Below are 57671 nucleotides of genomic sequence, written 5' to 3'. Positions count from 1 at the left end.
GGTTATTGAAAGGAAAGTTCGCTAATGATGAATAAAGACATTAAAAGCTATTTCCCAATTTTAAATCAGGATGTAAATGGTCATAGACTTGTATATCTTGATAGTGCAGCGACGTCTCAGAAGCCTGTTCAAGTGATTGAAGCGATTAAAGCTTATTATGAATTTGATAATTCCAATGTTCACCGTGGCGTGCATACACTAGGAAACCGTGCAACAGATAAATATGAAGGTGCTCGTGAAAAGGTTCGTAAGTTTATTAATGCGCAATCAACACAGGAAATTATTTTTACGCGTGGTACAACAACCGCTTTAAATACAGTTGCGACAAGTTATGGTCGTGCAAATGTTGTTGAGGGTGATGAAATTGTCATTACTCATATGGAGCATCATTCCAATATTATTCCTTGGCAACAATTAGCCAAAGAAAAAAATGCAACTTTAAAATACATTGAGCTTGAAGCAGACGGCACTCTTAGCCTAGAGAAAGTACGTGCGACAGTCACACCTAAAACAAAAATTGTTTCGGTGTCTATGGCATCAAACGTACTTGGAACAATAAATCCAATTAAAGAAATTGCTCAAATTGCACATGCTAATGGTGCTGTCATGGTAGCCGATGGTGCACAAGCTGCGCCACATATGAAAATTGATGTGCAAGATTTGGATGTAGATTTCTTAGGTTTCTCAGGGCATAAAATGTGCGGACCAACTGGAATAGGTGTACTATATGGTAAAAAGGAACACCTTGAAAAGATGGAGCCAATTGAGTTTGGTGGCGAAATGATTGATTTTGTTGGGCTTTATGAGTCAACGTGGAAGGAATTACCGTGGAAATTTGAAGGTGGAACGCCTATTATTGCAGGTGCAATAGGTTTAGGAGCCGCTATTGATTTCTTAACTGATATCGGGTTAGATAACATTCTAGAGCATGAACATAAGCTTGCAGGCTACGCAATGGATCAACTTGAAACAATTGACGGTTTGAAAATTTTTGGCCCACGTGACCCTATGAAGCGTTGTGGATTAGTAACATTTAATCTAGATGATGTACATCCACATGATGTGGCAACGGTGCTTGACATGAATGGTATTGCTGTTCGTGCAGGACATCATTGTGCACAGCCACTAATGAAATGTCTTCAGCAAGTAGCGACAGCACGAGCAAGCTTCTATCTGTACAATACAGAGGAGGATATTGACCGTNNGTTGCAGGGTTACGTTCTGCGAAGGAGTATTTTGGCGATGTCTTTTAATAATTTAGATCAACTATATCGTTCAGTCATTATGGATCACTATAAGAATCCTCGTAATAAAGGATCTTTAGATGATAATGCTGTAACGATCGATATGAATAATCCGACTTGTGGCGACCGTATTCACTTAACATTGAAAGTGACAGACGGTGTTGTAGAGGATGCAAAATTTGATGGTGAAGGCTGTTCTATTTCTATGTCCTCTGCATCAATGATGACACAGCTCATCAAAGGAAAAAAAGTAGAGGAAGCTATTGAGCTTTCTGATATTTTTTCTAAAATGATGATGGGTGAGGAGTACAGCGATAAATATGACCTTGAGGATGTTGAGGCACTGCAAGGTGTTTCACAATTCCCAGCACGAATTAAGTGTGCAACATTGGCTTGGAAAGCAATGGAAAAAGGTGTGAAATAAATCTTACTTCCTTGTTCTTGAGTGAAAGCTACTATGCCTTCACTCAAAGCAAGGGATGATTACCTAGAAAAATACATCTCAATGAACGGAGGAGAAACGATGGCTAAAAAAATGCCTGATATCGGCGATTACAAATACGGTTTCCATGACAAGGACGTATCAATTTTCCGTTCAAAACGCGGTTTAACTGAAGAAATCGTCCGTGAAATTTCAAATATGAAACAAGAGCCAGAATGGATGCTAGAATACCGTTTAAAAGCTCTTGAAACATTTTATACAAAACCGATGCCACAATGGGGTGGCGATCTTGGAGATTTAGATTTTGATGAAATTACGTACTATGTAAAACCATCAGAAGCTACTCAAAAATCATGGGATGAAGTACCTGATGAAATCAAAGCAACTTTTGATAAATTAGGTATCCCAGAAGCTGAACAAAAATATCTTGCAGGTGTATCTGCACAATATGAGTCTGAGGTAGTTTATCACAACATGAAAAAAGACCTTGAAGATCTTGGTATTGTGTTCAAAGATACTGACTCTGCTCTACGTGAAAATGAAGATATTTTCAAACAATATTGGGGCAAAGTGATTCCTTACACAGACAATAAATTTGCTGCTTTAAACTCAGCAGTATGGTCAGGTGGATCGTTTATTTATGTGCCACCAGGTGTTAAAGTAGAAACACCGTTACAAGCTTACTTCCGTATTAACTCAGAAAATATGGGTCAATTCGAACGTACTCTTATTATTGTAGATGAAGGCGCTCACGTACACTATGTTGAAGGTTGTACAGCTCCTGTTTACACAACAAACTCTTTACACTCAGCAGTTGTAGAAATTGTTGTTCGTAAAGATGCATATTGCCGTTATACAACAATTCAAAACTGGGCGAACAATGTTTACAATCTTGTAACGAAACGTACAGTTGTAGAAGAAAACGGTACAATGGAATGGATTGATGGTAACATCGGTTCTAAATTAACAATGAAATACCCAGCATGTATCCTAAAAGGTGAAGGTGCTCGTGGTATGACATTATCGATTGCATTAGCTGGTAAAGGACAACACCAACATGCTGGCGCTAAAATGATCCATATGGCACCAAACACATCTTCAACAATCGTTTCTAAATCGATTGCTAAACAAGGTGGTAAGGTAACGTATATGGGACAAGTTCGTTTCGGTCCTAAAGCAAGTGGTGCACGTGCTAACATCGAATGTGATACGCTGATTATGGATAATCAATCGACTTCTGATACAATTCCTTATAACGAGATCTTTAATGATAATGTATCTTTAGAGCACGAAGCAAAAGTTTCAAAAGTATCTGAAGAACAATTATTCTATTTAATGTCTCGCGGAATTTCCGAAGAAGAAGCAACAGAAATGATCGTAATGGGCTTCATCGAGCCATTCACAAAAGAACTACCAATGGAATACGCAGTAGAAATGAACCGTCTGATTAAATTCGAGATGGAAGGTTCTATCGGTTAATTTATTAGCCACCCCTAGTCACAACATAAATTGTGACTAGGGGTTTTTTGTGTTTTTACGTCGTGAAAGAAAGTGGATAATTATAATATATCGAAATAGTACTGGATTTATTTAAGATTACATACTAAAATGATAATGAGAATCAATATCAATTGAAAAGGGGGATGGTAAATCTAGAAGATGTTCAGTACTTCAATAAGCAAGATGAGATAGTTAATCATCATAACAATCATCATTCAAAGGAGAATAGGTAAATGAAAAAGAAATTTTTATTTATTAGTTTCATAGCATTATTTATGCTCATTCTCGCCGCATGTGGAGAGAAGAAGGCAGTAGAAGAGGAATCTTCCACTGATACACCAAAAGAAGAAGAAGTGACACAAACAAAAGAAGAATCAACAAATGAAAATGGCACGAGAACGATTGAATATCTTGGTGAAAGCTATGAAGTGCCAGAAAAAGTGGAAAGAATTGTTGTAACTGGAGCTATGGAAGCAATGGAGGATATGGTGGTGCTGGATGTTCACCCAGTTGGAGCTATTGCTATTGGTGGCAAGTTCCCTGAGCTCTATGCTTCTGTAACAGACAAAGCAGAATCTATTGGTGAGAAGATTAAACCAAACTTTGAAAAAATATTAGAATTAAATCCAGATGTCATTTTAGGGTCCACAAAGTTCCCAGAAGAGGTACAAAGTAAATTAGAGAAAATTGCACCTACAATTTTAGTTTCACATATTTCGACGAACTGGGAATCTAATTTGAATTTACTAGCAGAACTAACTGGTAAGCAAGCAGATGCTGAGAAGATCTTATCTACATATAAAGCTGATATTGAAGCTGCTAAGTCCACGTTAACTGAAAAACTACAAGATCAAAAAGTAGCGGCTATTCGTATTCGTGGGGGACAAGCGTATGTTTATCCAAAAGAAGTATTTTTAAATGCAGTTCTTTATGGCGAGCTTGGTTTAGCAGTACCTAATGAAGTTGCTAAAGCTAAATCTCAAGAGGCCATTTCTGTGGAGCAACTTGCAGATATGAATCCTGATTATTTATTTGTGCAGTTTTCAACAGATGAAAATGCGGACGCGCCGAATGCTTTAGAAGACTTTAAAAAGAATCCAATCATCCAAAATATTACTGCATTTAAAAATGACCGAGTATTTGTTAATGTACTAGATCCACTAATGGAAGGTGGCCCTGCATATAGCCGAATTAAGTTTTTAGAGGCTATTCAGCAAAATCTTGTGAAATAAACGTCGCCTGTTATAGTAGCATGAGTTCAATGGAATATGGACTCATGCTTTTTCTTTGGCATAATTAAGTGATAAAAGAAGGTATATTTTTTACATGATGTTTATTTGTAGTGACATACTGTGTGCTATGATTATGTACATAGAGGAGGATGTCACATGATTGTAGTAGGATTAACTGGTTGGGGCGATCACCCTTCACTTTATAGTGGAGTGACTACTTCAAAGGATAAATTATTTGATTACACAGGTCATTTTTTAACGGTTGAAGTAGATACTTCTTTTTATGCCATACCAGCCAAAGAGCATGTTCGGAAATGGTGTGAGGATACACCTGAAAACTTCCGTTTTGTTGTGAAAGCTTACCAAGGAATGACGGGTCATTTACGTGGAGAGATTCCCTTTGAATCAAAAAATGATATGTTCAATGCATTTATTGAATGTGCCAATGAATTTAAACGTTATGGAAAGCTAGCCATGGTATTAGCACAATTTCCACCATGGTTTGATTGCCAAGGAAAAAATGTGCAATATTTATTGTATATCCGACAGCAGCTAAAGGATTTTGAAGTAGCGATTGAATTTCGAAATCAAACATGGTATGCAGAAAATGTTGTCAAGCAGACGATAGATTTCTTACGAGAACATCAATTTATCCATACGATTTGTGATGAACCACAGGCTGGTGTAGGATCTGTTCCTTTCTACCCTGTAGTGACTGCAAATAAAGCGTTGATTCGTCTCCATGGTCGCAATATACATGGATGGCGGAACACAGGAAATGCAGAAAATTGGCGTAAAGTTCGCTTCTTATATGATTATAATAAAGAAGAATTACAGCAGCTTGGGGATAGCATGAAAAAGCTTGAACCAGAGGTCAATGAACTCTTCGTTTTATTTAATAATAATTCTGGTAATCATGCAGCGAAAAACGCAAAGGAGCTACAAGGTATGTTGAATATTAACGATGTCGGGTTGGCACCTAAACAATTAAACATGTTTGAAGGGGAACTATAATGGAGTTTATTTTATTAGTCATCATTGCCTTGCTTGCTGGTCTAATTGGCTCATTAGTTGGGCTAGGTGGTGGTGTAGTATTAGTACCAGCAACATTATACATCGGCTTAAATTTAGGAATGATCCCAGATATTACACCACAAAAAGTAGTCGGTTTATCAGTGGTGATGATGATTTTCACGGGACTTGCCTCCACGCTAAGCTATATGAAATCTAAAACGGTGGATTATAAAAGTGGTTTTATATTCTTTATTGGAAGTATTCCAGGAACAATCCTTGGCGCATGGGTCAATAAAGGATTAGATTTACCATCCTTTAATTTATATTTCGGTATTTTACTTATTATTTTATCGATTATTTTGCTTGTGAGAGACAAACTGAAGCCTGTAAAATGGTTTGTAAAAAATGGTATGCAGCAAGAGTTTACTGACTCTGAGGGAAAAACCTATGTATATGGCTATCCCATTTGGTTTGCTATTACATTAACATTTGGTATTGGCTTTGCTTCTGGTTTATTTGGAATAGGTGGCGGCTCCATGATCGTGCCAGCAATGATTATTTTATTCTTATTCCCCCCACATGTCGCGGTGGCAACATCGATGTTTATGGTATTTTTAACGTCCATTGTTAATTCTGCAAGCCATGTTTATTTCGGTCATGTACCCTGGCTTTATACTATTCCAGTTATTCCTGGTGCTTATGTTGGAGCAAAGCTGGGTGCTGCGTTAAATAAGAGGATTAAATCCGATACACTTGTACTAGCTTTAAGGATTATTCTATTATTACTAGGAATTCGATCTATTATAGAAGGCATATTAGCTTAATTTGAAGTGAGGTGGCTTTAATGCTTGAAAAGATCCATATTTTTCACACAAATGATTTGCATAGTCATTTTAAGTATTGGCCACGAATGCAAAGCTATGTGAAAGAAATGCGCAATAAATTAGGGAATATCGGGGAAACAAGCTATTTGTTTGATGTTGGAGATCATTTAGATCGTTCCAACATTTATACAGAAGCAACAGTTGGGAAAGGTAATGTGCGATTGCTAAATGAGGCGGGTTACGATGTGGTGACAATCGGCAACAATGAAGGTATTACATTATCCCATGAAGAGCTCTTCCACTTATATGACAATGCTAATTTTGATGTTGTGGTTGCAAATGTATATGCCTCCCACGGGAAGAAGCCAGCATGGATGAAGCCTTATGTAATCTTAACAACAGCAATGGGTACGAAGATTGGCGTCATTGCAGCCACGGCCATGTTTGAAGTATATTATGAAGAATTAAATTGGCATATGGACGACGCTAGAAGTACACTGCTACGTTTAGCGCATCAACTACGTGAAGAAGTAGACATTGTTGTATGCTTATCCCATTTAGGCATTACAGAGGATGAGCTCTTAGCGGATGAGTGTCCAGAAATTGATGTTATATTCGGCTCTCATACTCATCATGTCCTACCAGAGGGCAAAGTGATTAATGGGGTTTTACTGACAGGTGGAGGTAAGTTTGGCCAATATACTGGACATCTTATCATAGAATATGATAAAAAATTGAGGAAAATTGTTGAAAAAAAGGATACTTTAATTCATAATAAGGATTTGCCAATTGTTAAAAATGAACAGAAAGTGGTACAGTTTTTGGAGGATGAAGGAAACAGAATATTGGATACTCCAGTTTTTACAACAAAGAAAGCCTACAACAAGGAATGGTTCCATTATTCACAGCTATCTGATTTATTTGCACATGCAATTTTGGAAAAAAGCGGAGCGGACTGTGCATTATTCAATGCAGGGATATTTTTAGATGGTCTTCCTAAGGGAATAGTGACTGCCTTAGATTTGCACCGAATTTTTCCACATCCAATTAATTTATGTACAATTGAATTATCCGTCGCTGAAATGAAAGAAATTTATATGCAATCTAAAAATGAAGAATGGCCTTATATCGAACTAAAAGGACTAGGGTTTAGAGGCGTCATTTTTGGAAAAATATTGACATATGGATTTTCCATGAATGAAAATCGGCAATTATTAATTAATGGTAAGCTAGCAGATCAAAATCACATTTATAAACTGGTCACATTGGATCTGTTTACATTTGGTTATTTTTATCCAAGTTTTAAATATGCAAAAAAACAATATATTTTGCCTGAATTTTTACGAAACATTATGATAGATTATGGTCAAAGATTCTTTAAACAATAGAGAGAGTTTAAAGAATGGAATGGGGAAGAAGTCATGCGATTAATTTCAATCGATGTATTAAAAGAAGGAATGGTATTAGGAAGAACCATTTGGAATGAGGCAGGTCATCCGCTTTTAAAGAAAGATGTTGTCATTAATGACCGTATTATTCAAAGACTTCAACAGTTAAATACACATTATTTATATATTGACGATGAGATTTCTGAGGGAATAGAAGTAGAAGAGACCGTTCCACCTGCTATGCGAAATAAAGTCATCAAAACTATAAAGGATTCGTTCCAGTCCATTGATGGTTTGAATCCAGTAAATGCTTCTTATATATTAGATCAGCAATCAAAGACAATTGTTTCGATCGTAGATGAATTACTTTCTGCAGTTACTGGAAATAATGAAATTCTAACCATTTTAACAGATGCTTATTTATTTGATGAATATTTATATCAACACTCTTTCCAAGTGACATTGTATTCTATTGCCATTGCCAAAGAACTTGGCTACTCTGCTGAGGATTTACGTTTGATCGGGATAGGTGCGTTATTACACGATGTCGGTAAACTAATGGTACCGAAAGATATTTTAACAAAGCCAGGACGTTTAACGAATGATGAGTTTGAAATGATGAAGATGCATGCTCGTTACGGTTTTGATTTATTACGGAATTTACATTCAATCTCTCTGCTTGTGGCGCACTGTGCTTTCCAACACCATGAACGTATTGATGGAAGTGGCTATCCAAGAGGACTTGTTGACTTTGAAATTCATCCATTTGCCAAGATAATTGGTGTTGCAGATGTTTTTGATGCGGTGACAACGAATCGTGTATACCGGGAGAAGATGCTCCCTTCACAAGGACTAGCCATTGTTGAAGCTGGCTCGGGCACTCTTTATGATGCTCGAATTGTAAAAGCTTTAAAAAGAGCTGTTGTTCATTATCCAAATGGTGTTATTTTAAAATTATCAGATGGACGCCGTGGGATTGTATCTAGACAAAACACGTTGGATGCGGCATTACCATGGATTCGTATTTTTGAAGAACAAGATCAATTGGTCGCAGCTACATATGAAATTAATTTAGTGGATTATCCTGATGTAACAATTGAAAATGTTGAGACGGATTATGTGGTTCCCGCAAAAGTAGAATAAATTACTCCTCCTGTTCATACGTTATGGAACAGGAGGAGATTTTTTTGTTTTTCCCTCGAAAAAGAATGAAATTACGCTCATATGGTAGAAGGGGAATGCGTCTTAATAAATTAACGATTTTAATTGTTAGTATGGTTGTTTGCCTTATATTATTTATTTATTATTTAAATGAACGGCTCATGCCAACCTATTTGCAATATGCGGAAGTGCAAACTACGAAGATTGCCTCATATGTTGTGAGTAAAGCCATTAATTCACGTACCTCTAATGTATTAGATGTAAATGATATCATTGAAGATATTCCTCCAGGTACGTCTGAAATGATGACGACTAAGTTTAATACAGAAATCATTAATCGTGTTCGAGCAGAGACATTAGAGCTTGTTAAAATGTATTTGGAGCAAGCTGAACAGGGAGAGCTATCCCATTTACCTGAATTAGATAATGTTGAATATGATATTAACAGGATCCAAGATGGTGATGGCATTGTCTTTTTTGTACCGCTTGGTCAAGCAGCCAATATTCCCTTGCTTGGAAATTTGGGGCCAAAGATCCCGATTCGCTTCCATGTGATTGGGAATGTTCATAGTAATGTGACATCCTCTATTCAAGAATTTGGAATCAATAGTGCTTATGTGGAGGTAGGTATTCATTTAGAGGTAAATGTTCAGATTATTGTTCCTTTCGCTAGTAAGTCTTCTACCGTTGCACAGGATATACCTGTAGCGATGGGCCTAACAAGGGGACCTGTTCCAAACATTTATACCAATAGTAGTGACGCGCCACAACCGTCCATAGAAATACCTGTCCCTTATAAATAGAAATGTTTGTTGTGATAGTTGTTGGAGTGCCTTTAATATGTTACATTGACAACAGTGAAGATAGTTAATATTAAAAAATGTATATTTTTGATAGGGGCGATATTCGTATGACATCTTGTAAACCTACAAGTAAAGAAGAACATGTAAGAAAACCAGATTGGCTAAAAATAAAACTAAACACGAATGATGAATATAAAGGGCTTAAAAAGCTGATGCGTGAGAAAAATCTGCATACAGTATGTGAAGAAGCTCGTTGTCCAAACATCCATGAATGCTGGGGAGAGAGACGTACTGCTACCATGATGATTCTTGGTTCCGTTTGTACACGTGCTTGTCGTTTCTGTGCAGTGAAAACAGGTTTACCAAATGAACTAGATTTGGCAGAACCAGAGCGCGTTGCAGATTCAGTAGCCATTATGAATTTAAAGCACGTTGTTATTACAATGGTCGCACGTGACGATTTAAAGGATGGCGGAGCGCAAGTTTTAGCAGAAACAGTACGTGCAATTCGTCGTAAAAGTCCTTTCACATCTGTTGAGGTATTGCCATCAGATTTAGGCGGGATGAAGGAGAACCTTCAAATGTTAATGGATGCAAAACCAGATATTTTAAATCATAATATTGAAACAGTACGCCGTTTAACACCTAGAGTGCGCGCTCGTGCAAAATACGAACGCTCTTTAGAGTTCCTGCGTTTAGCTAAAGAGATGCAGCCTGAAATTCCAACGAAATCATCACTAATGATTGGATTAGGCGAAACACATGAAGAAATTTTAGAAGTCATGGACGATTTACGTGCAAATAATGTAGATATTATGACGATCGGTCAATATTTACAGCCAACGAAAAAGCATTTACCAGTTAAAAAATACTATTCACCAATAGAATTTGGTAAACTGCGTAAGATTGCCATGGAGAAAGGCTTTAAGCATTGTGAGGCTGGCCCACTTGTACGTAGTAGTTATCATGCAGACGAACAAGTAAATGCTGCAACGAAAGAACGTCAATTACAAGCGGAAGTGTAAACGTCAAGGCTGAACGAAAAGGGTGGTGTCACTTTGATCATAGTTGAAGGATTAGAATATGAACTAATAGAAGATTATCGCGAGGCCTTTCAGGAGGAAGTTTTTCAGGAAAGATACTCAGATATCTTAGCCAGATACGATTATATTGTAGGTGATTGGGGCTATAACCAGTTACGTTTAAAGGGGTTTTTTGATGATAAAAATCAAAAATCCACTTTTGATACAAAAATAAGTACGCTTCAAGATTATCTATACGAATACTGTAATTTTGGCTGTGCTTATTTCGTATTACGTAAATTGGGGAAAGTTATGAAACAGCCAGAAGTAGTGGATATGAGTGAAGTAACAAAGCCAACAGACCATGAACCTTTAGCAGAATAAACTCTTATACAAAAACCTGATGTGATAGGCATCAGGTTTTTTTTCATGATTGTTAGCTTTTGTGTAATTGGGGAAAACTAAAGCACAAAACAGCTTATCGAAGGTGTGTTGCAAATGAAAAGAGCCGTATTTTTAGATCGTGATGGTGTTATCAATGAAGTACTCACCAATCGTGTGAAGTTTGTGAATAAGCCTAAGGATTTGTACTTTTTACCGCAAGTGCCTGAGGCAATCAGAAAGCTAAATAAGCATTTTGATTATGTGTTTGTCGTGACAAATCAAGGTGGGGTTGGTTTAGGCTTTATGAAGGAAAGTGGCTTACAGAAAATACATGAACATATGGTGAAGGAGCTAAAGAAAAAAGGGGCAGTAATCCATGAAGTCGTTTATTGTCCGCACAAACCTAAGTCAGGTTGTGCCTGCCGCAAGCCCAATAGCAAATTAATTGTGGATTTAGGAAAGAAATATAACATTGATTTATCAAAATCCTATATGGTTGGTGATACAGATACGGATATTATTGCAGGAAAACGGGCAGGAACAAAGGGTGTTTTCCTAGGAGAACAAGATCCATTAGCAGATGCTGTCTTTCCAGATTTAATAAGCGCTGCCCAGTGGATTATTAAGGATGTCACAGCTTAAATGTATTGAGAAAAAGGGCGTATAAATCATTAAAAAAGGGATAATTTATGAATGGAGGTGATGATGTTGGGAAAAGAAAAACGCAATAAAAAGCCATTAGATCGAGAGGAATATGGGTATGGTTTTGATATTAGTGTAGACGATTTAGCTGTGATTGGTCAAAATCAGCAAGCGAAAAAGCAAAATGATAATGAAAATAAAGACAAGCCCCATAAAAAAGATAATCCATCCACTTTAAATAAATAACAATACGTAAAAAGATTTCGCAATCGCTCAGGGTTAGCGAAATTTTTTTATGTTATATAAAAAAACACCCAATAAAATGGGTGTTAGTTCAATAATTCACGCAAGTATTCCCGTAATTCGATTGTTTCTTCCTCTGTGCGATTGTACACATGTTCTAAGTAACCAGGCTCTTCTACATCATCAGGACCAATAATAGCAAAGCGACCGAACTGGATATCCATGACAAGCACTTTTCCAAAGAAGCGGCCAGATTGTAATATAGCTAAATCATAACGTAGCTTTTGTCCAGCAAAACTAACAAATCTTGTTTTCGTATCTTCTACATCATCATATAAAAAAAAACGTTCCATCTTTTAATCTCCTTCCAATCCTATAGTTATGGTACTATAGAAGAGAAAAGACTATCAACTTTTAAAGATTTGAATGGGGGCTTTCCTTGTGTATTTTGTAGATCGTAATAAAATCACAAAAAATTTACAGTACTTAGATGGGCTATTAACTATTTTGGAGACAGAGGATAATTGGCTTCAGAATGATATAAAGAAATTAGCTATCGAGCGAATTGGACACAACATTATGGAGTCAATGATGGATGTAGGAAATTTAATGATTGACGGTTTCATTATGCGCGATCCAGGAAGCTACGAGGATATTATTGATATTTTAGTCGATGAAAAAGTTGTAGCTGCTGATTTGGAAGCACCATACAAAGCAGTTGTTGGCTTACGTAAAATGCTAGTGCGTGAGTTTATAGAGGTAGATATCCAAGAGGTTATCCATGTATTAACAGCCAATCTAATGGCTTTAAAGCAGTTCTCGCCAGCAGTTCATAATTATTTAACAAATGAATTAGGACCTGTTTCAGCATTTTTGCCAGAGGATCATCAATGAAACAATATAAGGCCTATTGCTTTGATTTAGATGGTACTGTCTACCGTGGGAAGGAAGGTATTCCTTCTGCGGTAGCTTTTATTCATCGTTTACAGCAAGCAGGAATTGAGCCATTCTATGTAACGAATAATTCTTCGAAGACGCGAGAACAACTGCAAGAAGCTTTACTGTCTATTGGCGTGAACGCGCCATTAGAGCATATTTATTCAAGTGCATTGGTCACAGCAAAGTATGTGGCCCTACATTTTCCAAGCAAAAAAGTAGCGATGATGGGTACAGATGGTATTCGTCAGGCACTACTCAATGAAAATATTGTGCCTGTTGAGGATGAGCCCGATGTATTTGTTATGGGGATTGATCGTACGCTTGATTATATGGCACTTGCTAGGGCAACGGTTTTTGTTCAGCAAGGAGCGACCTTTATTGCCACGAATCAAGATATTAAATTCCCAACAGAATATGGGTTCTTACCAGGCAATGGTTCTTTTGCACGCTTGGTAGGAGAAGTTGCAGATGTTGAACCAATCTATATTGGTAAGCCATCGCCAGCCATGCTGGAAGTAATTGCGACCGAACATGGAATTGCGAAAGAAGACATGGTAATGATCGGTGATAATTATGATACGGACATTATGTGTGGCATTCGATTTGGCTGTGACACCATTCATGTGAATACTGGGGTGACGCCTACAAAGACTGTCCTCGAAAAAGAATGCCAACCTACATATGTAGTGGACGTACTAAAGTAATAAAAGGATGTTTATGCTAATTTTCAGCATAACATCCTTTTTATTTGTTCAAATTTATTCATATAGGCATTTTAGAAAACTACCATAAAGGATTTTCTTCAATAAATTGATAAATGGCTTTCGTTAATTCATCAGGAGAATCAGCTTCTACTAATTCACCGTTTACTATTGCATAGAAGGATTCTGAGCACTTTGTACAATAACTGAGGCAGCCATATTCCAAAACGTCGATGTTTGGATCGCGTTCGAGTACTTCATAAGTTGCTTGAGAGCCATTTGCTAAATTACTTATACAAAATTCAACCATTGGATTCATCCATGTCACCTCACCAAAGTAATGCTACTCGGTTTTACGATTTTCGTCAATTATTTATGTTTAAGAGAAAAGAAACGTTTTTTAATAAAAGATAAAGGGAATTTGTTATTAATGGCTTAAAAATCAATAGAAATGAACAGGTTCTCGTTTATTTTGTGAAATCTTTCACAAAATTTCATTCTGATATTGTGAAACTTCTCACAATCGGTTATACTCGTTTGTGGATACTTTGTGAACAATTATTAAAAGAGATATAAAAGGAGACTATTATGGGAAAATTAGTACTTTTAGGTGGCGGCTACGGCAATATGCGTGTCATGCTTCGTCTATTAAACAGCCTACCATTAGACAGAGAGGTAGTTATAGTAGATAGAGCCCCTTTCCATAGTTTAAAAACAGAGTTTTATGCATTGGCGGCAGGGACAGCAACAGATAAAGAAATTCGTGTAAGCTTCCCAGAGCATGAACGTTTAACAGCCGTATATGGAGAAGTCGTTGAAATTAATCGTGCGGAAAAAGTAGTCATTCTTGAAGACGGACAACGTATAGAATATGATGATTTAGTCATTGGGCTTGGCTGTGAAGATAAATATCATGGTGTACCAGGTGCGGAAGAGTATACGTACAGCATTCAAACAATGGGTAAATCACGTGCAACATTCCAAGCACTTTGTGGGTTACCAGCTGGGTCTACAGTTGGAATTATAGGGGCTGGCCTAAGTGGAATTGAGCTTGCAAGTGAGCTACGTGAAAGTCGCTCAGATTTAAAAATCAAGCTATTTGACCGTGGTCAACGTATATTGAAAGATTTTCCAGAAAAACTCAGTAAGTATGTAAAGGATTGGTTTGTTAAGCATAATGTTGATGTGGTTGCCAATTCAAATATTACAAGAGTAGAGCCAGGTAAAATTTTTAATCATGATGATGAAATTTTACTCGATGCAGTGGTTTGGACTGCGGGGGTTCAGCCAGTCAAAATTGTGCGTGATATGGATGTTGAGAAAGATAAACATGACCGTCCACTTGTCACACAGTATTTTAATTTACTCGATGATGAACATGTCTATGTTGTAGGAGATTGTGCTTCATCAGATTTAGCCCCAACAGCACAATTAGCAGAGGAACAAGCGGAGCAAATTGTGAAAGTACTTCGTATGCGTTGGAAAGGTGAACATTTACCAGAGAAGATGCCAGATATTAAATTAAAAGGCTTTATGGGAGCTCTTGGTAAAAAACAAGGCTTTGTATACTTAGCTGATACAACAGTAACTGGGCGTATCGCTCGCTTAATGAAATCAGGATTATTATGGTATTACAAACGTCAAAATGATTAATTAGCTGAAAGGGATTGTTTCAAAAATCATTTTGAAACAATCCCTTTATTTTTATTAAACCGTTTCGTCTGGGACAAACCCTAAATTTTCAAGGGCCGTAAATACAGGCTTTAATTGGACATAGCCCTCTCCAACTACCTCATTGTTAATGAGGACAAGGGGGTAGAAAAATTCATCGTCTTGAATACGTGACGCATACTCTTGGTCGCGTTCATTCTCAATTGGACCTTCAATATCGATATAGCGAATATCATATGCTTGATCTGGATATTTGCGATTGATGGCTGCTTGTAGCCACTCATATGTATCCTTGGAAGATGGGGCATTGACACAACTAGCACAGATGACAGCTGTTCCATAAATTTCAATCATAGGTTTTGTTGATGGCATAGTATTTTCTCTCCTTGTGATTCAATATTGGATTTTTTCTGTTGCTAACATTATAATCATTATAAGGAAAGGAGTCGAGATAAATGGCAGAAGCAACAATTAACGACCAAGTTCAAGAGGTATTAGATAAATTACGTCCATTCTTACTACGTGACGGTGGAGACTGTGAATTAGTAGATGTTGAGGATGGCGTTGTGAAATTACGTTTATTAGGTGCTTGTGGCAGTTGCCCAAGTTCTACGATTACATTAAAAGCTGGTATTGAACGAGCATTATTAGAAGAAGTACCAGGTATCGTGGAAGTAGAGCAAGTATTCTAAGCCTTTTTAAAAAGTTCTAGCTGTTTGCAAGCTAGAACTTTTTTATTTACCTATTTATGACGCGCATGTTCTTTTTCTTCACGAATAATGGCCCACTGTTCTTTCGCCATATCTATAATTTTTGCCTCACCACCGACACTTTGTTTTTCAATGACTCTAGAAAAGAAGCGTGTCGCATTTTCAATATCTCCAATACGTCTAGATAATTCAGCAATCATATACATAATTCGGACAGCTGACATTTGTGTAGAGCTGTAGTCCTCGGTAGAATAAGATTCCATATAATAATCACGTGCTAATTTCATAAAGCGCTCTTCTTGTCCACTATTGTTTAAGGAACGATAAAGCCATGCAAGACGTAAAGTTAGTCCAGCAATCGCTACATTTTTTTCTTTTTTAATCGTGCCACAAAGAAACGCTAACTTATAGGCTTGAATGGCTTGAAATACGGTACGTTCACCCTTGAAATCATGATGCACCCATTTTTCTGTAATTTGTGTACGTATATCATCTTGGATACCCGGTGCAAAATATTTTGTAAAGTCTTCTGTAAAGGAAAAGCCACAATGCTCACATACAAAAACATTATAATAGAGAGCATTCACTTCATCTGCATAAATAGGTTGAAAATCTGTTTCCGTATGATCTACTTTAATAAATTTTGAACGCACTTTTAATGTTGGAAATTCTTTTTTGCAATTTAAACATTGAATTTTTTTCTCATAATATGGTGAAATCTCCATATATATTACCCCCTGCCAAGAATTCGTTGTAACTATTATACCAATGATGTTTTTATTAACATGAATAAAAAATACTATTAATGTGAAAAATATGAGAATTATAACTTATAATCGACTTGAAGCTGAATGTTTGTCATACAATGGTCAAAATTGTTATGATAATACGTAAGAAGGAAGGTGATTGGGATGACAAGTACAAAGCAAATTATAGAAGTGACACAGGCTGCTGGCTTTCATATTAATGAAATGATGGAGCATAATGAAGAACAAGGTTCTTTTTTACGTGTAGTGGTGAATGGTGGCGGCTGTAGCGGGCTATCCTATGGCATGCATTTTGATAAAGAGAAAAAAGATGATGATTTTGAAGATGTTCAGCATGGTTTAACAATTCTTGTTTCCCGTGAAGATGCGCCGATTTTGATGGGAACAAAAATTGACTATAAACAATCGCTAATGGGCGGTGGCTTCACAATCGATAATCCAAATGCCATTGCATCATGTGGCTGTGGTACGTCTTTCAGAACAGCAAAGCGTGAAGGTACGCCTGAGGTTTGTGAGTAAAAGTAAATAAATCCATTCGAATAATGGGCTAACAATAATAGGCTTCTTTGATTGATGATGTTGCAAAACATGATGAATGAAAGGAGCTTTTTTCTTTCTTTTTATTTACCTGTTTGTAAGTAACTATGTTAAAAATCATCTGACACTTCCAACAAATTTTTATGACCTTATTTAGTGAAATTCAAGGCAATGTATAATAGCTTCTTTCATTGAGGTTGAATGAAAGAAGCATTTTCACTGTGGATTAACTGTAAAATTCAGAATAAATGCTTCATTCCATAGAAAGTGAGCAGGTATAATAGGTAGATAGAGGTGAAGGTTATGAGAAAAGATCGAGGGAAAATATGGTTGGGTGTATCAGGTGTTACGGTGAATGAGCTTGGGCAATGGTTGGTTGTAAAGAAGGCTTATAGTGGCTTGAAGGGGCGTTGGTCATTGCCAGCAGGTTTTGTTAATGCAGGAGAAACGGTAGATGAGGCGGTTATTCGTGAAATCAAAGAAGAAACAGGCATCGATTGTAGAGTCTCAGGCTTAATTGGATTTAGAACAGGTGTCATCCGTGATGATATCAGTGATAATATGGCGATTTTTCATTGTCGAATGCTAGATGAGCAGCAGCAGGTTTCCATTCAAGAAAAAGAAATTTTAGAAGCAAAATGGTTGTATCCACAGGAACTAGCACAAGATGAAACAACCTCTGTGATGTTAAAGGAAATGGCTTCCAATCAATTTGAAAGACATCAATTAGAGGCGATAGAAGGGATTAATCCGGGTGATATTTTTGGTTATACCTCTTATCGTTTATTCTTTAAAAAATAATATGACTTTTAGGAGGTGACCTTTGATGGAGCTGTTTTTATTTATGTTAGAGCGAGTTGGGCTGATCATTGTGTTTGCCTTTTTAATGTCAAGATGGCGACTCTTTCGAGAAAAGCTGTTTCAGGAGCAAGGAACGAAAGAGAAAATATGGCTCATTATTATCTTTAGTAGCCTATGTATTATCAGCAGTTATACAGGGATTAAAATTGAAAGTGGGACAATCCATCCTTTAAATCAGATGATACATAGTACGATCAATGCGGAGGAGGCCATTGCTAATACGAGATTAATTGGTGTCGCTATTGCAGGAATTTTTGGTGGACCACTTGTTGGTGTATGTGTAGGAATTATTGCAGGTATTCACCGAATTACACTTGGTGGTTTTACAGCAATAGCCTGCGGTGTTTCAACAATTCTAGCTGGCTTTATTACAGGTGGTTTAAGTAAACGCTTTAAAATACGTCAAACTTTTTCCTATAAGAAAGCAGTCATTATCGGCATCTGTGCAGAAACGATTCAAATGCTGGTGATTTTAGTAGTCGCGAAGCCATTTGAGCAGGCCTTGCAGTTAGTTTCATTAATTGCAATGCCGATGATTTTAATGAATGCCTTTGGGATATTTTTATTTTTCATGATTATTAAAACGTTTATTGATGAAGAGGAGCGAACAAAGGCATTACAAACCCATCAAGCTTTTTCAATTGCCCAACAAACAATTGAGCATTTTCGTAAGGGCTTGAATGAAGAATCATGCCAAACGGTTGCAGAAATTATTAAAAGAGAAATAAAAGTAGATGCGGTCGCTATTACCGATAAAAATGGGGTGTTAGCACATGTTGGCGTTGGTGAGGATCATCATTTAATTCATCGAGAAATCATGACAGCTTTGACAAAACGAGTATTAGAGGAAGGCAAAATTTTAATGGCTACATCTCAAAAGGAAATTCAATGTCCACACGCTAGCTGCCCATTAAGTGCTGCTATTGTCTTGCCCTTGAAGGTACAGCATCGAACAGTGGGAAGCTTAAAGCTTTATTTCACTAAAGCGGATTCTTTGACAGGGGTGAAGAAGGAGCTAGCAGAGGGTTTGAGTAGACTATTTTCCTCTCAGCTTGAATATGCTGAAATTGAGCAACAGCGAAAATTATTAAAGGATGCTGAAATCAAGGCATTACAAGCACAAGTTCATCCACATTTCTTCTTTAATAGTCTGAATACTATTTCAAGCTTGATTCGGACAGATGCAGATGAGGCAAGAGCATTATTAATCAAGCTTAGTACATTTTTTAGAAGCAATTTGCAGGGCGCACGGCAAATGCTCATTCCATTGAAAAATGAAATAGATCATGTTGAAGCTTATTTATCTATTGAGCAAACACGGTTTCCAAATCGTTACGAAGTTGAATTTATCATGGATGAAACACTCTTTGATGTGCAAATTCCTCCATTTACCTTACAGCCTCTTGTCGAGAATGCTATTTATCATGCCTTTAAAAATCGTAATGAAGGCAAAATCTATGTCAAAGTACAACGTGTGAATGATAAGCTGGTCCTGTTAACGGAAGATAACGGCTGTGGTATGAGGAAGGAGCAGGTAAAACAACTTGGCAAGCGTATAATGCAATCCGAACAGGGGACAGGAACCGCTCTTTGGAATATTTATCAGAGGATCCATGAAATTTATGGTTCTGAAGCGGATTTTCATATAACAAGTACGTTAGATGTGGGCACAAAAATTATGATTCAACTGCCGTTAAAGGCGACTAGATGGGAGTAGAAAAATTTGAATGTATATATTGTGGATGATGAACCCTTAGCACGCGCGGAACTGCGATATTTATTAGAGCAAACAGCATTAGTGAATGTTTGTGGTGAATCTGAAAATCTTGAGGAGTTGTGCAAAGCGTCACAGCTTGAAGAAGTCGATTGTATATTTCTAGATATTGAATTAGGCATGAACAATGGACTTGACTTAGCTAAACAATTATTACTGAATGCACAGAGACCTGAAATTATTTTTGCTACAGCCTACGATGACTATGCTTTGCAGGCATTTGAAGTCAATGCATTTGATTATATATTGAAACCCTTTGAGGCAGAAAGGGTACAAACAGCTGTGGAAAAACTGTTAGCTAAAAAAAGAGCTGCGCAAGCAAAAACAATGGAGGAGTTAAAGGCATCTCAGTTGGACAAGCTCGATAAGTTAACAGTTTATGTAAACGATCGAATTTTATTATTGAAAATACAGGATATTTTGTATTGTACCTCTGAGGATAGTAAAACGGTTGTTGTGACAGAGCAGGGGCGTTTTTTTGCTTCTGAATCATTGGCCGCGTTAGAAAAAAGACTTACCTTAAAAGGCTTTGTACGTGTCCATCGCGCGTATATTGTCAATTTAGAGCATATTGTGGAATTAGAGCCTTGGAGTAGTTCTAAATTTAATTTAATTGTGCATAACAGACATTCCATTCCAGTAAGTAGGCTATATATGAAGGGTGTACGGAAAATTTTTGACCTATCGAAGTAGTTGCATTTCAACGGACAACTACTACCTTTCAACTTTAATTTCTGACATTTCAGTTATTTTACGAATAATATGGACATTCCTTTGCTATGATGTGGAAAAAGTAAAAGGGGTGTTTGCATGAATGCGATTACAATAGTGATAGGGTCTATTTGTATTTTGATGATCAGCTATCGTTTGTATGGCATTTTCTTTACAAAGAAGGTACTTAAAATAAAAGATGATACGCCCACCCCAGCCCACGCTTTGGAAGATGGTAAAGACTATGTTCCGACGAATAAGTGGGTAACCTTTGGGCATCATTTTGCAGCGATTGCAGCAGCAGGACCTTTAGTTGGACCAATCCTAGCTGCACAATTTGGGTATTTGCCTGGACTTCTATGGCTATTAATCGGAGCAGTAATTGGTGGGGCAGTTCATGATGCTGTTGTTTTATTTGCTTCCATGCGTCATGGTGGTAAATCCCTATCGGAAGTGATGAAGGAGGAGTTAGGCCCTATCGCAGGTTTCTGTACAGGCCTTGCGATGCTATTCATTATTACGATTACAATGGCAGGTCTCTCGATGGTGGTGTTAGGTGCTTTAGAGCGCAATCCATGGGGAACGTTTGCTGTAGGTATTACGATACCAATCGCCATGCTTGTGGGTATTGCCTATCGTAAAACAGGCAATTTAATTGTTACATCTACTATAGGCTTTATTTTATTAATGATTGGGGTATTTATCGGACCGCTTATTCAAGGCACAGCATTCGGTGATTTTTTAACATTTGATCGGGATACATTAGCTATCATCTTACCAATCTATGCCTTTTTTGCCGCTGCATTACCTGTGTGGCTTTTATTAGCACCTCGTGATTATTTAAGTAGTTTCATGAAGATTGGGGTATTTATTGCACTAATTATTGGCGTTTTCTTTGTTAATCCTGCTATTCAATTCCCACCATTGACAGAGTTTATTCATGGTGGTGGACCAGTAATTGCCGGTCCTGTCTGGCCGTTTGTTTCTATTACAATTGCCTGTGGTGCCATTTCTGGCTTCCATGCTTTTGTAGGCTCAGGAACAACACCTAAGATGATTGATCGTTGGGAGGACATTCGTATTGTAGGCTTTGGTGCTATGTTAGTAGAGTCACTAGTAGGTGTGATGGCTTTAATCGCAGCTACTGCTCTTCATCCAGCCGACTATTTTGCGATTAACTCAGCACCAGCTGTATTTGCTACATTAGGAATGGAGCCGGTTCATCTACAAGCATTGTCTCAAAGTATCGGCATGGACTTGGAAGGACGAACAGGAGGTGCTGTAACGCTAGCAGTTGGTATGACAGATATCTTTACAGGTATTCCTTGGTTCGCAGAGTTATCTTCGTACTTCTATCAATTTGTCATTATGTTTGAAGCGGTTTTCATTCTTACAGCCATTGATGCTGGAACAAGGGTAGCTCGTTATTTAATACAAGATTTTGGTGGCAATGTTTATAAACCACTGAAGCGTACCAATTGGGTACCAGGTACAATTTTTGCTAGTGCACTTGCCTGCTTTATGTGGGGCTATTTATTGTATTCAGGGGATATAAGCTCAATCTGGGTATTATTTGGTGTATCCAATCAGCTAATGGCAGCCATTGGTCTAGTATGTGGCGTGACGATGGTATTGAAGGTCGCAGATAAACGCATCTATGCATTGACATGCTTTATCCCATTGGCTTATTTATACATTACGGTCAACGTTGCAGGCTATTGGATGATTAAAAATGTATACTGGAATCCAGCCGCTGCAGGCTTTAATATGTTAAATGGGATTTTATCTGTTATCATGTTAATGCTTGGCTTCTTAATTGTGCTGACAGCATTTAAAAAATGGGCACAGCTTTGGAAATCACCAAAGTTTTTAGTAGCTCAATCAACTTCATAAAATCATAGAAACTATTGAAGATAAGCATTTGTCTTCAATAGTTTTTTGGTGAAAAAAGCATCTACGACGAAGGAGAAGCAAATACCCGCGGAAGAAGCATATACCCCTAAATTCAAAGATCAACCATAGATGATCGATTGATGATTTTCCTAAATATGACGAACAAGCGAAAACAAGGATATGTTCATTGAAAGCGGTGTCGTAATCATGTAAACTAATGAGAGGAAAACGGAGGTTATACATACATGGATGGTCAAGTTTCATTAGTACAGTTAATCATTTCTATTTTGTTATTTTTCGTCATGTTCTTTGGTATCGGATTCTTGTTAAATATGCTGTTACGGATGACATGGTTAATGGCAATTGTGTATCCAATTGTTGTCATCTTTATTGTAGATGAAGTAAGCTTCTTAGATTATATTTTTAAGCCAGGCTCTGCATTCCCAGCATTAATTGATAAATTACAGGCACTTCAGTTTGTGGATATTGCTATTTTATCAGGTGGCTTTGCGGGTTCTATTGTGGCTGGTATCGTGATGATTTATTTACGTAAAAGTGGCTATCGAATGTTCTAACGTGCTTAGTATTCTTTCTTCAATTGAAGAAAGAATACTTTTTTTATACAAAAAAACACAGCCTCCTCTAGAGGATGTGTTGATGTCTGTTAGATGAAAAACTCGTAGGCTATGATGGCGATAAAAATACCCGTTAGAGCCCCAAAAAATACTTCACTTCGTTTATGGCCTAATAATGTTTTTAATTCCTCCATTTTTTCTTGTCCGTCCATCTGTGGCCATTTTTTTAAATCATGAAGCAATGTTTGGAAATCCTTACGCAGTTGATTTAAAATGGCTGCATGCTGACCTGCTTGGTAACGAACACCACTAGCATCATACATCACGATAATGGAAAACATTGCAGCTACCGCAAAAATGGGGGATTCCAAACCCGTCTCATAGGCAATTGAGGTTGCCAATCCAGTGACAGAAGCAGAGTGAGAACTAGGCATTCCACCTGTTGAGGTAAAAAGTCCCCATTTTACTTGTCTGGTCATTAAAAAATGAATAGGGATTTTAACAAACTGTGCAAAGAGAACCGCAAAGAGGGCAATTAGTAATGGGGTATTGTGGAGTAAACTCAATTTCATCACAACCTTCGCAAATAATTGCTTTTATTATAACATTCATTATTTTCTAAAAGAAGATATAGGCAAATATTACGCGCTTTTCAGAAACTTCGTTATAATAGTATATGGAATGGAGGAATTTACATGCATATTGTAAAAGAAGCAAAAACATTTGAAACGATTTCTACTGAACTATTAGTGGTAGGAGTCACAAAACATCGTGAACAAATGCAGGACTGGGCAAGCTTTTCATCTTTTTACGGTGAAGCCCTTGATACATGGATTAGTGCAGGAGACGTCTCAACTGAATTAAAGAAACTAACGAAATTACCATTTGTGAAAGACCATGCTAACCTGAAACGTATTGTATTTGTAGGTTTAGATGAGCGTAAAAACCTCACAGAAGGTGATATTCGCACAGCATTTGGTTTAGTGGGAAAAGAATTAAGATCTTTAAAAGTAAAAGAGTATTCCATCTGGCTTGAATCATTTACAACAGAGTCAATTTCAACAGCAGATGTAGCATTTTTAGCGGGTGAAGGAATTGGCCTTGGCTATTATGCTATCCCACATTATAAAACAACTTCAAACGAAGTAGATAAACGTATTGATGCTGTTCACCTTGTGACTACAGCAGAGGATTTAGATGAAGTGGTGGCAAGCTTTGAGGTAGGTGTGATTTATGCAGATGCTGTCAATGAAGCTCGTAGCTTAATTAATTTACCTCCAAACCTACTAACAGCTACGGATTTAGCTAACTATGCACAATCTCTTGCTGTGGAATACGGTTTTGAAGTAGAGATATTAGATAAAGCACAATTAGAGGAACTAGGTATGGGTGGTATATTATGTGTTAACCAAGGCTCTTATGAAGAACCACGATTAATTACCTTAAAATATAAAGCGACTGAAGATTTTGAAGATCCAATTGGCCTTGTTGGTAAGGGTGTAACGTATGATACAGGCGGCTATTCTTTAAAACCAAAGGACTCTATGGTTGGTATGAAAGGTGATATGGGCGGTGCCGCTGCTGTACTTGGTGCGATGAAAATTATCGGTGAATTACGTCCAAATAAAAATGTTGTAGCCGTTATCGGTTCTACAGATAATATGGTGTCTGATACAGCGTTTAAACCAGATGATGTGATTACGACGTACAGCGGAAAAACGGTAGAAGTATTAAATACGGATGCAGAAGGGCGTTTAGTTCTGGCAGATGCAACTACATATGCTAAACAGCAAGGGGCTACATCACTGATTGATGTTGCTACTTTAACTGGAGGCGTTATAACTGCACTAGGTATGGATAAAACAGGTGCTCTTGCAAATGATGATGCATTTTTTGAAGCATTTATGGAAGCTGCAAAAGAGACCGATGAATTTGTTTGGCGTATGCCTTTAACAGAAAATGATAAAAAACGAATTCGAAAATCAGATGTAGCTGATTTAAATAATTCACCTGGTCGTGATGGTCATATGATTTTCGGCGGCGGTTTTGTGGGCGAATTTGTTGGTGATACACCATGGATTCATCTGGATATAGCAGGCACATCTGATGCAGTAGCTGTACATGATTTAGGACCTAAGGGTGGTACTGGTGTTATGGTCCGTACACTCGCGAATTTTGTCCAACGTTTAGGGGAAGAAAAATAATAAAGCATGTCAATCAGCGGGAGTTTATTCTCGCTGATTTTTTGTGATTTATGCACTAATCCCGATAGAATAGGCATTCTACATATGATAGATGTATCTTCCTTCATACGATAGAGTAAAAAGGGGAGGTAGCATATGCGCAATTTCGGAGGTTATCCAGGCGGAGGATTTGGAGGCTTTATTTGGCCATTTGGCGCACCGTTTTTTGGTGGTTTTTTAGGCAGTTTCCTTGGCTCTCAATTTAATCAATATCCTTACAATCCATATTATCCAAACTATCGACCATATCCACCAGGTCCATATTTTCGACCAGGTCCGCGATATCGTAGACCATGGTAAGCACATAATTAGATCAGCCAGTTGTCGATCTTGATATCGACAACTGGTTTTTATTGTGCCTAACGAAGTATCAAATTTAGTGTTGACAGAATATACTAAATTATTTATTATTCTTATTATATTACTAAGAATTAAATATGTGGCTGACTAGCAAACTAGAGGCTTTTATTATTCATAGGCATTTTTGTGTCTAAGGATAATATTAGCCTTTTTTCTTTATCTTAATTTAGTAAAGGTTTTTGTACCGAAAGCAAAGTGTCAGGTTTAGAAAATCGAGGACCCTTATTAGTAAGTTTAATCAATCTGAAATGCCATGACAACGAGGCGTAATTGACAGAAGGAGTGAGATGAAATGGGGAAAGTTTATATTGTTGGTGCAGGTCCTGGAGATGTTGACCTCCTTACGATTAAAGGATTACGTTGCATTGAATGTGCAGATGTCATTTTATATGACAGACTCATTAATAAAGAGCTATTAGCCTATGCCAAGAAAGACGCTAAATTAATCTTTTGCGGGAAATTGCCTCAGCAACATGCCATGATTCAGGAGCAAATCAACCAAACGCTTGTTGATTATGCCCAACAAGGATATGTTGTCACAAGATTAAAAGGAGGAGACCCATTTGTTTTTGGTAGAGGGGCAGAGGAGGCAGATGTGTTAGCGAAGCATCAAATTCCCTTTGAAATTGTGCCTGGTATTACGTCAGGTATAGCAGCTCCAGCATATGCAGGTATTCCTGTCACACATCGTAACTTAGGTTCAAGTTTTGCTATGGTTACTGGGCATATGCAGGATGGAAAAGAAGATGCTATCCGTTGGGAAAGTCTTGCAAAAGGAATTGATACGATTGCCATTTATATGGGTGTTGGTAATCTTCCGTATATCCGTCAACAATTACTCAAATTTGGCCGTGATGAAAAAACGCCTGTGGCAGTTATTCACTGGGGAACAGTTTCTACTAAGCAAAGAACTGTTACGGGGACTTTAGCTACAATTGAGGAAATTGTGCGTACAGAAAATATTCATAACCCTAGCATCATATTAGTAGGGAAGGTTGTGACCTTAAGAGAAACCATTCATTGGTTTGAGCAAAACCCCGCACAGCCAATCCAAATAACGGGATAAGGTTGTGGGATTATGCAGGCTATTTTATATATTGCACATGGCAGTCGTGTCAAGGAAGGTGTAGAGCAGGCCGTAAACTTTCTTCAAGGCGTACAACAAGAAGTGACAGTAGCTATACAGGAAATATGCTTTCTAGAGCTGGCAACACCAACCATTGCAGAAGGCATTGCTAGCTGTATTCGGAAAGGGGCAACAGCGATTGCCGTAATGCCTATTCTCCTACTAGCTGCTCAACACGCAAAGCATGATATTCCGAAAGAAATGGCAAAAGCTCAAAAACTATACCCATATGTAAAGTTTACATATGGTGAGCCTCTTGGCATTCATGAACGATTAATTGACACATTACAAGCTAGGATAATAGAAAAACAGCAACCTAACAGCAATGCGAGTGTTTTACTCATAGGACGTGGGAGTAGTGATCCAGCCGTCAAGAGGGATTTAGCCAAAATTGCCAAAAGGCTACGTACTAAATATCACTATAAAGCCGTTGATACATGCTTCTTATACGGAATGGGACCAACCTTTGAAGACTGGTTACTGCAAGTTAAAGGGAAGCAACAGCAAGTTTTTATTGTCCCTTATTTATTATTTACAGGCATTTTAAGACAAAGTATTGCCAAGCGATTACAAGGCTTTGACAGTCAAAACATTATGTTATGTGAAAGCTTAGGCTATGACGACAATGTGAAAAAAGTATTAGTGGAACGTATTGATGAATTACTACATTTTAAAGAGGAAGGTGTTTCGTAATGGTAGATAAAAGAACTGAAAATGTAAATCTAGCATTAGATAATGTCCGCCAAATGTTAAATACTGTGAACCACGGATCAATTACATTGATTGTTCAAAATTCCTATGTGGTTCAGATTGAGAAAAAGGAAAAAATAAGGCTTCGATAAATTAAAAAATATGAAATGAAGATGATTCGTGAGGTGGCAAAGATTGAAATTACAAGTAATAAACAGTCCATTTAATGAAGAGCAGGTGAAGTTATTAAACGAGCTTCTCCCTAAATTAACAATTGAACAAAAATTTTGGCTAAACGGTTACCTAAGTGCTCCCCAAGCAACTCTTGAAGCAATTGTTGAACAGGCACCACCAGCAGCCCAGCCGATTACCAAAACAATAACAATTTTATATGGTTCCCAAACAGGCAATAGTCAAGGATTAGCTGAAAAGTATGCAGCAGCTTTAAAAGAGCAGCAGGTAGATGTAACTGTCTCATCATTAGGGAAATTTAAAGCTAGTAATTTAAAAAAGATCACCAATCTATTACTTATTGTGAGTACACATGGAGAGGGAGATCCACCAGATCAAGCGATACAATTCTATGAATTTTTGCATAGCAAGCGGGCGCCTAAATTAGAACACCTACAATATTCGGTTCTTGCTTTAGGGGATAGCTCCTATGAATTTTTTTGTAAGACAGGTAAGGACTTCGATGAGCGATTTGCGCAATTAGGTGCAACAAGAATTGTTCCTCGTATAGATTGCGATGTAGATTATGATGACGCAGCTGCACAGTGGTTCTCCGCGGTTCAACAGGAATTTCTTCAGCATACAACTTCAGCAACGTCTACTTCAGCACACACCGAAGGGGCGCAAGTACTTGAAGAATCTACATATTCAAGAAAAAATCCATTTTACGCTGAAGTACTTGAAAATATAAATCTAAATGGTCGTGGCTCCAATAAAGAGACGCGTCATCTTGAATTATCGATTGAGGGAGCTAATTTTCATTTTGAACCTGGCGATAGCATTGGCATTCTGCCAGAGAATGATGAACAATTAGTCAATGCATTGCTGACAGCACTTCAATTTGATTCGGAGACAGAAGTGACTGTTTTTGATGAAACAATAACAATAAAAGAAGCACTACAGAAAAAATTAGAAATTACGGTGTTATCTAAACCGTTACTCGAAAAAATTGCTGCTTATACAGAGCATAAAGAATTTTCTAAGCTATTTGAAGAACCAAAAGCCTGGAAGGACTATGCAAAAGGAAGAGACTTGCTCGACCTAGTAGAGGAATTTACACCATTTACTTGGAGTGCACAGCAATTTGTAGAGTTACTGCGTAAAATTCCAGCTCGACTTTATTCTATTGCTAGTAGCCAAAAGGCCAATAGCGAAGAGGTTCATTTAACGATTGGCAAGGTAAGCTATGAAACAGCAGGTAGACAACGTCTTGGTGTTTGCTCTGGAAGTGTGGCAGAACGAATACAAATAGGTGATACATTACCAATCTATGTTCATAAAAATCCGAATTTCAGATTGCCAGAGAATAATGAAACGCCAATTATTATGATTGGTGCAGGCACAGGTGTTGCACCATATCGAGCTTTTCTAGAGGAGCGAGAAGAGTTAGGGATTGAGGGGAAAGCATGGCTCATCTTTGGTGATCAGCATTTTGTTACGGATTTCCTCTATCAAACGGATTGGCAACGTTGGCTAGCTGCTGGCACATTAAGTCACATGCATGTAGCCTTTTCACGTGATACAGACCAAAAAATCTATGTTCAACATAAATTGCAAGAAAATGCCGCAAGTTTTTATGAGTGGCTGGAGCAGGGGGCTGTCATTTATGTATGTGGTGACGAAAAATCAATGGCATCTGATGTGGATGCAACCATTCATCAAATTATTGAGCAGCAAGGACAGAAAACACCAGAGGAAGCAAAAGCCTATGTGAATGAATTAAAACAGCAAAAACGCTACCAACGTGACGTTTATTAATGGAGTTCAACACAAATTTCTCGAAAACCTTCCCTTATTAATGAGTTGATCTCTTTGTTAGCAAGTAAACCCTCAGGTATGCCCAATACGCTGAGGTGTAATGGATTAAAGGAGCGATAAAGAATGACTGAAAAAATAGTGTTACCTCCACAGCCCGGGAAACCAAGTGATGTAGAGCGTATTAAAACCGAAAGTAATTACCTACGTGGAACACTCGAACGTACCATGAATAATCCATTAAGCTCTGGTATCCCAGAGGACGATAATCGCCTTATGAAATTTCATGGCAGTTACTTACAGGACGATCGAGATCTTCGGAATGAACGTCAGAAACAAAAGCTGGAACCGGCCTATCAATTTATGGTACGTGTACGAACACCAGGTGGAGCAGCTACCCCAGCGCAATGGCTTGTGATGGATGAAATGGCTAGAAAGTATGGCAATGGCTCTTTAAAATTAACAACACGCCAAGCATTTCAAGTACATGGCATTTTAAAATGGAATGTTAAAAAATATATGCAGGAAATCAATGAGGTGTTATTGGATTCTCTTGCTGCATGTGGAGATGTGAACCGTAATGTGATGTGTAATGTCAATCCAAACCAGTCTGCATTACATGAAGAGGTTTATAATTGGTCTGCAAAACTAAGTGAGCATTTACTGCCGAGAACACGTGCTTATCATGAATTATGGTTAGATGGAGAAAAGGTAGTAGATAGTCAGGATGTAGAAATTGAACCGATTTATGGAGCTCAATATTTGCCGCGTAAATTTAAAATTGGTATTGCGATTCCACCAAGTAATGATGTAGATGTTTTTTCACAAGATATCGGACTGATTGCCATCGTTGAAGACAATCAGCTTGTTGGTTTTAACGTAGCGGTTGGTGGAGGCATGGGCATGACACATGGTGATCATGAAACCTATCCACAGCTTGCTCGTGAAATTGGCTTTATAACGCCAGATAAATTACTAGAAACAGCAGAAAAAATAATAACGATACAGCGTGATTATGGGAATCGCTCTGTCCGTAAAAATGCACGATTTAAATACACGATTGATGCGAGAGGACTTGAATGGTTCCAAGAAGAATTAACGCGTCGTCTAGGCTGGGAAATTCAGCAGGCTCGTCCTTATACTTTTGAGCGTACAGGTGATGAATTTGGCTGGATTAAAGGTGCAGATGGTCATTGGCATTATACGTTATTTATTCAAAATGGCCGTATAAAAGACTTTGAGAATTATCAGTTGTTAACTGGCTTACGTGAAATAGCTAAGGTGCACACGGGTGATTTTCGTTTAACACCGAACCAAAACCTAATGATTAGCAATGTAACACCCCAGAAAAAGAAACAAATAAATACGCTTATTGAACAATACAAGCTAACAGACGGTGCGCATTATTCTGCCTTACGCCGCAATTCCATTGCCTGTGTCTCATTACCGACATGTGGCTTAGCCATGGCAGAAGCAGAACGCTATTTACCTTCTCTTATAACAAAAATTGATGCCATTATTGATGAGGCTGGCTTAAATGAAACAGAAATTGTTATTCGCATGTCTGGTTGTCCAAATGGCTGTTCACGTGCAGCAATGGGTGAAATCGGCTTTATTGGCAAAGGGCCAGGTAAATACAATATGTACCTTGGTGCAAGTTTTACAGGCAATCGCTTAAATAAAATCTATCGTGAAAATATTGGTGAGGAGGAAATTTTAGCAGAGCTACGACCAATTCTTCTGCATTTTTCAAAGGAACGTTTAGAGGGCGAACATTTTGGAGACTTTGTCATTCGTGCTGGGTATGTCACAGCTGTCTATGATGGAAGAGAATTTCATTAAAAATAAAAACCATGTAGCAAAGAAAAATTTGCTACATGGTTTTTTATATAGAATAATCTTCAGGAATAAATACCTTTAATTGTTTCGGCTTTACAAATACCTGATCGCCCACCTTCAGTTGAAGAAGATGAAATTGTTCTTTTGATAACTCCGCTTCTAAAAATTCATCAAGATCCTCACGGCGTAGTTCAATTTGAACGATAGGTCCCAGCAAATGAATGTGGCTGATTTTAACAGGAACTGTACCTGAAATACTTGTTTTCTCAATCTGAATATCATGTGGACGTACATAGCCTATCGCATTGTCCTCTGAATGTGTTAGGGCATCAGGTACATCAAGTGCAACTTCACCCTGCATGAGCTTACCATTATGTAAGCGACCTTTAAATAGATTAACATTGCCCAAGAAGTCATAGACAAATGGACTTTTGGGATTTGTATAGACCTCATCTGGACTACCAATTTGCTCGATTTTGCCATTATTCATGACCACAATGCGATCTGCAACATCGAGAGCTTCCTCTTGGTCATGTGTCACAAAAATACTTGTAATATGAAATTCATCATGTAACTTTCGAAGCCAGCGACGTAACTCCTTGCGTACTTTTGCATCGAGAGCTCCAAATGGTTCATCTAGTAACAGTACCTTTGGCTCTACAGCAAGCGCTCTTGCCAGTGCGACACGTTGTCGTTGCCCACCTGAGAGCTGTGTTGGATATCGATCTGAGAAATTTTCAAGCTTCACAAGTTGCAATAATTCCATCACTTTATCTTTGATTTGTTGTTTTGAAGGTCTGCTTTTTCGAGGACGTACCTTCAGGCCATAAGCTACATTGTCAAAGACCGTCATATGGCGAAAAAGCGCATAATGTTGAAAGACAAAGCCCACATTGCGTTCCTTTGGATGACGATCTGTGATGGATTGACCATCAAATAAAATATTGCCGACATCCGTTGTTTCAAGCCCAGCAATCACACGTAATAATGAGGTTTTTCCTGATCCAGAAGGGCCAAGCAGTGCTACTAGCTCCCCAGACTGAATATGTACGGATATATCCTCTAGTGCCTGAAAGGACCCATATTTTTTGGATACGTTTTGAATTTGTATACTCATTGAGACCATCTCCTTTTAACTAGATTTTGATTTCCAAGCAATAATGTCTTTCACAATTAATGTAAAGATGGCCATTACGCTCATTAAGGAAGCAACTGCAAAGGCTGCTGCAAATTGATATTCATTATAGAGAATTTCAATATGAAGGGGCATCGTATTTGTCATGCCACGGATATGACCAGATACCACAGACACAGCCCCGAATTCTCCGATGGCTCGTGCATTACATAAAATCAAACCATAGAATAGTCCCCATTTAATATTGGGTAAAGTGACATACCAAAAGGTTTTAAAGCCACTTGCCCCCAATGAAATGGACGCTTCTTCCTCAGATATACCTTGGGTTTGCATCAGCGGTATTAATTCACGTGCAACAAAGGGCAATGTGACGAAAATTGTGGCAAGGACAATGCCAGGTAGTGCAAAAACAATTTTAATATCATGTGCAAACAACCATTCACCAAATAGTCCCTGTGAGCCAAACAATAAAATAAACACTAAACCTGCGATAACAGGTGAAACTGCAAAAGGTAAATCTACCATAGTAAGTAATAGATTTTTTCCCTTAAAATTAAACTTTGTAAGTGCCCAGGCAGCCATTACGCCAAAGATCGCATTGAGGGGTACAGTAATGGCTACGACGATTAATGTAAGCTTAATAGCAGCTAATGCATCTGGATGTGTAATCGCAGCAAAGTAAACATCGGATCCTTTTTGAAAGGCTGTAATAAAAATAGATACTAAAGGTAGTACGATAAAGAAAGCTAAAAAAGCTAAGGCAATAAATATTAACGTATAGCGAATAATACGAGGCTCCTGTAAGGCAGCAGTCTGTGTAGCTGCTTTCCTTTTTCCTGTACTAGCCTGCTGAATAAAAGTTGATTGTTCCATATAGTACCTCCTAATGTACAAACCGACGATTGGCTAGCCATTGTATCAAGTTAATGGTGAACAACAAAATAAAGGATGTCACAAGCATGACAACAGCTATGGCAGTTGCCCCCGCATAATCATATTGCTCAAGCTTTGTCATAATAATTAACGGCGTAATTTCCGTTTTCATCGGCATATTTCCTGCAATAAAAACAACCGAGCCATATTCACCTAAAGCGCGCGCAAAGGCCAGGGAAAAGCCAGTTAAAATTGCTGGTACTAGCTCTGGTAAGATGACTTTACGGAAGGTTTGTAAACGATTGGCTCCAAGGCTTGCCGAAGCTTCCTCCACCTCAGCACTGATATTTTGTAAAACGGGCTGGACCGTTCGTACAACAAATGGTAGCCCGATAAAGGTTAAAGCAATAATGATGCCAAGAGGTGTAAAGGCAATTTTAAAATCAAAAAATTGACCAATCCAACCATTTGGTGCATAAAGAGATGTTAAAGCAATTCCAGCGACAGCAGTAGGCAATGCAAAAGGTAAGTCTACAAGCCCATCAATGATTCGTTTAAAGGGAAATTGATAGCGAACGAGAACCCATGCAATAGTCGTACCGAAAAAAACATTTAGTAAGCCTGCAATCAGTGCAGTGCTGAAGCTCACTTTGTAGGAAGCAACAGCACGGGGATCTGTAATGATATCTATAAATGCTGACCAGCTTAAGGACATGGTATGAATGAAAATCATGGAAAGTGGTAGTAACACTAGTAAACTTACGTAAAGCATTGTATAACCAAGAGATAAATGAAAGCCTGGAATAATTCGACGCGATTTTTTAGGAATGATTAAACTGCTCATCAAAACGCTCCTTATTGTGGTACGTATATTTCATCAAAGGTACCACCATCTTTAAAATGGGTTGCTTGTGCTTGTGACCAACCACCAAAATCATCGATGGAAACAAGTTCAAGCTGAGGGAATTGATCTTTATACTTTGCTAGAATCGTTTCACTACGTGGTCGATAATAATTTTTCGCCGCAATTTCTTGCCCTGTATCACTATATAAATGCTGTAAGTAAGCTTCAGCGACTTCACGTGTCCCTTTTTTATCTACGATTTTGTCTACAACTGCAACTGGTGGCTCTGCTAAAATACTTAAAGAAGGCGTGATGATTTCAAATTCATCCTTACCTAATTCATTGAGAGAGAGGTATGCTTCATTTTCCCACGCAATTAAGACATCTCCAATTTTACGTTCTACGAATGTTGTTGTAGCTCCACGAGCGCCAGAATCAAGTACTTCTACATTGCTGTAAAGTGATTTCATAAATTCTTTTATTTTTGTCTCATCATTGTTATATAACTTTCCGGCATAAGCCCAAGCAGCTAAGTAGTTCCACCGTGCACCTCCAGATGTTTTGGGATTAGGCGTTATGACAGATACATCATCTTGAATCAAATCATCCCAATCTTGTATGTTTTTAGGATTGCCCTTGCGAACTAAAAAAACAATTGTAGATGTATAGGGAGTCGAATTAAGATCAAATTCGGTTTGCCAATCTTTATTCAGCAGCTCACGAGTTTGAGCAATTTCATCAATATCGTAAGCGAGTGCGAGTGTCACAACGTCGGCTTCAAGACCATCAATAACTGCACGCCCCTGTTTGCCAGATCCACCATGTGATTGATTGATTGTGACGTCTTGGCCAGTATCATCCTTCCATTTTTTTATAAAATCTTTGTTGAACTCATCGTAAAGCTCCCGTGTTGGATCATAGGAAACATTTAGTAGCTCTACAGACTTCTTGTCTTCTTGACCGCTTGCTTTTTCATCTGAGTTAGCACTTCCACAGCCAGTTAAACTAAGCGTTAGAATAGTTAATAATGCCATGGATTGTAGAACATAGCTCTTTTTTTTCATAGTTAATCCGCCCCTTTTCTGTCTTAAGAATGCAAAAAGCCATCACCCACAATGACATGACAACATTGGGTAGATGGCCTTCAGATCCTCTGATCAGCGTTTTTTTAGGTCAAAGCTTTAGTAATACATTAAACATATATTTCCTATTAGTCAACAAGGAATTATAAAAAAGATTATTTATTTTGAAAATTAATAAAAGTGTCCTTAGATACCACTCATCATATGCAGCAAAGAGCAAAAAAAATGGGTGTATGGAAAAGATATTTAAAAAACCTAGTTGACTGCTTGGTGTACTTTAGTATATATTTGGTAATAAGAAGAATGATTGTAGTACGAGGTAACAACTACTAGTGAACAATCATTAAATATAGAGCTGGCTAGTCAAACTAGAGGCGTTTTAACAAAGACCTGTTTTTCCTATGTCTTTTGTTAGAACGCCTTTTTTGCTATGAGGGGGATTCGATGTTAACTTACGAAAATTGGCAAGAACCGATCATTGATTTTCAGGTTGATGATATGTATAAGGCTGCACTAGAGGTTTTACAGTGGAGCTATCAAGAATATGGAGATGAAATCGTCTATGCATGTAGCTTTGGTATTGAGGGCATTGTCTTAATTGATCTCATTTCAAAGGTAAAGCCTAACGCTACGATTGTATTTTTAGATACAGATGTACACTTTAAAGAAACATATGAAACCATTCGTAAAGTCAAAGAAAAATATCCACAACTCAACATTGTCATGAAAAAGCCAACCCTTACACTTGAGCAACAAGCTACACAACATGGTGACGAACTATGGAAAACCAACCCAAATAAGTGCTGTGATATTCGTAAGATAAAACCTTTACACGAAGCCTTATCAGGTAAAAAGGCTTGGATATCAGGTTTACGTCGTGAGCAATCACCAACACGTCAACAAACAAACTTTTTAAATCGTGACGATAAATTTAAATCGATTAAAGTTTGTCCATTGATTCATTGGACTTGGAAGGATGTCTGGCGTTATGTTTCGAAGCACAGTTTGCCATATAATCCGTTACACGATCAAGGCTATCCAAGCATCGGCTGTGAGCATTGTACGAAACCAGCATTTACAATGGAGGATTTACGTTCAGGTAGATGGCAAGGTTCTGGTAAAACCGAGTGCGGGTTACATGAATAAAGGAGTTCTGCCATGCTTGAATATTTTGCAATAGCTATTAGTTTATTTTTTGCGATGAACATAGGAGCAAGCGGTGCAGCAGCCTCAATGGGTGTTGCTTATGGGGCAGGTGCCATCAAAAAAGCGTGGCAAGCATTGCTTTTATGCGCGATAGGCGTCTACAGTGGAGCTGTATTAGGCGGAGGAGAGGTAGTTAAAACGATAAGCTCAGGCATTATGCCCCAGGAATATATTACGGTAAAGGTTGTCATCATTATCTTGATTTCTGCGACAAGCTCGTTATTTTTCGCCAATCTTTTAGGCATTCCCTTATCAACGAGTGAAGTAACAGTGGGTGCTGTCGTGGGTGTAGGAATTGCCTATAAAGTACTATTCGTCAATTCGCTGCTTGTCATTATATCATTTTGGGTGATTGTACCGCTTGTTGCCTTTGTCATTGCTCTTGTATGTGGAAAGTTATTATATAAGTTACAAAACACAGGGTTGCTGAAAGATCGGCCAATTTTAACTGTTCTTCTTGTTTTAGCAGGATTTTTCGAAGCATTTTCAGCGGGGATGAATAATGTTGCCAATGCAGTTGGGCCGTTGGTGGGAGCAGGAATGATGGATGTGACAACGGGCATTGTGCTTGGCGGTGCATTTGTCGCAATAGGTGCTCTGCTACTTGGTAAACGAGTGCTTGAAACAAACGGTAAAAAAATAGTGCGCTTTCAAAAGGCAGAGGGCATTCTTATTTCAAGTACAGGTGCACTGCTTGTTGGCGTAAGCTCAATTTTTGGGCTTCCAGTACCCTTAACACAAGTCACTTCTTCATCCATCATTGGGATGGGGATGGCGAAAAACGGAAAACAAATCTTCCATAAGCATATTGTGAAAAAAATTATACGTATTTGGGTTGTATCACCCATCTTTTCATTAGTCATTTCTTATTTTTTAGTGCAGTTATTTTTAGAAAAAGACCTTTATGCCATTATTTTAAATGGCAGCATTATTGTTGGGACGCTAGGGGTCATTAGTCTGATGCGTACGATGCGTGAAGAAGAGCAGTCTATCTATGATGCAGGGGAAGGCATTTAAATTGAATCATATCATCACTATCTTTTGACTACAAAACTTAGTATTTAACTAGAATTAGGAGGAGATTTTTATGAGTCTACAACCACATGGTGGACTACTTGTGCAAGCATTTAATCCGGAAAAAAAAATCACAACTATTCATAAGGAAATTGAGCTGGATGCAATTTCGTTGAGTGATTTAGAGCTAATTGCTATAGGGGGGTATAGCCCAATTGAAGGTTTTTTAACACAAGTAGACTATGAGTCAGTCGTGGCACAAAGTCGTTTAGCATCAGGTGTAGTATGGAGTATTCCGATTACCTTACCTGTTACAAAAGAGAAAGCGTCCATTTTACAGCCTGGTGACGAGGTGAAGCTGGTTTATGGTGATGAAGTATATGGCGTTATTGAAGTAGCAGATATTTATGAGCCGAATAAACGAAAAGAGGCTTTACTTGTCTATGGAACAGAGGATTTAGCACATCCGGGCGTTCAAAAGCTTTTTGATCGTCCTGCCATTTATGTTGGAGGGAAAATTACGTTAATTAAACGTCTTACACAAAAGTTCCCTGCTTATTCATTTGATCCAATAGAAACGCGACAATTATTTGCTGACAAGGGATGGAAAACTATTGTTGGCTTCCAAACACGTAATCCAGTCCATAGGGCGCATGAATATATTCAAAAGGCAGCACTTGAAACGATTGATGGGTTATTTCTAAATCCACTTGTGGGTGAAACAAAGTCAGATGATGTGTCAGCTGCTATACGTATGGAGAGCTATGAGGTTTTATTAAAAAACTATTATCCTGAAAGTCGTGTACAATTAGGTATTTTTCCAGCCGCTATGCGGTATGCAGGACCAAAGGAAGCTATTTTCCATGCACTTGTTAGAAAAAATTATGGCTGTACTCATTTTATTGTTGGTCGTGATCATGCAGGTGTTGGTGATTATTATGGCACATATGATGCACAAAAGATTTTTGAACAGTTTACTGAAGATGAATTGGGAATTGTCCCACTGAAATTTGAGCATAGCTTTTATTGCCAGCAATGTGAAGGCATGGCGACGACAAAGACGTGTCCACATGATAGCTCTGCCCATGTCATTCTATCAGGAACGAAGGTACGTGAGATGCTACGAAATGGAGAAGTACCACCAAGTACATTCAGTCGTAAAGAAGTCGTAGACATTTTAATTAAAGGCATGAGTAAGGAGGTAGTGAAATGAGTTCAAACATTGTTTGGCATGAAGCCTCCATTACAAAAGAAGAACGCCGTTCAAAAAATAAACATCAAAGCTTTATTTTATGGTTTACGGGTTTATCTGCTTCAGGAAAATCATCAGTGGCTAATGCATTTGCCCGTCGATTATTTGAAAGGAGCAATCAAGCCTTCGTATTAGATGGTGATAATGTGCGTCATGGCTTAAATAGTGACTTAGGATTCGATGAGGCAGGGCGCAAAGAAAATATTCGTCGAATAGGTGAAGTCTCAAAGTTATTTATAGAGAGCGGTCAAATTGTGCTAACGGCTTTTATTTCACCTTATCGAGAAGATCGTCAGGTAGTCCGTGAACTTGTAGAGGATGGTGAATTTTTAGAGGTCTTTGTAAAGTGTTCAGTAGAAACATGTGAAAAAAGAGATCCTAAAGGTTTGTATAAAAAAGCAAGGAATGCTGAAATTGCTAATTTTACAGGGATTAGCGCTCCATATGAAGAACCGATTAACCCAGAAGTTATTTTGGATACAGAACAGCATTCCATTGAAGAATGTGTGGAGCAACTGACAAATATTTTAACTGCCAAGGGATATATTTAACTAAAAAAATCTGCTCGATTTAGTAATCGGGCAGATTTTTACGTTTATTTTACACCTTGTTCCTTTTTCATTCTGTCAATTTCAGGACCTAGTTCATCACGTACGGTACCTTTCCAAGGCTTAACACCAGCAATATAGGAAGAACGCGTCATAATGTGTCCGCCAACAGGACCAGTAATAAAGAGGAAGAGTATCCCCAGTAAAATACGAGGGTTGAAATGATCTTCAATCAGCCAAAAGTGAAAGAATACACCAATCAGTACACACATGACGCCAAGTGTTGCACTTTTTGAAGCGGCATGTGCACGTGTATACAAATCAGGTAAGCGGACAAGTCCGATAGCTGTCACGACAATAAAGAGTACTCCAACAGTAATGAAAAAGATAACTAAACTATTAGCGAGAATTGTCACGTTTGATGATATCTCCTTTCTCTATGAATTTAGAGAAAGCCATCGTACCGATAAACGATAAAATTGCTAGCAATAAAATGATTTCAAGAAAGAAGCTTGTTTCCACTAAAATCGAAAATAGTCCGATTAAGGAAATGAGTGAAACACCAAGTGAATCCAAAGCTACAACACGATCGGATGCGGAAGGACCTTTTACCATTCGATAAATGACCGCTATCATTGATAAGCAAATCACTACGATTACAGCAATAATAAATGTTGTCATGATTTACTCACCTCCAAAATCGCTTTTTCAAATGAATCTCGAATGGAAGCAATGGCTTCATCCACATCGTTAATATCAATTGCATGTACATACAATGTTTTCGCATCATCCGAAACATGCACTACAACTGTTCCTGGTGTTAAAGTAATAAGACTTGATAATAACGTAATTTCCCAGTCTTGTGTTAAAACAGTTGGATAAGCAAAAAAGGCTGGTTGCATGTCCAGTTTAGGCTTCAACACTACTTTTAACACTTGAACATTTGCTAAAATTAATTCTTTAAAGAACAACAACGTTAATTTTAGCAGGGCCCATAATCGATAGACATAAAGACGGGACTTGAAAAACCTCCGCATGAGAATAAGTAAAAGTATCCCCATCATGAATCCTATGATAAAACCAGTTGCTGTGTAATTAGAGGAAAGGAACATCCAGACAAAGGCAAGTACAAAATTTAAAATCATTTGAAATGCCATAGTGCTAATCCTCCTTCATCACAGCATCTATATAGATAGATGGATCATTTAATAGTTTTGCAGCATCATCCATAAATGGCGTAATCCATTCAGAACCCACACCATATGCGACCGTAATAAGTACTAACAAGGCAGTAGGCATAAACAGCATTTTATAGGTAGATTTGTCGACGGTACCTTGTGTTTCTTTTTCCTCACCCCAAAAGGCATAGAGGAAAATACGAATCACGGATAGTAAAACAAGCAGTGAAGATGCTAAAATGAAAATACTGCTCCACATACTTCCAGCCTCAAAGCCTCCCTGAACAATTAACAGCTTTCCAACAAACCCGCTAAGTGGTGGAATTCCAGCTAAGCCAAAAGCTGCTATTAAATAACACCAACCCAGTGCAGGGTATTTTTTCATAAGTCCACCCATTTTACGCAAGTCAGATGTACCAGTAATGTAGATGACAATGCCGATTAACATAAAGAGTGCTGCCTTAATCAGCATATCGTGAATTAAATAAAACATCGCTCCTTTTAAAGAAGCCTCATTCATTTGAGAGACACCAAATAAAATGACACCTACTGCAATGACAATGTTATAGATAATAATGAGCTTTACATCAAAATAAGCGAGTGCTCCAATACAACCAGCCACAATTGTTGCAATAGCTAATGCCATTAGTAAATCATGCGTATAGGATAAATCATGTACAAAAAATAGTGTGTAGGTACGTGTAATGGCATAGACCCCAACCTTTGTGAGCAGAGCGCCAAATAGAGTTAAGACAGGGATCGGGGCTGCTGCATACGAAGTAGGAAGCCAAAAGTATAATGGGAAAATAGCTGCTTTTAGTCCAAATACCATTAAAAATAGTACAGCAATAACAGTAATAATCCCTGGTTGATTAATTTCAGCAATTTTTACCGCAATATCAGCCATATTTAATGTTCCTACTACAGAATATAAATAGGCCACGGTTATAACAAATAATGCCGAAGAAATAACATTAATTAAAATATATTTAATTGACCCTTTCAGTTGCCCCTTCTCACCACCTAAAACGATGAGTAAATAGGAAGCCATTAACAATACTTCAAAGAACACAAATAAGTTAAAAATATCACCTGTTGTAAAGGCACCATTGACCCCAGTTAAAATAAACATAATACCAGGGTAATAAAAGAAGCGTTCGCGTTCCTTCGTGATAGAACCGAAGCCATACCAAACAACAAATAGTGCAATAAGCAATGTCGTTGTAACGAGCAATGCAGACACCATATCAGATACCATTGTAATACCGTAAGGAACAGGCCAATTTCCAAATGTGACCTTTTGAATACCATCTTCTTTCACTGTTAAAAGCAGAGAGAGGGCAGAGAGGAGGGCTAGTCCAATCCCAAGTAATGAAAATGATCGCTGATAAGTTAGATTTTTTTGTCCAAACATTAAAATCATACCGAAGAAAAACGGGATGATAATGGGTAATAGTAGGAAGTTATTCATCCTCATCACTTCCTCTCATTAAGCTAATATCATCCGTGTTAAGCTCTTGATAGGAACGGTAGGCAAGTACAAGGAAGAATGCTGTCACCCCAAAGCTTATAACAATTGCAGTTAAAATAAGTGCTTGGGGTAAGGGATCAGCAAATGTTTTGGCTCCTTCGTTTAAGACAGGTGGAGCTTCACCACCAAGACCACCCATTGTTAAGATGAGTAGATGAGCACCATGACTTAACAGACCTGTTCCAATAATAATGCGCAATAAACTTTTTGATAAGATTAAATAGACCGCTGCCATAAAAAGAAAGCCGATCACAAAGGCCATAATTATTTCCATTATTCATCCTCTCCAATCGTTTGAATAATGGTCATCGTAACGCCGACAACAACCAAATAAACCCCGCTATCAAAAAGCATAGCCGTGTGTAAAGACTGTTTGCCTAGAAGCGGTAAATCGAAATAATCAAAGAAATGTGTGAAAAACGGTTTGCCCACAAACATTGGGTATGCCGCAGTAGCAAGGGCTAATAGTAAGCCAATGGCTGTTAAATATGTGTAATTAATAGGTAGAATATGGCGGACTGTGTTGATATCATAGGCTAACACTAAAAGAACAAGTGCACTTGATGTTAACAGCCCTCCAACAAAGCCTCCACCAGGTGTATAGTGACCAGCTAAAAAAATATGAATGGAGAAGAAGAAAATAATGAAAAATACAATTTTAGCTGTAAATTGTATTATCACATCATTTGTTTTCATGAGTGTTCTCCTTTCTATTCATACGTAACTTAATCATAGCTAAGATGGCCATGCCAGCTATACCGAGTACTGTAATTTCAAACAATGTATCGAAACCTCGATAGTCTACTAAAATTACGTTTACAATATTTCCACCACCAGCTAAAGAATAGACGGTTTCCTCGTAGTACTTAGCAATAGAGGGAATTAGTTTTTGAGAATGAGCTGATAGCGCAACAAGTGTTACCATCACACCAACTGCAATGGAAACAATGGCACGATTTAACTGGAACCTCATTCGCTCCTCGCGTTTACCAAGCTTAGGTAAATGGTAAAATGCTAATAAAAATAGTGCTACTGAAATCGTTTCTATAACGAGCTGTGTCAGCGCTAAATCAGGTGCGTTAAAAATGACAAAGAATAAGGCTACTGTATAGCCTACAGTACCAAGCCCAATAATGGCTGTTAAACGTGATTTGGCCAAGATGGTGATGGCAGTACCAATTAATAAAACTACGATCAAGATAATTTCATACAAATTAATTGGTGAGGCTCCTTGGAATGAAATACTAAATGCATCTTTCACGAATAGAGAGCCGATAACAATAATAGTTATTCCGCTAAACATATAGAGTAAATAGTGACGCATAGAACCTGTCATATAGCGTCGGGAAATACGATTTAAGCCAACATCTAATCCCTGCATGATTTTGTCATAGGCATTGTTTAATGTTAACGCTTGCGGGAATCGTTGATACATCCCTTGCCATTTTGGTAAGGCAACAAATAACAATACCCCAACTATTATAATTCCAATGGTCATCAGTAACTCTGGGGTAATGCTATGCCAAGCAGATACATGAATATCAACAGCTTGAGGTGAATCATACAAAAATGGCTGTATCGCTTGAACGGCTGGTTTTACAAAGGTATTACCGATAAAGTTTGGAATAAAGAAGATTGTCACAACTAAAGCTGCTAAAAGAATAGGAGAAATTAGCATACCAATCGGCGCCTCATGTGGTTTATGAGGTAACTGCTCTGGTTTGTAATTCCCATTAAATGTTCTGAAAACAAAATAGAAACTATAGATAAATGTAAAAATACTAGCAATCCACGCAACAATAGGGAAGAGTACTCCCCATGTTTCAAAGCCGAAGAATTCAAACTTTTGAAGTGCAAGCATGGCTGTTAAAAACATTTCTTTACTTAAGAACCCATTAAATGGTGGAAGACCAGCCATTGATAAACTTCCTATTGCAGCCACAGTAAAACTAATTGGCATAATACTCATTAAACCACCTAGTTTACGAATATCTCGAGTTCCAGTTTCATGATCCACAATGCCTGCAATCATGAAGAGACTGCCTTTAAATGTTGCATGATTAATAAGGTGGAAAATGGCAGCAAATGCAGCAAACTTTATGGTATCGATTGAGCCATTTGCATGAAAAGCAACAGCACTTGCCCCGAGTAGTGACATAATAAGCCCAAGCTGACTGACTGTAGAGAATGCTAGAATACCTTTTAAATCAGTTTGCTTCACTGCAAAGAAGGAACCCCAGAATAAAGTTAAGATACCTACACCTGTTACAAGCCACACCCAAAGTTCAGAGGCTGCAAATATCGGCGTAAATCGTGCAACTAAATAGATACCTGCTTTGACCATTGTAGCTGAGTGAAGGTATGCACTTACTGGTGTTGGCGCCTCCATGGCATCTGGTAACCAAATGTAGAATGGGAATTGCGCGGATTTTGTAAATGCTCCCAAGAGTAATAGGACAAGTGACCAAGTGAATAAAGGTTGGTCTACTAAATTTGGTGCCATGACTATCAATTCTCGAATCGAGTAGGTTCCTCCCATTAAATAAAGAAGAACGAAGCCACCTAACATCATTAAACCGCCGCCAACTGTAATCATCATAGACTTTAATGCACCGAAACGTGAGGCATCCCGATTATACCAATAGCCGATGAGTAAAAATGATGATATGGATGTTAGCTCCCAGAAGAAATAGAGAGTAATTAAATGATCTGACTGTACTACTCCCAGCATGGCTGACATAAATAACAGTAAGTAAACATAAAAGTTATGTAATTTTTCTTTATGTTTATCTAAGTAAAAAATGGAGTAAAGCACAACTAACGAGCCAATTCCAGTAATGAGTAATGAGAATAATAAGCTAAGTCCATCTAAATATGAGATGATGGAAATATCAAGCGATGGAATCCAAGGTAGCTCTGCAGTAAATACTTCACCTTTAGCAACTTGAGCAATATATGTTGTATAAATAACAGCAAGCGTAACAGGTACAGCAAGAACAAACCAACCTGTGTGAATATTATTCATGCGTTTATATAATAATGGCACTAATATTGCAACAAGCATTGGAATAAAAATATAAAGTACTTGTAACAAAAAAACCCTCCTTTATGCAGGTAAGTAAATCAATTATAACGTACTTTAATTGGGAATGCATATGTACTATTGGGATTTAGCTTGCGGTCGTTGGAGAATTTTCGTTATATTATAAATAGGAAGTTATCAATAAAAATAGAGGAAAAAAATTTTTTATGAAGAACCCATATATCTATGGTTATCTACCATTAATTACAATTTTATTGTTTAGTTTGACATTTGGGATGTATGCTGTTGGTAAATCTTTACAGATTTTTCAAGCCATCGGTGTGTATTCAGGAATGCGAGAGTTTTTATCAGATTTTGAGTTACGTGTATTTCTTCTCATCGTCTTTGCCATTGTTTTTTTTATGTTATTTTCTGCCCTTAAACTAGTAGGCGAAACCATTCATGAAGTAGGAATGCTGTTCTTTTCAAAGGACAACGAAGGAGCCACAGTTAGTCAGGCTCGAGGTGGCTATATTATCTTATTTGTAGGTGCTATGTGTTCTGCATTTGCCATCCAATTTATTTATGTTTTAATAGGTATTTTCGTCATAACGATATTTACCTACTTTATTTATCTGATTTATAAAATGAGTCATTTTATATCAATGGGCGGCACAATCGGTCTATTAATCTTTGAGCTTTTTATGTGGACGATTCTTTTAACATTAGTTATTTATGTCGTATTAAAGCTATATAATGGCATTTTGGCAAGTTTGCCGTTTGCAAATTAATACATACTATTAAAATGGTGATGTTAATAGTAGAAAAAGAGAGTTTGAAAGGCGAGGGGTTGATTTCCGTTCCGCCAGCGTCCTTTCCAGGGGGAGTTCGATGAGCCGCTTCACTCCTTTACATTCGCTCCAGGGTCTCCTCTGTGACGTTAAATCCCATGGATAGTGAGACAGGCGAGCCCCTGTACGGAGCGGAGGAAGCGGCTCGGCGCTCGTCCACAGGAAAGCAAGTAGCCTGTAACGGAAAACCATTTACATCTTTAATAAAAATTTAATTGATGGTTTTGTTTTTTAACACTTTAAAAAGGTAGTAGTCTTAGCGACTACTACCTTTTGCATGTTTCACTACTCAAGCAACACGTTAAATAATTGGTGATGAATTTTGTACTCTTCTAATTGCTGCATCGATTGAGGTTTATCATACCCTAGCCATACAGCAGCAGTATATTCATTATTGAGTCCAGCAAGCCAGTAGTCACGATAGTCATTCGTTGTCCCTGTTTTTGCACCAACGTAGCTGCTATTACTATAGACACCTTGACCCGTACCGTTTGCTACAACATCTGCAAGGAGTTCACGCATGTATTTTACTGTTTTAGGAGACCAAATTTGATCACGCTGTGTATCCCAACTATAAAGCTCTGTTCCATCTAATGCTGTGACTTTTCGAATACTATGTGCAAGTACATAAGAGCCATCAATAAAGCTAGTATAAGCATCTGCTAGTTCTAATGCTGTTACACCATAGGTTAGTCCTCCTAATGATGCAGCATAATTATAATCTTTCTCTACAATCGAGCGGAAGTGAAAGCGATTAAGGTAATGAAAGGCTGTCTCGACGCCAACGGTTTGAAAGAGACGAAGTGCAGATGTATTATAGCTATGTCGAAAAGCAGTACGAATTGACACATCACCATACGTATAGCCCCCATAGTTTTGTGGGCAAAAAGAGCCCACACAATAACGCCCACCATTGACAATCGAATCAGGTGTATGAGATGTTGTTTCGAAGAATGGTGCATAGACTGCTAGAGGCTTAAAAGCTGAACCAGGCTGACGTGTTCCTTGGAATGCACGATGGAAATCAAATTTTTCATAGTTCTTTCCTGCATACAGACTGACTATTTCTCTTGATTGGTTTTCAATGGCTGCACCTGCAGCTTGCCATGGGCTAGTACCTAAAATAGCTGACATTTTTTCCTCATCATGTTGCTGTTTAGTAGGATCAAGTGCTGTGTGAATGATGAGTCCATTTTGAAATAATGTATTGAGTCGAATGTCTAATTGTGCTTTAATTTTTTTCTTTTCTTCCTCATTATCTGTAGAGCTTAGTCGATCCGCATAACCTTCTTTTTCTGCAATAAGCCATTTTAGCTCTTGAAGAACATAAGTGCTATACATTGGATAACTTTGAATTTTATCTTTCACATTTAATGTAATGGCATCAGCCTTATAGTTTTTTGCCTCTCCCTCTGTAATAGCCCCATTTGCTGCAAGGGTATCTAACAAACGCTCCTGCCTTGCTTTAGTTTGATCATAATTCTTTAAAGGATTATAAAGGGAAGGGTTATTTGGGATGGCAGCAATGAAAGCTATTTCAGCGATGGATAATTCTTGGAGTGGCTTTTGAAAATAATAGGTGGCTGCTCCGCCAATGCCATAAACTTGATTGCTGAAATAGGACTCATTTAGGTACATCGTTAAAATGGCTTCTTTATCAAATTCTTTTTCTAATTCATAGGCATAAAAAAGCTCTGTTAATTTCCGTTCATATGTTTTTTCTTCGGATAAATAACGCATCCGAACAAGCTGCTGCGTAATTGTACTACCACCTTGAGAGGTTGTGTTGCTATTTGAATTGGCTACAACTGCACGAATAATAGCACTTAAATCAAAGCCAATATGCGTATAAAAATCAGCATCCTCACTGGTAATGAATATTTCCTGGGCAATTTGTGGAATTTCTTGTAAACTTAGTGGCTGCCGCCATTCGACATATTCCTCACTAAATGTTTGCCCATTTCGATCAATAAGGGTAACAGGTAGTTGGGCCTCTACCTCGGGTAAATGTATTGCATTAGTCATTTGTTCCTCATGTGCTTGTGCAATATTGATTTCTGTTTTAATGTTTGTGCTAATCCACCATAAAGCAGGAAGGGATAGAACGATAATAAAAAAACCAAAAGCCTTTTTCATGTGTGCCTCCACTCTTTCTATAAATCCTTCATCAGAATAACATATTTTGGATTGATTCCAAATACTCGCTCAGACCTATTTACATAGTTTTAAACATGAATAGTAAAAGTGCAAAAATCGTCAATACTTAGAGGGAGAAAACCAGTAGGAAGTATGTTAGACTAAAATGAGGTCAGAAAAGGTGCAAGGGCATCTTTTTCATTGAAACTGAAAATTATCATTAAAGGAGAGACTTCCATGTTTCCACAGTTAACAACAGACGTACAAGCAGGCGAAGTGCTTGTAGAAATGAACACAACATTAGGTGCTATCAAAATTAAATTATTCCCTGAGCACGCACCGAAAACGGTTGAGAATTTTTTAGGTCATGCTAAATCAGGCTACTATAACGGCATTATTTTCCACCGTGTTATTCAAGACTTCATGATTCAAGGTGGCGACCCAACTGGTACTGGTATGGGTGGAGAATCAATTTGGGGTAATTCCTTTGAAGATGAGTTCTCAGAGCAATTGTTTAACCTACGTGGAGCGCTTTCAATGGCAAATGCAGGACCAAACACAAATGGTTCTCAATTCTTTATTGTACAAATGAAGCACCTTCCAAGTGATATGCTTCGTCAATTACAAGGGGCGGGCTTCCCTGAAGAGATCATCGAAGCTTATGCTCAAAACGGTGGTACACCTTGGTTAGACCATAAACACACAGTATTCGGTCATGTAGTAGAAGGTATGGACATTGTGGATAAAATTGCAGATGTGGAAAAAGATTTCCGTGACAAACCATTAGAAGATGTGAAAATTGAGTCAATTACAGTCTTTGAATAATACGTATAAGGACGTGTAGAACATGCAGAACTTTATGTATCAATTTTTATATTTCCCAGAAGACAAATCAGGTTATATTCCAGCAGCATTTGAATTTTTAATTATGCTTATTTTATGTATTATCGTGTTTACGCTTTTCAGAAAAATTTCTAAGAAACAAGAATTAAAATCAAAAGAAATTGAAGCACGTATTTTAGCAGAAAAGAAAAACACAAACAATCAACAGAATATATAAGAAAAAGAATCCGCTTGCCACAGAGGGCGAGCAGATTCTTTTTTATTGTATCAATTTTTTTTAAAGCGTCGAATAGTATTTTGCAGGGCCTTGATGGCAGTGAAACAAACCAGTACAAGTGACAAGCCAATCCCACTCAATGCAGTAATAAAGGCTACCCATTCAAAGAGTGTATAACTACCGATGCTATCGAAATCACTGCTATCTTTCCACCCTTCAATGACTAAGTTCATCCCATAAATGCCCGATACCACAGTAAAGACTGTTAAAATAAATAGTAAATTATTACTTCGATTATCGGATTGATCTTCCTGTGTTCGATACAAACTATTCAATGTTTCTTTCGTTTCTACATAATGTTCATTTATACGGAAGAACTTTCGTAGCAATTGAGCAATTTCTCTGCCTTCTGTTCGTACGATGACTTCTTCAAAATAATAGCGTGCAGAAAACTTTGTAATCAGCTCGATTAGTTCATTGACAACCTGTTTATCTTTGCCCCACTTTATTTCACTATACTCATAGGAAAGCTTTAAGAGCATCATTTTATAAAAATAATGAATGAACAAATTGTAATAGTGCGTACCCATAAATTCTTGAATACTATGTGTACATTTGGCAAACGGCCTATTTGTAATCGTTATTTGTGCTTGTGAGGAGGTGATAATATAACTGTTAGGAGCCCAGCGTGTATGGGCATGCTCTTGTACATAATTAGAGATATATGAAGGATTAGTGCTAGAAATAAAGGGTTTGCCAGCAGGTGTCCTACCGTCTACTTGTCCTAAGCGAAATAAATGCTCAGGTATAATTTTAGCTTCTTCCTCTGCAATTAAATAAGCTGAGGCAAACATTCTCTCATCTTCAAAGAAAGGTAAGCCTTCATAGCTATGGTCTTGTTGATGTAATAGAAAGGGTTTTAAATAAGGTATAAAATACTTAAATAATAATTCACTCGTAGAAGAACAATGACCAAATGAAAAATGATGACTTGCACCTTTTTCCTCTCTTAGTTTAGCCTCTAATACTCTAAAATAGTGGATAAAATTTAAGATATCACTTAGATCATGCGATTGATCTGTAATATTTGTTCTGACTGTTATAATCCCATTCCCAAAAGGACATAATGTCACATCAATACTCATCACTTCGTAATCATAATTGATTTGACTTTCTTGCAGATGTAAGGCGCCTTGTGTATAAAAAGCTTTCGAAAAACGAATAAAGTCAGGGTTATTCATTTCGTTTGGAAATAATTTATCCTCCAAAAAAGGATAGAAAAATTGGGCAAGTTCCTCATGTATAATCGTCATATCACCATAAAAAGCGTCTTCAAGAGATGTATTGTTTAAGGTGAAAAAGGAAAAGCCCTCGTTTAGTAGTATATCACTGATTTTTTGACGATTTTTTTCGGAATAGGCGAAGGGAAATAGGAATGTCATATAAGCACGTTTAATCGTTAAAGGGACAATGTCCATGTAAAATCACCTCTGTATAAATCCGATTGATAAGAACCTTTTCCACAAAATTTTGTTTTTAAACATAGAAAAAGGATAGCTCTAAGGAGAGAGATATCCTTTCAACCATTTTATTGCGCAAAGACCTTTTTAAAACGCTCGACTCCATCTTTCACAGTATCAAATGAACAAGCAACATTCATACGTAGGAAGCCACGACCTTCTTCTCCGTATTTTGTCCCTGGTTCTAGAGCAAGTTTTCCGATTTCAAGTAAGCGGTTCATGATCTCCTTCTCTTCAAGCGCTAGTTCTCGGTAATCAATCCAGATTAAATAAGTGGATTGAGGAATCGTAACACGAATACCTGGGATCTGCTCTAACTCCGTTTTCACATAATCCATGTTGGCAGAAATATAAGGAAGTAATTCATCTAACCAAGGAGCCCCTTCTGTGTATGCTGCATGAAGGGCAACAGAGGCAAATGTATTTAATGAGCCTTGACCACTTGCCATATTGATGGCCTCTAGCTTCAAGCGTTTTTTCTTATCTGTTACGATCATATATGAAACTTGAATTCCTGCTAAGTTAAATGTTTTAGTAGGAGCCATACACGTAACAATGCGATTGATTTCATCACCTGCAACTTTAGCTAAAGGAATATGTTTATCCCCATTAATCATTAAATCAGCATGGATTTCATCAGAAATAATGATGACATCATATTTAGCACAAAGTCGTACAATTTCCTTTAAAGTAGCTTCATCCCATACATAGCCTCCTGGATTATGCGGGTTACATAGTATGTAGGCTTTCACATCTTGAGCTAAAGACTGCTCGAAGGCTTCAAAATCATAGACAAACAATCCGTCTTTTTCAATTAATGGACAGCTCACAACTTCACGACCATTACTTTTTGGTATGTTAAAGAATGGCGGATAAACTGGAGGTGAAATGAGTACTTTGTCCCCAGGGTTAGTTAGGGCAACAATGCTGTTAGCTAATGCAGCCACAACACCATTACAGAATAGGATGGCTTCTTTCTCTATGTGCCAGTCATGGCGAGTACTTTGCCAGTCTACAATGGATTGTATCGCTTCTTCACTCATATAACTATAGCCAAAAATAGTATGTTCAGCATGTTGTTGTAAAGCCTTTGAAACGGCTATTGGAGCAGGGAAATCCATATCGGCTACCCACATTGGTAAGATATCTGAGGCATCGTTTAGGCCATAAACCTTTTCCATTGCGTCCCATTTTACTGAGTTTGTACATCGACGTTTGATAGTTTGATCAAAAATAGACAAGCAAATCACTCTTTTCTTTTTTTTTTACTATGGTATCATACGAGTATGATCAAAGGATAATAGGTGAGTATTTTGGAAAATATAAAAATGAATCAAGCAGCTGTCCATCTGCTAGAGGAGTGGGATCCATTCCACTTAGGTCCAGACCATTATGATACAGAAACAGCAGATGTAGTTGCAGCATTGCAAGGGATTGATGATCCATCAACACTTGCAAAAGTTATTCAAGAAACATATGAGCATTCGTTTGAGCAATGGATACCGTTTGAAGATTGTGTAGCCATTTCTTACAAACTAATTGCCATTAAATTTGAAGCGAAATGTATTATTTAAAATATTTTGCATATTCCTTATAAAAAAAGGGGTTGTCAATGGACAACCTCTTTTTTAATGCATCATGAGGCTATTACTTATTTAAATAAAGGCAAAATCCCCTGAATGAAAATAATAAAAATGGCGAGTGGGGAGACGTAGCGAATTAAAATGTACCAAATATTAAACATGAAGCTAGACGCAGCTAATTCTTTACGTGAAATATCCCTTGTATAATAATAACCTGCAAAAATTGAAATCAACAAAGCTCCAATCGGCATTCCGATGCTATTAGTCATAAAATCCACAAAGTCAAAAATAGAGCGATCTACTATTTTTACATCTGCTAATATGCCAAATGAAAGGGCACTTGGAATACCAAAGATGAAAATAATGATTCCACCAATCCAAGCAATTTTTCTACGTTTTTCTGGTTTATCACCAATAGCGATTGCCACGACTATTTCTAACATGGAAATGGAAGAAGTGACTGTAGCAAAAAGCAATAGAATGAAGAAAATAGTTAAGAATAAGCCACCAAGAGGTAACTGCTCGAATACAGCTGGCAAAATAATGAATACTAAGCCTGGCCCTTGATCAGGCGTATAACCAAGCGCAAATACTGCTGGGAAAATAACAAGTCCTGCAAGTAAAGAGATAATAATATTCATAGATGCTACATTAATCGCAGAGTTACCAATCTTCTCTGTTTTAGATAAATAGGAAGCATATGTAATCATAACCGCAATACCTACACTTAATGAGAAGAATGCTTGTCCTAAGGCCATTAAAAATGTTTCAGCATTTAAATAGGACCAATCAGGTACAAACATAAATTTAACGCCTTCCATAGCCCCGTCTAAAGTTAAAGAGCGAATAACTAGGACAATAAAGAAAATAAAGAGGAGAGGCATCATCCATGTGCTGGCTTTTTCAATTCCGCCCTTAATACCTGCTGACACAATGACTACTGTTAATAACATAAATAGTCCCTGTACAAGTACTGCTTCAAAAGGGCTTGAAATAATATCGCCAAATAAATCAGCGTAGTTGATGTCAGAGCCAGCATTCGTTAGCTTAAATGTAAAGGCACGACCTAAGTAGCTTAAAATCCATCCACCAACAACGCTGTAGAATGATAAGATAAGGCCTGCAATTACCATACCGCCCCAGCCAATCAAATACCATGGCTTTCCTGGTGCTTGTTCCTTAAAGGAAGTGACGGCATCCTTTTGACCTCGACGACCTATCATGAACTCAGCAATGAGGACGGGTAAGCCAATAAAGAAAGTACATAAAATAAATAATAAAATAAAGACACTACCGCCATTCGTACCCGCCATATAGGGGAATTTCCAAATGGCTCCTAACCCTATAGCACTTCCTGCGGCAGCTAAAATAAACCCAATTTTTGTTGTAAATTGATCCCTCGATGACACGAAAATAAATCCTCCTTATACTAAAGTATTATTTTACCTCAATATTCTCATAACACAAGCAAATATCAGAAAATTGATGATAGCAAGAAAGACATTTGATGGAGTAAAAATATAGAGAGATGACATATGAGGAAGGACATTTAAATTATGTAACAATTAGGTAGAATGCTTCGTTTCATTATCAAAAAGGGGGGGTAGCTATGACGGAGGTTGAACTAATAGCAAGGGCTCAGCAAGGAGATAAAGATGCCTATATCGAGCTTATCCGTATACATCAGCAAACCGTTGAAAAGTTTGCCTTTCAATGTGGCGTACATACAAATGATTTAGCTGATGTTTCACAGGAGGTATTTGTTAAACTATATCGCTTTTTACACCAATTTAAACAGGATCGATTTACCACGTGGCTCTATAAAATCACATTAAATGCTACGCGTGATTATTATCGTAAGGAACAACGGCAGCAGGCTAAAGAGGACAAGCTACAAGCCCAACAGCAAAAGACTCATTCATCTGCTGAAGAGGATGTTCTTTTGTTTGAAGAGGACAGGCATCTACATCGTGCTATTCAGGTCCTTGACGAAAAATACCGTTATCCTATCGTGTTGTATTACTTCCACGAATTAAAATACGAAGAAATCGCTGAGGTCTTAAATATTTCGTTATCGACGGTGAAAGTGCGATTATTACGAGCGAAGGAAAAGCTAAAGGCAGCATTAATGCAAGATGGGAGTGTTGAAAATGGATGATAAGCAATTTGACCAACGTATGGCACTACTGAAAAAATCCTATGAACGAATGGAAGCGAAGCTTGATCCTGATACTGTCTTTAAACAAATTGAAGAAGAGGATATATCCAAGGAATTATCTTTTGAAATCATCAATAAAGTTCATCAGCGCCCCTCAAGATGGCAAAAGTCGGTTGTTTGGTTTGTAAGTATTGCGAGCGTGTTATTAGTGGGTTTATTAGGAACTTCATATATGATTAGACAGCCTGAAACATACAATAACAGTGATAAACAGATTTCCCAAGAAAATGATGACAAAACGATAGGGACGTATGAAAAATGGGTAGAGCGAATCACCAAGAAATATAAGAGAGTGAAAGAAGATATAAGTAGAGAGTTGAAAGTTTCAGTAGAAGAACTGAATACTTTTTCATATATTCAAAATGCAGATTCCATGTTGGCCTTCTATACGAGTTACGAACGTCCGATAGAAGAGGATTGGGAATTGCAAATAATGGAGAAAGAAATTTTAGACGGATTAATGACCCCAAGACGAGCCTTAGAGACAATCAAAGGATATGGGCCATTATCCTTTAATGAATCCTATGGAATCTTTAGCTTATATAAGCAATCGCTTAATGATATAGAAATGTATTTTAATTCTTTACTTGAACCTTATGAACAGTTTTTCAAGAAAAAGATAGATCGTAGTCAGTATCCATCAGATTTAAAAGCAATCATTGAAACAGCAAGCAAGCAATATATGGAACTTCATTTGGATACGGATGGTTCCTATTATTTTAAAGCTAATCCCATCGATGGGGAATTTGCTTTTGAGCCTATAAAATACATGCACCCTGATATTTTTGGTTACTTTGAGTTTTTACAAAAAGGATTTTTAGTAGGAGAAGAAGGCTTGAGGTATACACGAGAAGAAACAGCTGAATCCTTGAAAATTATGGAGCGTTCATTGTTGTTTGATATCAATACGGCGAATGTTACTTATAAGGAATTAAAGGCAGTATTTGAAAATACTTGGTTAGCTCTAATGAAAGGATCCACTAATTATCAAGTGTATGCTGAAAAGGGAATCGTTAATAAAGAATACCTGAATTTTTTACAAAAAGTAGCTAATGGAAAGTATGGGGAGGTAATGACAAAGAATGCGGCAACTATTTTAAATGAATTACACCAATATAACAACTCAGAAACGTTAGTAGGGCTGTCAATACAAGATATTTCAGCGGCCATTTTGCAAGTTAGGAAAGATACGGCAGTTGAAGAATTTAATATTGTAGACATCGATGATGCAGAGATTGCACAAATTAAGAGAATTTATGATCAGTATTTGAAAAGTGACCCTGAACCATTTATTAATCAGCTCAGTCCTTTAAATATGGTATCCCTTTATTTATATGCAATTTCTATTGGAGATGAATCATTGCAAGAGAAAGTAATCCTATCAAATGTAGAAATAGAGTTTGATTTTTTAAACAAAGTAAAAGGATTATCCATAATTAGCCAAATATCGCAATACAATGGAATTTATCCAATGGTGGCTGTACGACTTGATGAAGAACATCAAAAAGAGTATGGCAAGCAAATTTTGTTTAGATTATCTCAAAATGAAGATGGTTTTTACCGTATAATTGGTATCATGGATTGATGAGATGATTTTTTGCCCCGTTTTTACACGTATGTTATAATTTAAGCGATATATACGTAGCAAACAAAAGAAAGTGGGCAAAGGTTATGGTAAAAAAATATGAATTAGGAGACGTGTTGACCGGAAAAGTTACAGGTATTCAACCATACGGTGCATTTGTTGCACTAGATGACAATACGCAAGGCCTTGTGCATATTTCGGAAATAACATACGGCTTTGTGAAGGATGTTAGTGAATTTTTAGCTGTTGGGCAAGAAGTTGAAGTCAAGATTCTTGAAATCGATGAAGAGGCCGAAAAAATTAGTTTATCGATGAGAGCGCTACAGGATCGCCCAGCAACAGTAAGAAAAAAAGATGCACCACCACGTAAATCATTGCAGGACCGTGTAGATGAATCGGATGCAAATGGTTTTAATTCCTTAAAAGATAAATTGCAGGACTGGATTGAACAATCTGGTCAATAAAGAAACGAGGATGCTTTCGAATGAAAGTATCCTCGTTTTTTCTATTGCTTTTTTATTTTGCGGATTCGATATTGCAGGTTTTGTCTGCTCATACCAAGTGCATTCGCTGCCTTTGTAATATTGCCCTCATATAAATTTAAGACATTTTGCACATAATATGATTCGGCTTCACGCAAATAGGCATCGAGTGGCATGACATTGTGATTTTGATGGAACATAAAAAATTCTGGTTCACGATTATTTGTATCTTGCTGCTGCACTTTGAAGCGGAAATGTAAAGGTAATAAATCTGAAGTAACAGTGGATTCCGTTGTCATAAATGAAACAATTTCATCCAGTAGTAGCTCAAGCTCTTTTAGATTTCCTGGCCAATCATATTGTAAAAATAATTCCTGTACATCTGGTGCAAGATCAGTGACTTGTGAAGCAAATCGTTCTCGATGTCGACTAAAATAATCTTCTACAAATGGAAGAATGTCTTCTTTTCGATCCGTTAAATTAGGAATGGTAATGGCCATTGTAGCAAAAAAATAATATAGAGATTTTGACAGCTTCTTTTCGGCAATCAATGTAATGGGATCACTGCCCACACTGCCAATTAGCATATATTTGGACTGTGGAAGTGAATGTAGTATATCCAAAAGTTGCTCTTGAATGTCTAAGCTTAAAAAATCTATACGTTCGAAGAAGAAGGTGTAATCTTTATCTTCTTCTAATAATTGCTGTAATTTATCAAGCACCGATTGAGCTGAACGGCGACTAACGAGTGTCACAAAGGCATCAGGATCAGGTGAAGCGGCGTGGTGAATGCCCTCTGCTACTAAGTCTTTCCCTGTGCCAGATTCGCCAATTAATAATACTGGTAATTTTACAGCAGCTGCTTTTTTAGCGTTGTCGATAACCTGCTTCATGGATTCAGAATCAGCTTTAATCATATCAAATGTTAATGGTTCATCGTAACGACGAAGGGGTTGATAAACAAGCTTTTCCAGAGAGGTAATATCACGTGCAAATTCAATTGCGCCAATCAGTTTGCCTTCAACAAAAAGTGGAAAAGTATCATTGATTGTTGTAATTTCATGACCATTTTTATTCCAGTAGGATTGTTTAACGTTAATTTCTTTTTTTCCCGTTTGTAAAACACGCATTAACGTACTTTCATGTTGACGGAAGGAAAACATTTCAATAATGGAACGATCCGCAAGTTCATCAAAATGAAATCCTTCAATTTCTTTCATTTTCGTATTGTAAATAATCGTTTTGCCAGATAGGTCTACTGCATGAATA

At 37.6% G+C, this 57671-nt stretch carries 62 protein-coding genes and 1 pseudogene (1 of these 63 running past the window's edge); 42 read left to right on the top strand and 21 right to left on the bottom strand.

What is annotated here, in order from left to right; all coding sequences use genetic code 11:
- From sufD to B3D98_RS00560, 14 genes and pseudogenes are all read left to right on the top strand, one after another.
- On the top strand, window positions 1-25 hold the final stretch of the coding sequence (gene sufD, locus B3D98_RS00625; protein ID WP_048394394.1) for a Fe-S cluster assembly protein SufD. It extends 1283 nt beyond the left edge of the window; the window shows 25 of its 1308 coding nt (coding positions 1284-1308); its start codon lies beyond the left edge, outside the window; the stop codon is at window positions 23-25.
- A pseudogene (locus B3D98_RS00620) lies at window positions 25-1253 on the top strand (cysteine desulfurase). The gene sufD and the pseudogene B3D98_RS00620 overlap by 1 nt, the downstream one beginning before the upstream one ends.
- Window positions 1243-1668 (top strand): Fe-S cluster assembly sulfur transfer protein SufU, encoded by a 426-nt coding sequence (sufU, locus tag B3D98_RS00615; protein ID WP_054549449.1) that lies wholly within the window; start codon window positions 1243-1245, stop codon window positions 1666-1668. The pseudogene B3D98_RS00620 and the gene sufU overlap by 11 nt, the downstream one beginning before the upstream one ends.
- Before the next feature lie 99 nt (window positions 1669-1767).
- On the top strand, window positions 1768-3165 hold the full coding sequence (gene sufB, locus B3D98_RS00610) for a Fe-S cluster assembly protein SufB (protein ID WP_016993620.1): 1398 nt from the start codon (window positions 1768-1770) through the stop codon (window positions 3163-3165).
- A 254-nt stretch (window positions 3166-3419) separates the two neighbouring features.
- Window positions 3420-4418 (top strand): ABC transporter substrate-binding protein, encoded by a 999-nt coding sequence (locus B3D98_RS00605; protein ID WP_103118721.1) that lies wholly within the window; start codon window positions 3420-3422, stop codon window positions 4416-4418.
- Between the two features lie 156 nt (window positions 4419-4574).
- A complete protein-coding gene (locus tag B3D98_RS00600) occupies window positions 4575-5432 on the top strand; it encodes a DUF72 domain-containing protein (RefSeq protein ID WP_054549447.1) in 858 nt (285 codons plus the stop codon).
- Complete coding sequence (locus tag B3D98_RS00595) at window positions 5432-6256, top strand: sulfite exporter TauE/SafE family protein (RefSeq protein WP_054549446.1); 825 nt, start codon at window positions 5432-5434, stop codon at window positions 6254-6256. The genes B3D98_RS00600 and B3D98_RS00595 overlap by 1 nt, the downstream gene beginning before the upstream one ends.
- A gap of 20 nt (window positions 6257-6276) precedes the next feature.
- Window positions 6277-7644: a bifunctional metallophosphatase/5'-nucleotidase gene (locus tag B3D98_RS00590; protein ID WP_048394403.1), complete on the top strand. Its 1368-nt coding sequence runs from the start codon at window positions 6277-6279 to the stop codon at window positions 7642-7644.
- 33 nt (window positions 7645-7677) lie between these two features.
- Complete coding sequence (locus tag B3D98_RS00585) at window positions 7678-8787, top strand: HD-GYP domain-containing protein (RefSeq protein WP_288579734.1); 1110 nt, start codon at window positions 7678-7680, stop codon at window positions 8785-8787.
- A 23-nt stretch (window positions 8788-8810) separates the two neighbouring features.
- On the top strand, window positions 8811-9608 hold the full coding sequence (gene yunB / locus B3D98_RS00580) for a sporulation protein YunB (protein ID WP_048394406.1): 798 nt from the start codon (window positions 8811-8813) through the stop codon (window positions 9606-9608).
- A 107-nt stretch (window positions 9609-9715) separates the two neighbouring features.
- On the top strand, window positions 9716-10633 hold the full coding sequence (gene lipA / locus B3D98_RS00575; RefSeq protein WP_004228269.1) for a lipoyl synthase: 918 nt from the start codon (window positions 9716-9718) through the stop codon (window positions 10631-10633).
- Window positions 10634-10666: 33 nt separating this feature from the next.
- Entirely contained in the window at window positions 10667-11014 is a 348-nt protein-coding gene (locus B3D98_RS00570) for a YutD family protein (RefSeq protein WP_004228271.1), read from the top strand.
- Window positions 11015-11128: 114 nt separating this feature from the next.
- Window positions 11129-11656, top strand: a complete 528-nt coding sequence (locus tag B3D98_RS00565; protein WP_054549444.1) for a D-glycero-alpha-D-manno-heptose-1,7-bisphosphate 7-phosphatase — start codon at window positions 11129-11131, stop codon at window positions 11654-11656.
- A gap of 51 nt (window positions 11657-11707) precedes the next feature.
- Window positions 11708-11902, top strand: a complete 195-nt coding sequence (locus B3D98_RS00560) for a hypothetical protein (protein WP_312144199.1) — start codon at window positions 11708-11710, stop codon at window positions 11900-11902.
- 83 nt (window positions 11903-11985) lie between these two features.
- Here B3D98_RS00560 and B3D98_RS00555 read toward each other — a convergent pair whose 3' ends face one another.
- The gene (locus tag B3D98_RS00555) at window positions 11986-12252 is read right to left on the bottom strand and encodes a DUF3055 domain-containing protein (RefSeq protein ID WP_009371988.1); all 267 of its coding nucleotides are present in this window, start codon (window positions 12250-12252) and stop codon (window positions 11986-11988) included.
- 88 nt (window positions 12253-12340) lie between these two features.
- Here B3D98_RS00555 and B3D98_RS00550 point away from each other — a divergent pair, with 88 nt between their 5' ends.
- Together B3D98_RS00550 and B3D98_RS00545 are read left to right on the top strand one after the other, a co-directional pair.
- On the top strand, window positions 12341-12793 hold the full coding sequence (locus B3D98_RS00550) for a DUF86 domain-containing protein (protein WP_048394413.1): 453 nt from the start codon (window positions 12341-12343) through the stop codon (window positions 12791-12793).
- Window positions 12790-13542 carry a TIGR01457 family HAD-type hydrolase gene (locus B3D98_RS00545; RefSeq protein ID WP_048394415.1) on the top strand — a complete coding sequence of 251 codons (753 nt, stop codon included), beginning with the start codon at window positions 12790-12792 and terminating at the stop codon, window positions 13540-13542. The genes B3D98_RS00550 and B3D98_RS00545 overlap by 4 nt, the downstream gene beginning before the upstream one ends.
- 79 nt (window positions 13543-13621) lie before the next feature.
- On the opposite strand, the gene B3D98_RS00540 is transcribed toward B3D98_RS00545, so the two are convergent.
- Window positions 13622-13858, bottom strand: a complete 237-nt coding sequence (locus tag B3D98_RS00540; RefSeq protein WP_004228286.1) for a YuzB family protein — start codon at window positions 13856-13858, stop codon at window positions 13622-13624.
- 269 nt (window positions 13859-14127) lie between these two features.
- Between B3D98_RS00540 and B3D98_RS00535 the strand changes: the two genes are divergently transcribed.
- Entirely contained in the window at window positions 14128-15192 is a 1065-nt protein-coding gene (locus B3D98_RS00535; RefSeq protein ID WP_004228288.1) for an NAD(P)/FAD-dependent oxidoreductase, read from the top strand.
- Window positions 15193-15246: 54 nt separating this feature from the next.
- On the opposite strand, the gene B3D98_RS00530 is transcribed toward B3D98_RS00535, so the two are convergent.
- Entirely contained in the window at window positions 15247-15582 is a 336-nt protein-coding gene (locus B3D98_RS00530) for a YuzD family protein (protein WP_054549443.1), read from the bottom strand.
- 83 nt (window positions 15583-15665) lie between these two features.
- On the opposite strand from B3D98_RS00530, the gene B3D98_RS00525 reads away from it, so the two are divergent.
- Window positions 15666-15902: a NifU family protein gene (locus B3D98_RS00525; protein ID WP_004228295.1), complete on the top strand. Its 237-nt coding sequence runs from the start codon at window positions 15666-15668 to the stop codon at window positions 15900-15902.
- Between the two features lie 50 nt (window positions 15903-15952).
- Here B3D98_RS00525 and B3D98_RS00520 read toward each other — a convergent pair whose 3' ends face one another.
- Window positions 15953-16645: a DUF2225 domain-containing protein gene (locus tag B3D98_RS00520; RefSeq protein ID WP_048394419.1), complete on the bottom strand. Its 693-nt coding sequence runs from the start codon at window positions 16643-16645 to the stop codon at window positions 15953-15955.
- Between the two features lie 186 nt (window positions 16646-16831).
- Here B3D98_RS00520 and B3D98_RS00515 point away from each other — a divergent pair, with 186 nt between their 5' ends.
- The 6 genes from B3D98_RS00515 (at window position 16832) to B3D98_RS00490 (ending at window position 23038) form a co-directional block, all read left to right on the top strand.
- Window positions 16832-17206 (top strand): HesB/IscA family protein, encoded by a 375-nt coding sequence (locus tag B3D98_RS00515; RefSeq protein ID WP_048394421.1) that lies wholly within the window; start codon window positions 16832-16834, stop codon window positions 17204-17206.
- A gap of 321 nt (window positions 17207-17527) precedes the next feature.
- Window positions 17528-18025: an NUDIX hydrolase gene (locus B3D98_RS00510; RefSeq protein ID WP_288579732.1), complete on the top strand. Its 498-nt coding sequence runs from the start codon at window positions 17528-17530 to the stop codon at window positions 18023-18025.
- A gap of 25 nt (window positions 18026-18050) precedes the next feature.
- Window positions 18051-19802 carry a sensor histidine kinase gene (locus tag B3D98_RS00505; RefSeq protein ID WP_054549439.1) on the top strand — a complete coding sequence of 584 codons (1752 nt, stop codon included), beginning with the start codon at window positions 18051-18053 and terminating at the stop codon, window positions 19800-19802.
- Between the two features lie 6 nt (window positions 19803-19808).
- Window positions 19809-20552, top strand: coding sequence for a LytR/AlgR family response regulator transcription factor (locus B3D98_RS00500; protein ID WP_288579731.1), 744 nt, complete (start codon window positions 19809-19811; stop codon window positions 20550-20552).
- Window positions 20553-20669: 117 nt separating this feature from the next.
- Entirely contained in the window at window positions 20670-22463 is a 1794-nt protein-coding gene (locus B3D98_RS00495) for a carbon starvation CstA family protein (RefSeq protein ID WP_004228334.1), read from the top strand.
- A 245-nt stretch (window positions 22464-22708) separates the two neighbouring features.
- A complete protein-coding gene (locus tag B3D98_RS00490) occupies window positions 22709-23038 on the top strand; it encodes a YuiB family protein (RefSeq protein ID WP_288579730.1) in 330 nt (109 codons plus the stop codon).
- 89 nt (window positions 23039-23127) lie between these two features.
- On the opposite strand, the gene B3D98_RS00485 is transcribed toward B3D98_RS00490, so the two are convergent.
- Window positions 23128-23610, bottom strand: coding sequence for a divergent PAP2 family protein (locus B3D98_RS00485; RefSeq protein ID WP_048394429.1), 483 nt, complete (start codon window positions 23608-23610; stop codon window positions 23128-23130).
- A 123-nt stretch (window positions 23611-23733) separates the two neighbouring features.
- Between B3D98_RS00485 and B3D98_RS00480 the strand changes: the two genes are divergently transcribed.
- The 7 genes from B3D98_RS00480 to cysI all read left to right on the top strand — a co-directional run bounded on the left by B3D98_RS00480 (window position 23734) and on the right by cysI (window position 31285).
- Complete coding sequence (locus B3D98_RS00480) at window positions 23734-25242, top strand: leucyl aminopeptidase (protein ID WP_288579729.1); 1509 nt, start codon at window positions 23734-23736, stop codon at window positions 25240-25242.
- 135 nt (window positions 25243-25377) lie between these two features.
- Window positions 25378-25581, top strand: a complete 204-nt coding sequence (locus tag B3D98_RS00475) for a hypothetical protein (protein WP_016991509.1) — start codon at window positions 25378-25380, stop codon at window positions 25579-25581.
- Window positions 25582-25933: 352 nt separating this feature from the next.
- Window positions 25934-26707 carry a uroporphyrinogen-III C-methyltransferase gene (gene cobA, locus B3D98_RS00470; protein ID WP_112116474.1) on the top strand — a complete coding sequence of 258 codons (774 nt, stop codon included), beginning with the start codon at window positions 25934-25936 and terminating at the stop codon, window positions 26705-26707.
- 12 nt (window positions 26708-26719) lie between these two features.
- Window positions 26720-27460: a sirohydrochlorin chelatase gene (locus B3D98_RS00465; RefSeq protein WP_257962021.1), complete on the top strand. Its 741-nt coding sequence runs from the start codon at window positions 26720-26722 to the stop codon at window positions 27458-27460.
- Window positions 27460-27609 carry a YezD family protein gene (locus B3D98_RS00460; RefSeq protein ID WP_004228347.1) on the top strand — a complete coding sequence of 50 codons (150 nt, stop codon included), beginning with the start codon at window positions 27460-27462 and terminating at the stop codon, window positions 27607-27609. The genes B3D98_RS00465 and B3D98_RS00460 overlap by 1 nt, the downstream gene beginning before the upstream one ends.
- A 43-nt stretch (window positions 27610-27652) precedes the next feature.
- Complete coding sequence (locus B3D98_RS00455) at window positions 27653-29446, top strand: assimilatory sulfite reductase (NADPH) flavoprotein subunit (RefSeq protein WP_288579728.1); 1794 nt, start codon at window positions 27653-27655, stop codon at window positions 29444-29446.
- Between the two features lie 123 nt (window positions 29447-29569).
- The gene (cysI, locus tag B3D98_RS00450; RefSeq protein ID WP_048394438.1) at window positions 29570-31285 is read left to right on the top strand and encodes an assimilatory sulfite reductase (NADPH) hemoprotein subunit; all 1716 of its coding nucleotides are present in this window, start codon (window positions 29570-29572) and stop codon (window positions 31283-31285) included.
- A gap of 43 nt (window positions 31286-31328) precedes the next feature.
- Here cysI and B3D98_RS00445 read toward each other — a convergent pair whose 3' ends face one another.
- Genes B3D98_RS00445 through B3D98_RS00430 form a run of 4 tightly spaced genes read right to left on the bottom strand, consistent with a single transcriptional unit; the run spans window position 31329 to window position 35198 of the window.
- Window positions 31329-32399 carry a sulfate/molybdate ABC transporter ATP-binding protein gene (locus B3D98_RS00445; RefSeq protein WP_066038182.1) on the bottom strand — a complete coding sequence of 357 codons (1071 nt, stop codon included), beginning with the start codon at window positions 32397-32399 and terminating at the stop codon, window positions 31329-31331.
- Between the two features lie 15 nt (window positions 32400-32414).
- Window positions 32415-33290, bottom strand: coding sequence for a sulfate ABC transporter permease subunit CysW (gene cysW / locus B3D98_RS00440; RefSeq protein ID WP_048394442.1), 876 nt, complete (start codon window positions 33288-33290; stop codon window positions 32415-32417).
- Between the two features lie 10 nt (window positions 33291-33300).
- Window positions 33301-34134: a sulfate ABC transporter permease subunit CysT gene (gene cysT, locus B3D98_RS00435; protein WP_048394444.1), complete on the bottom strand. Its 834-nt coding sequence runs from the start codon at window positions 34132-34134 to the stop codon at window positions 33301-33303.
- An 11-nt stretch (window positions 34135-34145) separates the two neighbouring features.
- The gene (locus tag B3D98_RS00430; RefSeq protein ID WP_288579727.1) at window positions 34146-35198 is read right to left on the bottom strand and encodes a sulfate ABC transporter substrate-binding protein; all 1053 of its coding nucleotides are present in this window, start codon (window positions 35196-35198) and stop codon (window positions 34146-34148) included.
- A 462-nt stretch (window positions 35199-35660) separates the two neighbouring features.
- Here B3D98_RS00430 and B3D98_RS00425 point away from each other — a divergent pair, with 462 nt between their 5' ends.
- The 4 genes from B3D98_RS00425 to cysC all read left to right on the top strand — a co-directional run bounded on the left by B3D98_RS00425 (window position 35661) and on the right by cysC (window position 39239).
- On the top strand, window positions 35661-36362 hold the full coding sequence (locus B3D98_RS00425; RefSeq protein WP_288579726.1) for a phosphoadenylyl-sulfate reductase: 702 nt from the start codon (window positions 35661-35663) through the stop codon (window positions 36360-36362).
- Between the two features lie 12 nt (window positions 36363-36374).
- On the top strand, window positions 36375-37439 hold the full coding sequence (locus tag B3D98_RS00420; protein ID WP_048394449.1) for an inorganic phosphate transporter: 1065 nt from the start codon (window positions 36375-36377) through the stop codon (window positions 37437-37439).
- A 70-nt stretch (window positions 37440-37509) separates the two neighbouring features.
- On the top strand, window positions 37510-38649 hold the full coding sequence (sat, locus tag B3D98_RS00415; RefSeq protein ID WP_048394451.1) for a sulfate adenylyltransferase: 1140 nt from the start codon (window positions 37510-37512) through the stop codon (window positions 38647-38649).
- Window positions 38646-39239: an adenylyl-sulfate kinase gene (gene cysC / locus B3D98_RS00410; protein ID WP_048394453.1), complete on the top strand. Its 594-nt coding sequence runs from the start codon at window positions 38646-38648 to the stop codon at window positions 39237-39239. Before sat ends, cysC begins: the two co-directional genes overlap by 4 nt.
- Before the next feature lie 44 nt (window positions 39240-39283).
- Here cysC and mnhG read toward each other — a convergent pair whose 3' ends face one another.
- The 7 genes from mnhG to B3D98_RS00375 are packed head-to-tail and all read right to left on the bottom strand — an operon-like array spanning window position 39284 to window position 45039.
- Window positions 39284-39652 (bottom strand): monovalent cation/H(+) antiporter subunit G, encoded by a 369-nt coding sequence (gene mnhG, locus B3D98_RS00405; protein ID WP_004228373.1) that lies wholly within the window; start codon window positions 39650-39652, stop codon window positions 39284-39286.
- A complete protein-coding gene (locus B3D98_RS00400) occupies window positions 39636-39917 on the bottom strand; it encodes a Na(+)/H(+) antiporter subunit F1 (protein ID WP_004228375.1) in 282 nt (93 codons plus the stop codon). Before B3D98_RS00400 ends, mnhG begins: the two co-directional genes overlap by 17 nt.
- Window positions 39914-40393 (bottom strand): Na+/H+ antiporter subunit E, encoded by a 480-nt coding sequence (locus B3D98_RS00395; protein ID WP_048394455.1) that lies wholly within the window; start codon window positions 40391-40393, stop codon window positions 39914-39916. The genes B3D98_RS00400 and B3D98_RS00395 overlap by 4 nt, the downstream gene beginning before the upstream one ends.
- Window positions 40394-40397: 4 nt before the next feature.
- Complete coding sequence (locus B3D98_RS00390; RefSeq protein ID WP_054549430.1) at window positions 40398-41885, bottom strand: Na+/H+ antiporter subunit D; 1488 nt, start codon at window positions 41883-41885, stop codon at window positions 40398-40400.
- Window positions 41878-42219, bottom strand: a complete 342-nt coding sequence (locus tag B3D98_RS00385; RefSeq protein ID WP_004228379.1) for a Na(+)/H(+) antiporter subunit C — start codon at window positions 42217-42219, stop codon at window positions 41878-41880. Before B3D98_RS00385 ends, B3D98_RS00390 begins: the two co-directional genes overlap by 8 nt.
- Window positions 42219-42641, bottom strand: coding sequence for a Na(+)/H(+) antiporter subunit B (locus B3D98_RS00380; RefSeq protein WP_004228380.1), 423 nt, complete (start codon window positions 42639-42641; stop codon window positions 42219-42221). Before B3D98_RS00380 ends, B3D98_RS00385 begins: the two co-directional genes overlap by 1 nt.
- Window positions 42628-45039: a Na+/H+ antiporter subunit A gene (locus tag B3D98_RS00375; RefSeq protein WP_288579725.1), complete on the bottom strand. Its 2412-nt coding sequence runs from the start codon at window positions 45037-45039 to the stop codon at window positions 42628-42630. The genes B3D98_RS00380 and B3D98_RS00375 overlap by 14 nt, the downstream gene beginning before the upstream one ends.
- Before the next feature lie 155 nt (window positions 45040-45194).
- Between B3D98_RS00375 and B3D98_RS00370 the strand changes: the two genes are divergently transcribed.
- Complete coding sequence (locus B3D98_RS00370; protein WP_048394459.1) at window positions 45195-45758, top strand: DUF5366 family protein; 564 nt, start codon at window positions 45195-45197, stop codon at window positions 45756-45758.
- Window positions 45759-46103: 345 nt separating this feature from the next.
- On the opposite strand, the gene B3D98_RS00365 is transcribed toward B3D98_RS00370, so the two are convergent.
- Window positions 46104-47954: a transglycosylase domain-containing protein gene (locus B3D98_RS00365; RefSeq protein WP_103118708.1), complete on the bottom strand. Its 1851-nt coding sequence runs from the start codon at window positions 47952-47954 to the stop codon at window positions 46104-46106.
- Window positions 47955-48191: 237 nt separating this feature from the next.
- On the opposite strand from B3D98_RS00365, the gene B3D98_RS00360 reads away from it, so the two are divergent.
- The gene (locus B3D98_RS00360) at window positions 48192-48779 is read left to right on the top strand and encodes a peptidylprolyl isomerase (protein WP_004228389.1); all 588 of its coding nucleotides are present in this window, start codon (window positions 48192-48194) and stop codon (window positions 48777-48779) included.
- 22 nt (window positions 48780-48801) lie between these two features.
- On the top strand, window positions 48802-49014 hold the full coding sequence (locus B3D98_RS00355; protein WP_004228391.1) for a hypothetical protein: 213 nt from the start codon (window positions 48802-48804) through the stop codon (window positions 49012-49014).
- Window positions 49015-49064: 50 nt separating this feature from the next.
- Here the strand turns inward: B3D98_RS00355 and B3D98_RS00350 are convergent, their stop codons facing one another.
- Both B3D98_RS00350 and B3D98_RS00345 read right to left on the bottom strand, forming a co-directional pair.
- The gene (locus B3D98_RS00350) at window positions 49065-50492 is read right to left on the bottom strand and encodes a hypothetical protein (RefSeq protein ID WP_288579724.1); all 1428 of its coding nucleotides are present in this window, start codon (window positions 50490-50492) and stop codon (window positions 49065-49067) included.
- A gap of 110 nt (window positions 50493-50602) precedes the next feature.
- On the bottom strand, window positions 50603-51775 hold the full coding sequence (locus tag B3D98_RS00345; RefSeq protein WP_048394465.1) for a MalY/PatB family protein: 1173 nt from the start codon (window positions 51773-51775) through the stop codon (window positions 50603-50605).
- Between the two features lie 72 nt (window positions 51776-51847).
- On the opposite strand from B3D98_RS00345, the gene B3D98_RS00340 reads away from it, so the two are divergent.
- Window positions 51848-52108: a DUF1871 family protein gene (locus tag B3D98_RS00340; protein ID WP_004228396.1), complete on the top strand. Its 261-nt coding sequence runs from the start codon at window positions 51848-51850 to the stop codon at window positions 52106-52108.
- Between the two features lie 77 nt (window positions 52109-52185).
- Here the strand turns inward: B3D98_RS00340 and B3D98_RS00335 are convergent, their stop codons facing one another.
- Window positions 52186-53526 carry a sodium-dependent transporter gene (locus B3D98_RS00335; protein WP_054549427.1) on the bottom strand — a complete coding sequence of 447 codons (1341 nt, stop codon included), beginning with the start codon at window positions 53524-53526 and terminating at the stop codon, window positions 52186-52188.
- 200 nt (window positions 53527-53726) lie between these two features.
- On the opposite strand from B3D98_RS00335, the gene B3D98_RS00330 reads away from it, so the two are divergent.
- The 3 genes from B3D98_RS00330 to yugI all read left to right on the top strand — a co-directional run bounded on the left by B3D98_RS00330 (window position 53727) and on the right by yugI (window position 56384).
- Window positions 53727-54275, top strand: a complete 549-nt coding sequence (locus B3D98_RS00330) for an RNA polymerase sigma factor (RefSeq protein WP_288579723.1) — start codon at window positions 53727-53729, stop codon at window positions 54273-54275.
- The gene (locus B3D98_RS00325; RefSeq protein WP_288579722.1) at window positions 54262-55920 is read left to right on the top strand and encodes a hypothetical protein; all 1659 of its coding nucleotides are present in this window, start codon (window positions 54262-54264) and stop codon (window positions 55918-55920) included. Before B3D98_RS00330 ends, B3D98_RS00325 begins: the two co-directional genes overlap by 14 nt.
- An 86-nt stretch (window positions 55921-56006) precedes the next feature.
- A complete protein-coding gene (gene yugI / locus B3D98_RS00320; protein ID WP_004228409.1) occupies window positions 56007-56384 on the top strand; it encodes a S1 domain-containing post-transcriptional regulator GSP13 in 378 nt (125 codons plus the stop codon).
- A 41-nt stretch (window positions 56385-56425) separates the two neighbouring features.
- On the opposite strand, the gene B3D98_RS00315 is transcribed toward yugI, so the two are convergent.
- Window positions 56426-57671 (bottom strand): sigma 54-interacting transcriptional regulator (locus tag B3D98_RS00315; RefSeq protein ID WP_288579721.1); only part of this gene is annotated, 1246 nt, incomplete at its 5' end.

The sequence above is a fragment of the Lysinibacillus sp. UBA5994 genome (assembly GCF_002429725.1).
Taxonomy (GTDB): Bacteria; Bacillota; Bacilli; order Bacillales_A; family Planococcaceae; genus Lysinibacillus; species Lysinibacillus capsici.
This window is presented reverse-complemented; position numbering and strand designations above follow the sequence as displayed.

Coding starts and splice junctions, on each gene's coding strand:
- cysC (WP_048394453.1), top strand. CDS start 38,646: ATGAGTTCAAACATTGTTTGGCATGAAGCCTCCATTACAAAAGAAGAA.
- B3D98_RS00595 (WP_054549446.1), top strand. CDS start 5,432: ATGGAGTTTATTTTATTAGTCATCATTGCCTTGCTTGCTGGTCTAATT.
- sufU (WP_054549449.1), top strand. CDS start 1,243: ATGTCTTTTAATAATTTAGATCAACTATATCGTTCAGTCATTATGGAT.
- B3D98_RS00600 (WP_054549447.1), top strand. CDS start 4,575: ATGATTGTAGTAGGATTAACTGGTTGGGGCGATCACCCTTCACTTTAT.
- B3D98_RS00380 (WP_004228380.1), bottom strand. CDS start 42,641: ATGAAAACAAATGATGTGATAATACAATTTACAGCTAAAATTGTATTT.
- cysI (WP_048394438.1), top strand. CDS start 29,570: ATGACTGAAAAAATAGTGTTACCTCCACAGCCCGGGAAACCAAGTGAT.
- B3D98_RS00495 (WP_004228334.1), top strand. CDS start 20,670: ATGAATGCGATTACAATAGTGATAGGGTCTATTTGTATTTTGATGATC.
- B3D98_RS00520 (WP_048394419.1), bottom strand. CDS start 16,645: ATGGAGATTTCACCATATTATGAGAAAAAAATTCAATGTTTAAATTGC.
- B3D98_RS00370 (WP_048394459.1), top strand. CDS start 45,195: ATGAAGAACCCATATATCTATGGTTATCTACCATTAATTACAATTTTA.
- B3D98_RS00510 (WP_288579732.1), top strand. CDS start 17,528: ATGAGAAAAGATCGAGGGAAAATATGGTTGGGTGTATCAGGTGTTACG.
- B3D98_RS00475 (WP_016991509.1), top strand. CDS start 25,378: ATGCGCAATTTCGGAGGTTATCCAGGCGGAGGATTTGGAGGCTTTATT.
- B3D98_RS00540 (WP_004228286.1), bottom strand. CDS start 13,858: ATGAATCCAATGGTTGAATTTTGTATAAGTAATTTAGCAAATGGCTCT.
- B3D98_RS00485 (WP_048394429.1), bottom strand. CDS start 23,610: ATGAAATTGAGTTTACTCCACAATACCCCATTACTAATTGCCCTCTTT.
- B3D98_RS00460 (WP_004228347.1), top strand. CDS start 27,460: ATGGTAGATAAAAGAACTGAAAATGTAAATCTAGCATTAGATAATGTC.
- B3D98_RS00515 (WP_048394421.1), top strand. CDS start 16,832: ATGACAAGTACAAAGCAAATTATAGAAGTGACACAGGCTGCTGGCTTT.
- B3D98_RS00565 (WP_054549444.1), top strand. CDS start 11,129: ATGAAAAGAGCCGTATTTTTAGATCGTGATGGTGTTATCAATGAAGTA.
- cysW (WP_048394442.1), bottom strand. CDS start 33,290: ATGGAACAATCAACTTTTATTCAGCAGGCTAGTACAGGAAAAAGGAAA.
- B3D98_RS00395 (WP_048394455.1), bottom strand. CDS start 40,393: ATGGCATTTCAAATGATTTTAAATTTTGTACTTGCCTTTGTCTGGATG.
- sat (WP_048394451.1), top strand. CDS start 37,510: ATGAGTCTACAACCACATGGTGGACTACTTGTGCAAGCATTTAATCCG.
- B3D98_RS00605 (WP_103118721.1), top strand. CDS start 3,420: ATGAAAAAGAAATTTTTATTTATTAGTTTCATAGCATTATTTATGCTC.
- B3D98_RS00505 (WP_054549439.1), top strand. CDS start 18,051: ATGGAGCTGTTTTTATTTATGTTAGAGCGAGTTGGGCTGATCATTGTG.
- B3D98_RS00445 (WP_066038182.1), bottom strand. CDS start 32,399: ATGAGTATACAAATTCAAAACGTATCCAAAAAATATGGGTCCTTTCAG.
- B3D98_RS00425 (WP_288579726.1), top strand. CDS start 35,661: ATGTTAACTTACGAAAATTGGCAAGAACCGATCATTGATTTTCAGGTT.
- B3D98_RS00365 (WP_103118708.1), bottom strand. CDS start 47,954: ATGAAAAAGGCTTTTGGTTTTTTTATTATCGTTCTATCCCTTCCTGCT.
- B3D98_RS00490 (WP_288579730.1), top strand. CDS start 22,709: ATGGATGGTCAAGTTTCATTAGTACAGTTAATCATTTCTATTTTGTTA.
- B3D98_RS00385 (WP_004228379.1), bottom strand. CDS start 42,219: ATGGAAATAATTATGGCCTTTGTGATCGGCTTTCTTTTTATGGCAGCG.
- B3D98_RS00535 (WP_004228288.1), top strand. CDS start 14,128: ATGGGAAAATTAGTACTTTTAGGTGGCGGCTACGGCAATATGCGTGTC.
- B3D98_RS00390 (WP_054549430.1), bottom strand. CDS start 41,885: ATGAATAACTTCCTACTATTACCCATTATCATCCCGTTTTTCTTCGGT.
- B3D98_RS00360 (WP_004228389.1), top strand. CDS start 48,192: ATGTTTCCACAGTTAACAACAGACGTACAAGCAGGCGAAGTGCTTGTA.
- yunB (WP_048394406.1), top strand. CDS start 8,811: ATGGAACAGGAGGAGATTTTTTTGTTTTTCCCTCGAAAAAGAATGAAA.
- B3D98_RS00355 (WP_004228391.1), top strand. CDS start 48,802: ATGCAGAACTTTATGTATCAATTTTTATATTTCCCAGAAGACAAATCA.
- B3D98_RS00480 (WP_288579729.1), top strand. CDS start 23,734: ATGCATATTGTAAAAGAAGCAAAAACATTTGAAACGATTTCTACTGAA.
- B3D98_RS00555 (WP_009371988.1), bottom strand. CDS start 12,252: ATGGAACGTTTTTTTTTATATGATGATGTAGAAGATACGAAAACAAGA.
- B3D98_RS00560 (WP_312144199.1), top strand. CDS start 11,708: ATGGAGGTGATGATGTTGGGAAAAGAAAAACGCAATAAAAAGCCATTA.
- B3D98_RS00545 (WP_048394415.1), top strand. CDS start 12,790: ATGAAACAATATAAGGCCTATTGCTTTGATTTAGATGGTACTGTCTAC.
- yugI (WP_004228409.1), top strand. CDS start 56,007: ATGGTAAAAAAATATGAATTAGGAGACGTGTTGACCGGAAAAGTTACA.
- cysT (WP_048394444.1), bottom strand. CDS start 34,134: ATGAGCAGTTTAATCATTCCTAAAAAATCGCGTCGAATTATTCCAGGC.
- cobA (WP_112116474.1), top strand. CDS start 25,934: ATGGGGAAAGTTTATATTGTTGGTGCAGGTCCTGGAGATGTTGACCTC.
- B3D98_RS00350 (WP_288579724.1), bottom strand. CDS start 50,492: ATGGACATTGTCCCTTTAACGATTAAACGTGCTTATATGACATTCCTA.
- lipA (WP_004228269.1), top strand. CDS start 9,716: ATGACATCTTGTAAACCTACAAGTAAAGAAGAACATGTAAGAAAACCA.
- B3D98_RS00330 (WP_288579723.1), top strand. CDS start 53,727: ATGACGGAGGTTGAACTAATAGCAAGGGCTCAGCAAGGAGATAAAGAT.
- B3D98_RS00530 (WP_054549443.1), bottom strand. CDS start 15,582: ATGCCATCAACAAAACCTATGATTGAAATTTATGGAACAGCTGTCATC.
- B3D98_RS00590 (WP_048394403.1), top strand. CDS start 6,277: ATGCTTGAAAAGATCCATATTTTTCACACAAATGATTTGCATAGTCAT.
- B3D98_RS00430 (WP_288579727.1), bottom strand. CDS start 35,198: ATGAAAAAAAAGAGCTATGTTCTACAATCCATGGCATTATTAACTATT.
- B3D98_RS00525 (WP_004228295.1), top strand. CDS start 15,666: ATGGCAGAAGCAACAATTAACGACCAAGTTCAAGAGGTATTAGATAAA.
- B3D98_RS00585 (WP_288579734.1), top strand. CDS start 7,678: ATGCGATTAATTTCAATCGATGTATTAAAAGAAGGAATGGTATTAGGA.
- B3D98_RS00465 (WP_257962021.1), top strand. CDS start 26,720: ATGCAGGCTATTTTATATATTGCACATGGCAGTCGTGTCAAGGAAGGT.
- B3D98_RS00400 (WP_004228375.1), bottom strand. CDS start 39,917: ATGACAACATTTATTATTGCTGTAATCGTAGTGATTTGCTTATCAATG.
- B3D98_RS00420 (WP_048394449.1), top strand. CDS start 36,375: ATGCTTGAATATTTTGCAATAGCTATTAGTTTATTTTTTGCGATGAAC.
- sufB (WP_016993620.1), top strand. CDS start 1,768: ATGGCTAAAAAAATGCCTGATATCGGCGATTACAAATACGGTTTCCAT.